Origin of the sequence: Rahnella sp. BCC 1045 (assembly GCF_019049615.1) — a bacterium.
GTDB lineage: Bacteria > Pseudomonadota > Gammaproteobacteria > Enterobacterales > Enterobacteriaceae > Rahnella > Rahnella contaminans.
The window spans coordinates 57,672-115,342 of the sequence record NZ_JAFMOZ010000129.1 but is presented as its reverse complement, the minus strand read 5'-3'; the positions used below and the strand labels follow the sequence as shown (position 1 = coordinate 115,342).

Annotated in this window: 47 protein-coding genes and 1 other RNA gene (2 of these 48 cut by a window edge); 29 read left to right on the top strand and 19 right to left on the bottom strand. The window is 54.0% G+C overall.

Features of this window, described 5'->3' with window-relative positions:
• On the bottom strand, window positions 1–456 hold the 5' portion of the coding sequence (yieE, locus tag J1782_RS14510; RefSeq protein WP_152324304.1) for a DNA-binding transcriptional regulator YeiE. Its footprint begins 414 nt before the window's first position; 456 of the gene's 870 nt are visible here — the first part of the coding sequence; its start codon is at window positions 454–456; its stop codon lies off the left edge, out of view.
• 334 nt (window positions 457–790) lie between these two features.
• On the opposite strand from yieE, the gene J1782_RS14505 reads away from it, so the two are divergent.
• On the top strand, window positions 791–1,828 hold the full coding sequence (locus J1782_RS14505) for a YeiH family protein (protein WP_254303082.1): 1,038 nt from the start codon (window positions 791–793) through the stop codon (window positions 1,826–1,828).
• An 88-nt stretch (window positions 1,829–1,916) separates the two neighbouring features.
• Window positions 1,917–2,774 (top strand): deoxyribonuclease IV, encoded by an 858-nt coding sequence (nfo, locus tag J1782_RS14500; protein ID WP_217153382.1) that lies wholly within the window; start codon window positions 1,917–1,919, stop codon window positions 2,772–2,774.
• Between the two features lie 77 nt (window positions 2,775–2,851).
• Here the strand turns inward: nfo and fruA are convergent, their stop codons facing one another.
• Genes fruA through fruB form a run of 3 tightly spaced genes read right to left on the bottom strand, consistent with a single transcriptional unit; the run spans window position 2,852 to window position 6,627 of the window.
• Window positions 2,852–4,549 carry a PTS fructose transporter subunit IIBC gene (gene fruA, locus J1782_RS14495; RefSeq protein ID WP_152324307.1) on the bottom strand — a complete coding sequence of 566 codons (1,698 nt, stop codon included), beginning with the start codon at window positions 4,547–4,549 and terminating at the stop codon, window positions 2,852–2,854.
• Between the two features lie 15 nt (window positions 4,550–4,564).
• Window positions 4,565–5,500 (bottom strand): 1-phosphofructokinase, encoded by a 936-nt coding sequence (fruK, locus tag J1782_RS14490; RefSeq protein ID WP_056778537.1) that lies wholly within the window; start codon window positions 5,498–5,500, stop codon window positions 4,565–4,567.
• Window positions 5,497–6,627 carry a fused PTS fructose transporter subunit IIA/HPr protein gene (gene fruB, locus J1782_RS14485; RefSeq protein ID WP_152324308.1) on the bottom strand — a complete coding sequence of 377 codons (1,131 nt, stop codon included), beginning with the start codon at window positions 6,625–6,627 and terminating at the stop codon, window positions 5,497–5,499. The genes fruK and fruB overlap by 4 nt, the downstream gene beginning before the upstream one ends.
• Window positions 6,628–7,102: 475 nt before the next feature.
• Between fruB and J1782_RS14480 the strand changes: the two genes are divergently transcribed.
• The gene (locus J1782_RS14480; protein WP_217153381.1) at window positions 7,103–8,317 is read left to right on the top strand and encodes a sugar efflux transporter; all 1,215 of its coding nucleotides are present in this window, start codon (window positions 7,103–7,105) and stop codon (window positions 8,315–8,317) included.
• Here J1782_RS14480 and J1782_RS14475 read toward each other — a convergent pair.
• On the bottom strand, window positions 8,314–8,568 hold the full coding sequence (locus J1782_RS14475) for a YkgJ family cysteine cluster protein (RefSeq protein ID WP_101076044.1): 255 nt from the start codon (window positions 8,566–8,568) through the stop codon (window positions 8,314–8,316). The genes J1782_RS14480 and J1782_RS14475 overlap by 4 nt on opposite strands.
• Window positions 8,569–8,812: 244 nt before the next feature.
• Here J1782_RS14475 and yeiP point away from each other — a divergent pair, with 244 nt between their 5' ends.
• Entirely contained in the window at window positions 8,813–9,385 is a 573-nt protein-coding gene (gene yeiP, locus J1782_RS14470) for an elongation factor P-like protein YeiP (RefSeq protein WP_152324310.1), read from the top strand.
• Between the two features lie 271 nt (window positions 9,386–9,656).
• Window positions 9,657–11,126: a mannitol dehydrogenase family protein gene (locus tag J1782_RS14465; RefSeq protein ID WP_217153380.1), complete on the top strand. Its 1,470-nt coding sequence runs from the start codon at window positions 9,657–9,659 to the stop codon at window positions 11,124–11,126.
• 58 nt (window positions 11,127–11,184) lie between these two features.
• Here J1782_RS14465 and J1782_RS14460 read toward each other — a convergent pair whose 3' ends face one another.
• Together J1782_RS14460 and J1782_RS14455 are read right to left on the bottom strand one after the other, a co-directional pair.
• Window positions 11,185–11,916 (bottom strand): FCD domain-containing protein, encoded by a 732-nt coding sequence (locus J1782_RS14460; protein ID WP_152324312.1) that lies wholly within the window; start codon window positions 11,914–11,916, stop codon window positions 11,185–11,187.
• Window positions 11,917–12,173: 257 nt separating this feature from the next.
• The gene (locus J1782_RS14455; RefSeq protein ID WP_152324313.1) at window positions 12,174–12,482 is read right to left on the bottom strand and encodes a hypothetical protein; all 309 of its coding nucleotides are present in this window, start codon (window positions 12,480–12,482) and stop codon (window positions 12,174–12,176) included.
• A 212-nt stretch (window positions 12,483–12,694) separates the two neighbouring features.
• Between J1782_RS14455 and J1782_RS14450 the strand changes: the two genes are divergently transcribed.
• From J1782_RS14450 to yejF, 8 genes are all read left to right on the top strand, one after another.
• Window positions 12,695–13,678: a GTP-binding protein gene (locus J1782_RS14450; RefSeq protein WP_217153379.1), complete on the top strand. Its 984-nt coding sequence runs from the start codon at window positions 12,695–12,697 to the stop codon at window positions 13,676–13,678.
• A gap of 52 nt (window positions 13,679–13,730) precedes the next feature.
• Window positions 13,731–14,444, top strand: coding sequence for a phosphatase PAP2 family protein (locus J1782_RS14445; RefSeq protein WP_165058219.1), 714 nt, complete (start codon window positions 13,731–13,733; stop codon window positions 14,442–14,444).
• A gap of 428 nt (window positions 14,445–14,872) precedes the next feature.
• Complete coding sequence (gene mepS / locus J1782_RS14440; RefSeq protein WP_152324316.1) at window positions 14,873–15,448, top strand: bifunctional murein DD-endopeptidase/murein LD-carboxypeptidase; 576 nt, start codon at window positions 14,873–14,875, stop codon at window positions 15,446–15,448.
• Between the two features lie 165 nt (window positions 15,449–15,613).
• A complete protein-coding gene (locus J1782_RS14435; RefSeq protein WP_244370486.1) occupies window positions 15,614–17,197 on the top strand; it encodes a cyclic di-GMP phosphodiesterase in 1,584 nt (527 codons plus the stop codon).
• A gap of 200 nt (window positions 17,198–17,397) precedes the next feature.
• Window positions 17,398–19,203: an extracellular solute-binding protein gene (locus J1782_RS14430; protein WP_217153378.1), complete on the top strand. Its 1,806-nt coding sequence runs from the start codon at window positions 17,398–17,400 to the stop codon at window positions 19,201–19,203.
• 10 nt (window positions 19,204–19,213) lie between these two features.
• Window positions 19,214–20,308, top strand: coding sequence for a microcin C ABC transporter permease YejB (yejB, locus tag J1782_RS14425; protein WP_165058222.1), 1,095 nt, complete (start codon window positions 19,214–19,216; stop codon window positions 20,306–20,308).
• Complete coding sequence (locus tag J1782_RS14420) at window positions 20,308–21,357, top strand: ABC transporter permease (RefSeq protein WP_217153377.1); 1,050 nt, start codon at window positions 20,308–20,310, stop codon at window positions 21,355–21,357. The genes yejB and J1782_RS14420 overlap by 1 nt, the downstream gene beginning before the upstream one ends.
• Before the next feature lies 1 nt (window position 21,358).
• A complete protein-coding gene (gene yejF / locus J1782_RS14415) occupies window positions 21,359–22,972 on the top strand; it encodes a microcin C ABC transporter ATP-binding protein YejF (RefSeq protein WP_152324320.1) in 1,614 nt (537 codons plus the stop codon).
• 17 nt (window positions 22,973–22,989) lie between these two features.
• Here yejF and J1782_RS14410 read toward each other — a convergent pair whose 3' ends face one another.
• Window positions 22,990–23,334, bottom strand: a complete 345-nt coding sequence (locus J1782_RS14410) for a YejG family protein (protein ID WP_015689537.1) — start codon at window positions 23,332–23,334, stop codon at window positions 22,990–22,992.
• A gap of 680 nt (window positions 23,335–24,014) precedes the next feature.
• On the opposite strand from J1782_RS14410, the gene J1782_RS14405 reads away from it, so the two are divergent.
• From J1782_RS14405 to J1782_RS14395, 3 genes are read left to right on the top strand one after another with little or no spacing between them, the layout of a single operon-like run.
• Window positions 24,015–24,629 carry a sorbitol dehydrogenase family protein gene (locus J1782_RS14405; protein WP_152324321.1) on the top strand — a complete coding sequence of 205 codons (615 nt, stop codon included), beginning with the start codon at window positions 24,015–24,017 and terminating at the stop codon, window positions 24,627–24,629.
• On the top strand, window positions 24,629–26,284 hold the full coding sequence (locus J1782_RS14400; protein ID WP_152324322.1) for a GMC family oxidoreductase: 1,656 nt from the start codon (window positions 24,629–24,631) through the stop codon (window positions 26,282–26,284). The genes J1782_RS14405 and J1782_RS14400 overlap by 1 nt, the downstream gene beginning before the upstream one ends.
• Window positions 26,281–27,684, top strand: a complete 1,404-nt coding sequence (locus J1782_RS14395; protein ID WP_217153376.1) for a cytochrome c — start codon at window positions 26,281–26,283, stop codon at window positions 27,682–27,684. The genes J1782_RS14400 and J1782_RS14395 overlap by 4 nt, the downstream gene beginning before the upstream one ends.
• A 62-nt stretch (window positions 27,685–27,746) precedes the next feature.
• Here J1782_RS14395 and J1782_RS14390 read toward each other — a convergent pair whose 3' ends face one another.
• The gene (locus tag J1782_RS14390; RefSeq protein WP_152324324.1) at window positions 27,747–28,490 is read right to left on the bottom strand and encodes an SDR family oxidoreductase; all 744 of its coding nucleotides are present in this window, start codon (window positions 28,488–28,490) and stop codon (window positions 27,747–27,749) included.
• A gap of 12 nt (window positions 28,491–28,502) precedes the next feature.
• Window positions 28,503–29,267: a gluconate 5-dehydrogenase gene (gene idnO / locus J1782_RS14385; protein WP_217153375.1), complete on the bottom strand. Its 765-nt coding sequence runs from the start codon at window positions 29,265–29,267 to the stop codon at window positions 28,503–28,505.
• Between the two features lie 206 nt (window positions 29,268–29,473).
• Here idnO and J1782_RS14380 point away from each other — a divergent pair, with 206 nt between their 5' ends.
• A complete protein-coding gene (locus J1782_RS14380; RefSeq protein WP_165058231.1) occupies window positions 29,474–30,457 on the top strand; it encodes a LacI family DNA-binding transcriptional regulator in 984 nt (327 codons plus the stop codon).
• 175 nt (window positions 30,458–30,632) lie between these two features.
• Entirely contained in the window at window positions 30,633–31,988 is a 1,356-nt protein-coding gene (locus J1782_RS14375) for an MFS transporter (protein WP_165058233.1), read from the top strand.
• Window positions 31,989–32,045: 57 nt separating this feature from the next.
• On the opposite strand, the gene J1782_RS14370 is transcribed toward J1782_RS14375, so the two are convergent.
• The gene (locus tag J1782_RS14370; protein WP_217153374.1) at window positions 32,046–32,699 is read right to left on the bottom strand and encodes an L-fuculose-phosphate aldolase; all 654 of its coding nucleotides are present in this window, start codon (window positions 32,697–32,699) and stop codon (window positions 32,046–32,048) included.
• 228 nt (window positions 32,700–32,927) lie between these two features.
• On the opposite strand from J1782_RS14370, the gene fucR reads away from it, so the two are divergent.
• Window positions 32,928–33,659 (top strand): L-fucose operon activator, encoded by a 732-nt coding sequence (fucR, locus tag J1782_RS14365; RefSeq protein ID WP_217153373.1) that lies wholly within the window; start codon window positions 32,928–32,930, stop codon window positions 33,657–33,659.
• Here fucR and J1782_RS14360 read toward each other — a convergent pair.
• Window positions 33,656–34,867: a Bcr/CflA family multidrug efflux MFS transporter gene (locus J1782_RS14360; protein WP_208950915.1), complete on the bottom strand. Its 1,212-nt coding sequence runs from the start codon at window positions 34,865–34,867 to the stop codon at window positions 33,656–33,658. The two genes, fucR and J1782_RS14360, sit on opposite strands and share 4 nt — an antisense overlap.
• Before the next feature lie 28 nt (window positions 34,868–34,895).
• Entirely contained in the window at window positions 34,896–35,603 is a 708-nt protein-coding gene (gene rsuA, locus J1782_RS14355) for a 16S rRNA pseudouridine(516) synthase RsuA (protein ID WP_152324331.1), read from the bottom strand.
• Between the two features lie 374 nt (window positions 35,604–35,977).
• Here rsuA and J1782_RS14350 point away from each other — a divergent pair, with 374 nt between their 5' ends.
• Both J1782_RS14350 and rplY read left to right on the top strand, forming a co-directional pair.
• Window positions 35,978–37,741, top strand: a complete 1,764-nt coding sequence (locus J1782_RS14350) for a DEAD/DEAH box helicase (protein ID WP_217153372.1) — start codon at window positions 35,978–35,980, stop codon at window positions 37,739–37,741.
• A 154-nt stretch (window positions 37,742–37,895) separates the two neighbouring features.
• A complete protein-coding gene (gene rplY, locus J1782_RS14345) occupies window positions 37,896–38,186 on the top strand; it encodes a 50S ribosomal protein L25 (RefSeq protein WP_095922802.1) in 291 nt (96 codons plus the stop codon).
• Between the two features lie 93 nt (window positions 38,187–38,279).
• Here the strand turns inward: rplY and yejK are convergent, their stop codons facing one another.
• Complete coding sequence (gene yejK, locus J1782_RS14340; protein WP_217153371.1) at window positions 38,280–39,281, bottom strand: nucleoid-associated protein YejK; 1,002 nt, start codon at window positions 39,279–39,281, stop codon at window positions 38,280–38,282.
• A gap of 222 nt (window positions 39,282–39,503) precedes the next feature.
• On the opposite strand from yejK, the gene J1782_RS14335 reads away from it, so the two are divergent.
• The 6 genes from J1782_RS14335 (at window position 39,504) to J1782_RS14310 (ending at window position 45,897) form a co-directional block, all read left to right on the top strand.
• Entirely contained in the window at window positions 39,504–39,731 is a 228-nt protein-coding gene (locus J1782_RS14335) for a YejL family protein (protein ID WP_104921319.1), read from the top strand.
• 24 nt (window positions 39,732–39,755) lie between these two features.
• Entirely contained in the window at window positions 39,756–41,537 is a 1,782-nt protein-coding gene (gene yejM / locus J1782_RS14330; protein WP_152324334.1) for an LPS biosynthesis-modulating metalloenzyme YejM, read from the top strand.
• Between the two features lie 192 nt (window positions 41,538–41,729).
• Window positions 41,730–42,695, top strand: coding sequence for a glutathione S-transferase family protein (locus tag J1782_RS14325; RefSeq protein ID WP_217153370.1), 966 nt, complete (start codon window positions 41,730–41,732; stop codon window positions 42,693–42,695).
• Window positions 42,696–42,774: 79 nt separating this feature from the next.
• Window positions 42,775–43,017, top strand: a complete 243-nt coding sequence (locus tag J1782_RS14320) for a DinI family protein (protein ID WP_152324336.1) — start codon at window positions 42,775–42,777, stop codon at window positions 43,015–43,017.
• A 219-nt stretch (window positions 43,018–43,236) separates the two neighbouring features.
• Window positions 43,237–45,009: a penicillin-binding transpeptidase domain-containing protein gene (locus J1782_RS14315; RefSeq protein ID WP_217153369.1), complete on the top strand. Its 1,773-nt coding sequence runs from the start codon at window positions 43,237–43,239 to the stop codon at window positions 45,007–45,009.
• 501 nt (window positions 45,010–45,510) lie between these two features.
• A complete protein-coding gene (locus tag J1782_RS14310) occupies window positions 45,511–45,897 on the top strand; it encodes a helix-turn-helix domain-containing protein (RefSeq protein ID WP_104921314.1) in 387 nt (128 codons plus the stop codon).
• A 126-nt stretch (window positions 45,898–46,023) separates the two neighbouring features.
• Here J1782_RS14310 and ompC read toward each other — a convergent pair whose 3' ends face one another.
• Window positions 46,024–47,151 (bottom strand): porin OmpC, encoded by a 1,128-nt coding sequence (ompC, locus tag J1782_RS14305; protein WP_152324338.1) that lies wholly within the window; start codon window positions 47,149–47,151, stop codon window positions 46,024–46,026.
• Window positions 47,152–47,918: 767 nt separating this feature from the next.
• Between ompC and J1782_RS14300 the strand changes: the two genes are divergently transcribed.
• Window positions 47,919–49,907: a DUF4034 domain-containing protein gene (locus tag J1782_RS14300; RefSeq protein WP_217153368.1), complete on the top strand. Its 1,989-nt coding sequence runs from the start codon at window positions 47,919–47,921 to the stop codon at window positions 49,905–49,907.
• A gap of 111 nt (window positions 49,908–50,018) precedes the next feature.
• A non-coding RNA gene (locus J1782_RS14295) (RtT sRNA) lies at window positions 50,019–50,100 on the top strand.
• 207 nt (window positions 50,101–50,307) lie between these two features.
• Here the strand turns inward: J1782_RS14295 and J1782_RS14290 are convergent.
• The 4 genes from J1782_RS14290 to J1782_RS14275 form a co-directional block, all read right to left on the bottom strand.
• A complete protein-coding gene (locus J1782_RS14290; RefSeq protein WP_152324340.1) occupies window positions 50,308–51,477 on the bottom strand; it encodes an HlyD family efflux transporter periplasmic adaptor subunit in 1,170 nt (389 codons plus the stop codon).
• A gap of 17 nt (window positions 51,478–51,494) precedes the next feature.
• A complete protein-coding gene (locus J1782_RS14285) occupies window positions 51,495–53,672 on the bottom strand; it encodes a type I secretion system permease/ATPase (protein WP_165058257.1) in 2,178 nt (725 codons plus the stop codon).
• A 48-nt stretch (window positions 53,673–53,720) separates the two neighbouring features.
• The gene (locus J1782_RS14280) at window positions 53,721–55,100 is read right to left on the bottom strand and encodes a TolC family outer membrane protein (protein WP_217153367.1); all 1,380 of its coding nucleotides are present in this window, start codon (window positions 55,098–55,100) and stop codon (window positions 53,721–53,723) included.
• A 75-nt stretch (window positions 55,101–55,175) separates the two neighbouring features.
• A protein-coding gene (locus J1782_RS14275) for an Ig-like domain-containing protein (RefSeq protein ID WP_217153366.1) crosses the window boundary here: on the bottom strand, window positions 55,176–57,671 show its end. 11,349 nt of this gene lie beyond the right edge of the window; only the last 2,496 of its 13,845 coding nucleotides appear in the window; the start codon falls outside the window, past its right edge — the gene reads right to left on this strand; its stop codon occupies window positions 55,176–55,178.

Below are 57,671 nucleotides of genomic sequence, written 5' to 3'. Positions count from 1 at the left end.
CTCCGGCAACTGGCACGGCCCTTCGATAAGCCCCAGATCCACCCGAAAATCAGAGACGGCGTTAATCACGTCATTGGTGTTGCCGACGTTAAGTTCCATCGGCGTATGCGGGAAATCCAGCCGGTATTCCGCAATCATCGCCGGCAGCATGTAATTACCGATGGTGCTGCTCGCACCGATGCGCAGCGAACCGTTGTCGTGATTAAACAGGCGCTCGATTTCGCCCGCCTGTTCAAGCAGCGCCAGCGCTTTCGGGTATAACAGACGCCCATGCTCATTGATTACCAGCCGTTTACCGACACGGTCAAATAATTGCACGCCAAGTTGGCCTTCGATATCGGCCAGTGCGGCACTCACCGCGGATTGTGATAATGAAAGCACCACCGAGGCCTGCGTAGTCGACCCGCTTTTCAGCACCTCGGCGAAAACTTCAAGTTGTCGCAATGTTATGTGCATAAATGTCCCGCTATCCTTACAAGCACTCCGGTCCGCTGATTGCTTGTTCAAAAATGTCTGCTCAGAAATCTGTTCAGAAGAAAAACCGCCGCGTACCGCACGCTTTCTCTTTCTTCAGTATAGACCCGTAGATCGGGGCGACCATTTTGCCCCCGGTTTTCAGCGCATTCTATACCAGTTTTTCAGATAGGTTATAAAGTTATAATCAATTTCATTTTTATATAAGCGCGGCGTAGCCTTATCGCATCACTCCTTAGATGAGGAAACGACGATGAATACATTGCCGCTCAATAAACGCGACACACTCAAAAATACCGTTCCGCAACCGCTGCGGATGAGTCGTGTCATTCCCGGCCTGGCGCTGACCGGCGTCATTACTGCTCTGGCTATCTGGCTGAGTGATTTTCCGGCGCTAAGCCAGCTCGGGCTGAGCGCCCTGACGCTGGCGATCGTTATCGGCATGGTTATCGGCAACACGTTTTATCCTGCCGCCCGGCCATGGTGCGAGGAAGGCGTCACGCTGGCAAAGCAGCGCCTGTTGCGGCTCGGCATCATTCTTTACGGCCTGCGCCTGACGTTCGCGCAAATCGCTGACGTCGGCGCAACCGGCATTCTGATTGACGCCATGATGCTGTGTTCCACCTTCGCGCTGGCCTGCTGGCTGGGACAACGCGTGTTTAAATTAGACCGCGACACCTCCATGCTCATCGGCGCAGGCAGCAGCATTTGTGGCGCGGCCGCCGTGATGGCGACAGAGCCGGTGCTCAACGCCAAAGCAGAAAAAGTCACGGTTGCCGTGGCTACGGTCGTTATTTTCGGCACCGCGGCCATCTTCCTGTATCCGTGGTTATGGCAACTTAACGCGCATTATCACTGGGTGAACCTCACGGCTGCACAGTTCGGGATTTATACCGGCTCGACGGTACATGAAGTGGCGCAGGTGGTTGCCGCCGGTCAGGGTGTCAGCCCGGACGCTGAAAACGCGGCGGTGATTGCCAAGATGATCCGCGTCATGATGCTTGCTCCGTTCCTGCTGCTGTTATCCGGCTGGATTGCCCGCGGTAAAGGTGTGAAAGAAGCCGGTGAGAAATCAGGTTTGCGTAACATCACGATCCCGTGGTTCGCGCTGATGTTCATTCTGGTGGCGGCGTTCAACTCGCTGGATATTCTGCCGCACAGCTGGATCCCGCCTCTCATCACGCTCGACACCGTGCTGCTTGCGATGGCGATGGCAGCGCTTGGCCTGACAACACACATCAGCGCGCTGCGTCAGGCGGGGCTGAAACCGATGTTGCTGGCGGCAATATTGTTTGTCTGGCTGATTGCAGGCGGCGCGGGGATCAACGAATTGGTTCAGCATCTTTTTGGCTAATGTTGCGGGTTTTAACACTTCTCTGCTGCGCCTGCCTTGTGCAGGCGCTATCATTCTCCCTTAGATCAAGAATAAATGAGGAGCGGAAATGAAGTTTATAGGAGCACACGTGAGTGCTGCGGGCGGCGTCGATCAGGCCGTGCTGCGGGCACACGAGCTGGAAGCCACGGCTTTTGCGCTTTTCACCAAGAACCAGCGTCAGTGGAAAGCGGCACCGTTGCCGGAAGATGTCATCGAAAAATTCAAAATAGCCTGTGAAAAGTATGGCTATCAGAGCAACCAGATTTTGCCGCATGACAGCTATCTGATTAACCTCGGCCACCCGGTTACCGAAGCGCTGGAAAAATCCCGCGAAGCTTTTCTTGATGAACTGCAACGTTGCGAACAGCTCGGCCTTTCGCTGCTCAATTTCCATCCGGGCAGCCACCTGATGCAAATCGATGAAGACAAATGTCTCGATCGCATTTCTGAATCCCTGAACATCGCGCTGGCACAGACGCAGGGCGTCACCGCCGTCATCGAAAACACCGCCGGTCAGGGCAGCAATCTGGGTTTCCGCTTTGAGCATCTGGCGAAAATTATTGATGGCGTCGAAGACAAAAGCCGCGTCGGCGTCTGCATTGATACCTGCCACGCTTTCGCCGCCGGTTACGATCTGCGAACTGTCGAAGAGTGCGAGAAGACCTTCAAACATTTCGAAGACGTTGTCGGATTTAAGTACCTGCGCGGTATGCATCTCAACGATGCGAAGAGCGAATTCAACAGCCGCGTCGACCGCCACCACAGCCTCGGTCAGGGAAACATTGGCAATACGGTGTTCAGCTGGATGATGCGCGACGCGCGGTTTGACGGTATCCCGATGATCCTCGAGACGGTTGATCCGGAGATCTGGAAAGATGAGATCGCGTGGTTAAAAGGGGAAGCGGCGGCTGAAGTCGCGGCTTAATTTTGCAGATAACCGCTGCAAAAAAAAGCGCGACTCATTTTTAAGTCGCGCTTCTCTCACCTGCTGAACAGCAATTATCAGGCTACTTTAGCGGCCAGCTGCGCATCTGAACGTTTCAGAACCGCATAAGCGCCACCCGCCAGAACGGTACCGGCAATAATCGCCACCAGGTAACCAAGTACCGGTGTGATTGCGCCTGGGATCAGCAGAACAAACAGACCACCGTGCGGTGCCATCAGTTGTGCATGGAATGCCATGGACAACGCACCGGTCAGTGCACCACCGGCGATACAGCACGGCAGAACACGCATCGGGTCACGGGCAGCGAACGGAATCGCACCTTCGGAGATAAAGCACAGGCCCAGAACCAGCGCTGCTTTACCGCCTTCGCGTTCACTTTGTTCGAACTTGTTACGCGCCAGCAAGGTCGCCAGACCCATCGCCAGTGGTGGCACCATACCGGCAGCCATGATGGCGGCCATTGGTGCGTACACGGAAGAACTCAGCAACGCGACGCCGAACGCGTAAGCCGCTTTGTTTACCGGGCCACCCATGTCGGTACACATCATCGCACCGAGGATTGCGCCGAGCAGTACGGCGTTCGCAGTACCCAGAGATTGCAGCCATGCGGTCAGACCTGACATGATTTTTGCCACCGGCGTACCGACAACATAAATCATCACCAGACCCGTAATCAGGCTCGCGACCAGCGGGATGATCAGGATAGGTTTCAGGGCTTCCATACTTTGCGGTAGCTTCAGCTTGCCACTGATAGCTTTCGCCACGTAACCCGCGAGGAAACCGGCAATTATACCGCCAAGGAAACCGGCACCGGTGCTCACGGCTAACATACCGCCGATAAGACCCGGCGTCAGGCCAGGACGGTCAGCGATGGAGAAGGCAATAAAGCCCGCCAGAACCGGAACCATCAACGCGAAGGCTGAAGCGCCCCCGATTTGCATCAGCGCAGCCGCCAGCGTGCCTTTAACTTCAAAGGCTTTAATACCGAAAACGAAGGACAACGCGATACACAAGCCACCCGCCACTACCATCGGCAGCATGTAAGACACGCCGGTCAGCAGGTGACGATATGGCCCAGAACCGCCCGCTTCTTTCTTCTTCGCCGTGGAAGTTGCGCCCTGTGCATTAGGGGCAAACACTTCGGCTTCTACCAGTGCTTTATCCAGCTCCTGTTTGGTCTTTTTCAATGCCAGACCGGTAGAGGTACGGTACATCGGCTTACCGGCGAACTTCGCCAGATCCACTTCGATGTCAGCCGCAACGATGACCAGATCTGCCGCCGCCACTTCTTCAGGCGTGATGGCGTTACCGGCACCGACGGAACCACGGGTTTCCACTTTCACCCACCAGCCGCGTTTTTTCGCTTCGCTTTCAATGGCTTCAGCCGCCATGAAAGTGTGCGCCACGCCGGTCGGGCAGGCGGTGATAGCAACGATACGTTTTGGACCAACTGCACCGGCAGGTGCTGATACGGCTACAGCCGGTGCCACGTAAGGTTTGGCTTCTGTCAGTGCGCGTGCCAGAAATGCCTGAGGATCGCGAACGGCATCCGCCACATCACCGGTATAAATGTTTTTACCTGTCAGCGTCGCATCGTTGGGTACGGTCTCACCGGCCACGATCACAACTTCAGCGTCAGCGGCCTGATCGACCACCTGATGCCCTGCTTTCGCCGCAGCAGCAGCGAGCAAATTTTTCGCCAGATGGCTGCGAGCCTGTCCCAGCGAACTGTCTATCATCAGCAGCGTTTTCATTCTGCCTCCTGCGGATTAAAAGGGTTTCAGATCAACACGGGCCATCATCGCCGCGAGCTGCGGACGATCGGTGACACCGACATTACTCTGGCTGACAGCCAGTGCGGCAACAGCCGTTGCCAGGCGTAGCGTATGTTCGCTGGATTCGCGCATCAGCAAGCCGTAAATCAGGCCACCGACCATGGAATCACCGGCACCGACGGTGCTGACAACTTCACAGGCTGGCGGTTTGGCGATCCACGCGCCGGAGGCGTTAACCCACAATGCGCCTTCAGCACCCAGAGAAATCACCACGTGGGCAATTCCCTGATCACGCAAGGCATGCGCAGCTTCAACCACGTCACTCAGTTCCGGCAATTTACGGCCAGCCCAGATTTCCAGTTCACGACGGTTAGGTTTAACCAGCCACGGTGCAGCTTTCAGACCGGCCACCAGTGCTTCACGGCTGCTGTCGAAAATGATGCAAGGACACTGCGCGCGCAGACGTTTCATCCAGTCAGTGAATGCGTCAGGATCAACGCCCGCTGGCAGGCTGCCGCTCACGGCGACCATGTCGAACTGACCCAGCCAGGACAGGGAATCCGTCACGAAACGTTCCCAGTCAGCAGGCGTCACATTGAAGCCGGAGAAGTTGAAGTCGCTGACTTCACCATCTTTTTCGGTCAGTTTGACGTTAATACGCGTACGGCCATTGACGACCTGGAAACGGTTCGCGATGCCCAGATCGCTGAACAGCAACTGGAAGCCGTCCTGATTTTCTTTGCCCAGGAAGCCGCCAACGGTGACGTCGATGCCGAGATCTTTCAGCACCTTCGCAACGTTGATGCCTTTACCGGCGGCGTGCAGACCGGTGGTTTGCACCAGATTGACTTCACCACGTTCGATTTCAGGCACATAGCCCACTAAATCGTACGCAGGGTTTAAAGTAATTGTGGCGACCCGACGGCTCATGCGCCCTCCCCAAGACCTTCGGCAATCGCTTCGCCGATGGTTTTTAATGCCAGTTCTGCATCTTCACCACTGGCGGTAAAGCGCAGGTGGTGACCTTTTTTCACGCCCAGCGCCACGACTTTCATCAGGCTGCGGCCGTTGGCAGGTTTACCGCTGCCATCAAGATTGGTAACGGTGATTTCACTGCTGAACTGTTTGATCACGTTCACTAATGCCGTGCCCGGACGCGCATGCAGGCCATGTTCGTTACGGATAACGAATTCAGCCGTCAGCACGTTGGCTTGTTCTTCGACTTCGCTGGTCAGCAATGCCAGCACGCCAACGGCATCTGCCGTCAGCAAGCGTTCAGCTTTATTGGCAATCAGCAGGTCGCTCAGGTAATTCAGCACGTCCAGCGGCTGGTCATCTGCGACAGAAATCGTCAGCAGCATAGAAACCTTTTCACCGGCCAGATCAAACGCCTGATGCGCACGGCTGACGGTGGCAGCACTTTTCAGATTGCCTTCCGTGCTGTCGCTCAGCCAGATGCCGTGCCCCAGATTCAGTGGTTTGCGGCTGATAACATCGCTGACGAAAGCGGTATCAACGGCACCCACCTGTTGCAGACGGCCTGCGTTCAGCGCCTGCAATGTGATCAGGCTTTCCGCCGCCACATCAACAGCAATCAGCTGGGTATCAAACAGGAATTCAGCGGCATTTTTCTCGCCCATCAGCAGGCTGCGCAGTTCTTCAGCTGAATCTGTTTTTGCCAGACGCTCAGCCACGCTGTCGTCACTTAAGACATGCGTCAGCTGACGCAGCAAACCGAGGTGTTCATCAGACCGCGCCGCGATGCCGATAACGACATAAGCAGTCTGCCCTTCGCCCCACGCGATGCCCTGCGGGAACTGGAAAACCTGGACGCCGGTATCAAGCACCAGATCACGGGTATCGGTGGTGCCGTGCGGGATAGCAATACCGTTGCCAAGGTATGTAGAAGTTTGCAGCTCACGCGCTAACATGCCGTCTACATAGCCTTCGCTGACGCGGCCAGCCTGAGTCAGTGCTGCTGCGACCTGGCGAATTGCTTCCTGCTTATCGCTGGCAGCCGCACCGAGATGAATATCTTGCTGTGACAGTTGGAACATAATTCTCCTCTCCTGCTGAAATTGAATCGTTTCAGCTTTACTGAGAAAAAAGGAGCGCCATCAAATTTCAGAAGAGAAACTGACAACGCTGAAACGTTTCAAGGAGTCTCAATCCGGCCTGTTTTTAAATCAAGCTTTCCCTGATTTGACGTAACAATTTTTTGATGCCACGCACAGTTTCCTTTTTTGCGACGCCCTGAAGCCTGTGACTTAACGCAAATGCTGAAGTCAGGCTGAAGCGGCCAAAAACAGTTTAGCTGAAGTTAGCTGGCGGGTTTGAGTGGATGACCTCCTCTGACCGGACGGCTGCCGGTTTGGGTTATTTTTAACACAATGTGCGGTTTTATTATTCAGTATGGCAAATACACTCCGGTTTACATTTTTGATGATCAAAACCTGTTTTTGTTTTTTTTAAACTGACGTAACATTCGCGCAAATTTCGTCCTCCTTCTCTTCACTCTGGTTCAGCTATCTAATGCGAATTTCTACAACGTCAGCCCGCCGCTTACCCGACATGACGTCGACTGCTTTTTTGATCATCGCCTTTCTCACAGGTATTGCCGGTGCCCTTCAGACCCCGACGCTCAGCCTGTTTCTGACCTCTCAGGTACACGTCAGCCCGTTTATGGTCGGCATCTTCTTCACCGGCAGCGCCGTGATTGGCATTTTCGTCAGCCAGCTGCTGGCGACCTGGTCGGACAAACGCGGTGACCGCAAAACGCTGATCCTGTATTGCTGCATTCTGGGCGCACTGGCGTGTGTCCTTTTCGCCTTCAACCGTAACTACTTTATTTTGCTGTTAATAGGCGTTTTACTGTCGAGTTTCGGCTCAACCGCCAACCCGCAAATGTTTGCCCTTGCGCGCGAGCATTCCGAGAAAACCGGGCGCGAAGCCGTGATGTTCAGCTCTATTTTGCGCGCACAGGTTTCTCTGGCCTGGGTTGTCGGGCCGCCGCTGGCTTTCGCCCTGTCGATGGGATTCGGATTTACCTTCATGTATTGCGCCGCCACGCTGGCGTTTCTGTTATGTGGCGCAATGGTCTGGATGTTCCTGCCCTCTATGCCTAAAGCGCACATCAAAACGACTGCCACGCTGGAAGCCCCGCGCCGCAACCGCCGCGACACGCTGATGTTGTTTATCGCCTGTTCCCTGATGTGGGCGGCCAACAGTATTTATCTGATCAATATGCCGCTGTATGTGGTGCGCGAACTGGGCTTGCCTGAGAAACTGGCGGGCGTGCTGATGGGCAGCGCCGCCTGTCTCGAAATCCCGACCATGCTGATCGCCGGATATCTGGCAAAACAGTTAGGTAAGCGTTTCCTGATGCGGTTTGCCGTACTGGCGGGGGTGATTTTCTACACCTGTATTTTATTTACGACCGGAGCCGCAGCGATGATTGCTTTACAGCTGCTGAACGCCATTTTCATCGGCATTCTGGCCGGCATCGGCATGCTGTATTTTCAGGATTTAATGCCGGGTCAGGCGGGTGCGGCGACAACGCTGTTCACCAATTCCACCCGTGCAGGCTGGATCCTCGCCGGTTCACTGGCGGGCGTGATTGCGCAGTTCTGGACGTACCACGCAGTGTTTTACGCCGCACTGGTGATGGTGGTGGGCGCGGTTGCGTGCATCTGGAATGTGAAAAACGTCGATAAGCCAGCGGAAGAAACGCCGGAAGCCGCAGCCTAAGGCGCGGTATCGGCTTCGAGTTTGATGAGATATGTCAGCGCCTGGTCGCGGTGTGTGAAACACATTTCGCGGCTGGCCTGCAGGCTGCCACAAACTTTTGGCCGCAGCGGCGAGGTGAAAATCTGGCACAGGAAGTTATCGGCCAGATGAATGCAGCGGGTGTTGGCGGGTTTGCCGTCCGGCATTCCGGGGATCGGGCTGGAAATTGAAGGCGCTATGCAACAGGCTCCGCAATCGGTACGACAGTCCATTAACAGCCTCCTCAGGCCTCATTTTGAGGCGCGACAATAGCAGGCGCGCAACACCGCCACCAGCGAAATATTTACTACTCTTTAACACTGTATATCGAACATTTTTAATGTCGGCCGGCAGACCACAAGAATTGCGTCAGAAAGCGGGTTTTCCCGACTCTTTTTACGCTATCTGCTTGCCTGAAATCGGCGGCGCGGGTAACGTGTCGCAAATTATTATTCTCTCTGCTGACAGGTTATTTATATGGCACGTGCTAACGAAATTAAACGCGGCTTCGTTGTGAACTACGACGGCAAATTGCTGCTGGTAAAAGACATTGATGTGCAGAGCCCAAGTGCCCGTGGTGCCAGCACCTTGTACAAAATGCGTTTCGCCGATGTGCGTACCGGCGGCAAAGTGGAAGAACGCTTCAAAGGTGACGACATTCTCGACACCGTCACCCTGACCCGCCGTAAGGTGAATTTCTCCTACGTTGACGGCGATGAGTACATCTTTATGGATGACGAAGACTTCACGCCTTACACCTTCAATAAAGCGCAGATTGAAGAAGAGCTGCTGTTCATTCCTGAAGAGGGTTTACAGGGTATGCAGGTTCTGACGCTGGACAGCCAGCTGCTGGCGCTGGAAATGCCACAGACAGTGGATCTGGAAATCGTTGAAACCGCGCCAGGTATCAAAGGTGCGTCTGCAAGCTCACGTACCAAACCTGCTGTGATGGCTACCGGCCTGAATATTCAGGTGCCAGAATATCTGAGCTCCGGCGACAAAATCCGCATTCATATTGCTGAACGTCGTTATATGGGCCGCGCAGACTAAGGTCAGTTGCCCCGCTTTTTAAGGGAACGCCACGGCGTTCCTTTTTTTGCCCCGCATTTCTCATCACAAATATCTCAGACACTCGATCTGTATCACAAAACGAGTGGCTGTCTGGACTTACCAATTCCCCTTTCTATCATATGACTTTACACTCTAAAGCCTGATTTCGGCTTAAATCGTCGCTTTATCCAGCATACTTTTCAGTTTACGGGTAAACAGCCCCAATTTGGCCTGACCAATTTCATTATTTCTGACTTGCCTGGAGTATTGCATGAAAACTATTGCCACAGCGTCCCTGCCAGCAGCAGTGTCATTACCTGGTTATGATCGTGACGCATTGAAAAGCCGCATTGTTCATCTCGGATTTGGTGCTTTCCATCGCGCCCATCAGGCATTGCTGACCAACCGGGTGTTAAACCAGCAAGGTGGCGACTGGGGGATCTGTGAAGTCAGCCTGTTTGGCAATGAGTCATTAATCAAAAGCTTACGCGGGCAGGATCATCTTTTTACCGTGCTGGAAAAAGGTGCCGAAGGAAATCAGGCCATTATCGTCGGCTCAGCGCATGAGTCGGTCCACGGCGGGATTGACGGGCTGGATGCCGTGCTGGCGAAACTGACCGAGCCACAAGTAGCAATTGTTTCACTGACCATCACCGAAAAAGGCTATTGCATTGAACCCGGCTCCGGCGAGCTGGATCTGCAAAATCCAAAAATTCAGCAGGATCTGGCCGGTGGTCAGGCGCCCTGCACAGCGCCCGGCGTGTTAGTGGAAGCCCTGCGTCTGCGTCATGAGCGCGGCCTGCGAGGCTTTACCGTACTGTGTTGCGACAATATTCCTGAAAATGGTCTGGTGGTCAAAAACGCCGTTCTGGGTATGGCGAAAGCCCGCTCAGCTGAACTGGCGAAGTGGATCACTGAGAACGTTTCTTTCCCAAGCACCATGGTTGACCGTATCGTTCCGGCGGCCACGGACACCACGCTGGAAGAAATCACCGAAGCGCTGGGCGGCGTGACTGACCCGTGCGGCATTGCCTGCGAACCGTTCATTCAGTGGGTGGTGGAAGATCACTTTGTTGCCGGCCGCCCTGACTGGGAAAAAGCCGGTGCGCAGATGGTTTCCGACGTTCTGCCGTTTGAACAGATGAAACTGCGGATGCTGAACGGCAGCCACTCATTCCTGGCCTATCTCGGTTATCTGGCCGGTTATCAGCACATCAACGATTGCATGGAAGATGCGAATTATAAAGCAGCAGCCCATCGCCTGATGCTGTCAGAACAGGCACCGACGCTGAGCGTAGAAGGTGTCGATCTCACCGCTTATGCCGACAGCCTGATTGCCCGTTACTGCAACACGGCGCTGAAACACCGCACCTGGCAAATCGCCATGGACGGAACAATGAAGCTTCCGCAACGTATGCTCGACTCCATCCGCTGGCATGTGAAAAACGGCGGTTCTTACGAGTTACTGGCGCTCGGCGTTGCGGGCTGGATGCGTTATATCGGCGGAACGGATGATGCGGGTCAGCCTATCGAGATTAAAGATCCAATGGCTGAAACTCTGGCTGAAATCGTGTCGTCTACCGCTGATGGCGAACCGCGTGTGAAAGCGCTGCTTGCGCTGACGGGCGTATTCGGTGAGCAATTGCCGCAGGAAGAAAAAGTGGTGCAGGCCATCCTGAATGCTTACGCCGACCTGCAAAGGGTTGGCGCGAAGAAAACCGTCGCGAAATACATGGGCTGAAAATCCACCGTATAAAAAAACGGCTGCTCCGGCAGCCGTTTCTTATTGTAGAGCAGAATCAGTCATTCAGTTCCGAAGGCACTGACGAAAAAAGGAAGCCGTCAAAAGACGGGTCATCGGCATCCGAGACTTTCAGCAGCATATCTTTTACATTTTCCAGATGCTGCCACATGGCCTGTTTCGCGGCTTTGGCATCACGGCGTAAAACCGCCTGAAGGATCGCCTGATGGTCCAGCAGCCATATCTGGCTGTAGTTTTTATCCCCGACGTGCTGGTGGATCCCTTCCCACATAGAGCTGCGCTGGCGAATCTGCCATAAATCGTCCACCAGTTTTACCAGTACGCTGTTTTGCGATGCCTGCGCCAGCAGTGCGTGGAAACGCTGATCTTCCACATCATCCGAAACACCGCGCGCAATACAACTTCGCTGCGCTTCAATCGCATCACGCATTTGAAGAATGTCGGTTTTGGTGGCCTGCATGGCCGCAAATGCCGCCACTTCACTTTCCAGCAACTGCCGCGCCTGCAACAGTTCAAACGGGCCGTAACCTCTGTCCGCATCTTCCTGCGGCAATACATCGGTCTGGTGCAACACGTAAACGCCGGAACCTTTGCGGACATCAACGACCTTCTCAAGTTCCAGCATAATCAGTGCCTCACGCACCACGCTGCGGCTCACCGAGTAAAACTCAGCAATATCACGTTCCGGTGGAAGGCGGTCGCCAGGGGCGTATTTTCCGGCATGGATATCACGGCGCAGATGGCCGCCAATCTCCTGATAAAGTCGCATAATGTCGCCCCGCTGGTGATGCTATGAAATTGGTCCTACACCTGAAACGGCTTTTTTCAGCGCTCCGGATGCCTGATACAGGAGGGGAAATTATAACATGTGGGCACAAAGGGGAAGAACCAGAGGGGAAAACTGACGACCCGATCAAAATTGGGTCAGCCAGTTTTCAAAGTTGTCGGGCCACTTAACGCTGATACTGTCTGTGCAGAAATGACCGGTGATGAACTAATCAGAAATGCTCATCGTTTTTCACAAATTCAGTTATACGACACCGTCATCAGCGCCAGATGAGGATTGTTGTTCACCTGTTGTGTCGTCACGTGGCCTAAAGACAGTGGCAGGCTGAAAGAAAGTGGATTCGTCGCGCTGATCTGACGCGCCTGCGTGACTTTCGCAGCGCCCCGCTCACAACTGCTGACAAGCTTATTTCCACCGGTTTTGAAGTTACAGCCACTTTCAACAATTGCGCCATAAAAATGGATAGTACCGGTTGATCCCGCGCTGGCGTACTGCATCATCCCTGAGGCCAAAACTCCCAAAAACAGTACCCATTTGATCCTGTTCATGGCAACACCTCATTTGAATTTACATTTTTAAAATTCACGATACATCCATTTAACATTAATAAATCTAAACCAATTAGCATCGGTCCGCTAAAAATAATTGAGTGCCGCGACGTCGAAACTAAGCAATCCATGTTATCCATCGGCACAACGCTGGATTTTCTTAAGTCGTCATTGCACATTGGCGTGTAAATTTATTTAAAGGATGCATGAAAATGACCAAAACCAACCTGATCACCGGCTTTCTGGGCAGCGGCAAAACGACGACGCTGCGCCATCTGCTGGCTCAGAAGCCTGAGGGAGAAAAATGGGCTGTATTGGTAAATGAATTTGGGGAAGTCGGGATTGACGGGGCATTGCTGGCGGACAGCGGCGCAGTGCTCAAAGAAATTCCCGGCGGATGCATGTGTTGCGTGAACGGCCTGCCGATGCAGGTGGGTCTCAATATGTTATTGCAACAGGCAAAACCTGATCGTCTGCTGATTGAACCTACCGGGCTGGGCCATCCGAAGCAGATCCTTTCTTTATTAACGTCTGAGGTTTACAAAAACTGGCTGACGCTCAACGCGACGTTATGCCTGATTGATCCCCGCCAGTTAAGCGATCAGCGCGTCATCGGTAATGAAAACTTCCGCGATCAGCTCGCTTCAGCAGACGTCATTATTGCCAATAAATCCGATGTGGCGCAGGCGCAGGATAATCAGGCGCTGGATGCATGGTTTAGCCTGAACGGCGGCGGACGTCAGCTGGTGACTGCCGTTCAGGGTGAGATTGACCCGGCGCTGCTCGATTTACCGCGTCTGAATCAGGCCGAATTACCCGCGGGTAAACATCATCATGCGCACGCCCCGGTGCGCGGGCTGGCCGCACTGAGCCTGCCGGAAACACAGCGCTGGCGTCGTGCGTTGAACGAAGCCGACGGTTACACCAGCTGCGGGTGGATTTTTGATGCTGAAACCGTCTTTGATACCGCGGGTATTCTCGACTGGGCGCGTCAGGCACCGGTTGACCGTGTGAAAGGCATTCTGCGTATTAAAGAGGGGACGTTGCTGGTAAATCGTCAGGGTAATGACCTGAGAATTGAAACCAAACCAATGGCGCCCTCAGACAGCAGAATTGAGCTGATTACTCGCGATAAAGCACAATGGAACACATTACAATCCACTTTGTTGAAGGTTCGTTTAAGTTCAACCGATTAAGTTAACGCTGACTAAATTAATACTTATCCTGCTAACAATAGGGCTTCCTGCTATGTGGCGCCGAAATATTCCAGCAATCCTGATACTCAACGTATTAGGCGTTGCTCTTTTCTTATCTTTCTATTTACCTGCAAACCATGGTTTCTGGTTCCCGATTGATAAATCGATTTTCTTCTTCTTTAACCGTCACCTGACGACGGACGCCTGGTTCCTGCATCTGGTCGCGGTGACCAATAACCGGGCTTTCGACGTGATTTCCCTGCTGGCAATGGGGGTGCTTTATCTGAGCTACTTCCTGAAACAAGACACCGCCGGCCGCCGCCGTTACGTCATTATTGGTTTTGTGATGCTGCTCACCGCCGTGGTACTCAATCAGCTCGGGCATTTGCTGCCGGTCAGCCATAAGAGCCCGTCGCTGAGTTTTGAGGGCGTTAATCGCGTCAGCCAGCTGACCGGGATCCCGACCAAAGATTCGTCCGCAGACAGCTTCCCGGGCGACCACGGCATGATGCTGATTATTTTCTCCTGCTTCATGTTGCGCTATCTGAGTAAGACGGCATTTGTGATTGCACTGGTGATCACCGCCATCTTCTCGCTGCCGCGCGTGATGATCGGGGCGCACTGGTTTACGGATATCGCGGTAGGTTCACTGTCTGTGGTGCTGGTCGGGGCAAGCTGGTGGCTGATGACGCCCGCCAGTGATTTGCTGATTAACTGGCTGGAGAGAAAACTCCCCGGTAAAAAAAGTCCTAATACGCCAGCCTGATTTTTCCATACATATAATTTAATTATGATCATGCAGAACGTTTTGTTCTGCATGATCTTTTTTCCAGACAATTCCCAGATATACTTTGCTAAATTATGGCTTGAAAACCCGCTTGTGATGCGGATTTAACCCAAATTAGTATAAAAATCACCCATCGTTTTTAACATCTTTACTTACATCAGCTTACATCACAATTTCTTATAAAAAATCCCGTAAAACCTCTCGCAATCCCTTATTCATTACGGTAATCTCCAAAACGCTTGAACAGAAATGTGGCAAAAACACCCGGTTTGAAGGAAAAAACGTGCTCTGACGCACATTTTGCCCGTTAGGTGTTTGTCCCATCTGATCGCGGCAGGTAGTCTCGCTTGGTTTGGTAATTTTAATAACGATTTCATCGTTAAGGACAGCAAGGGATAACAACAATAATGGTCAAGTCTCAACCGTTTCTGAGATATATCACGCGGCTGATTCCCGCGATTGGCGCAGCAATTATTCTTTCTGCGTGTAGTGGTACACATTCTTCGAACACAGAAAACGCACAAACTGATATGCGTGCAGTAAATGACAAAGACGGTCTTCTACTGCAAGCCTCTCAGGATGAATTCGAAGCAATGGTTCGTAACGTCAACGTTAAATCCAAAATTATGGATCAGTACGCTGGCTGGAAAGGCGTTCGTTATCGGTTAGGCGGTGACAGCAAGCGTGGTATCGATTGCTCAGCGTTCGTCCAGGTAACATTCCGCGAACAATTTGGTATGGACCTTCCACGTTCGACGTATGAACAGGAAGAAAAAGGTAAGAAAATCCAGCGTTCTAAACTACGCCCGGGTGATCTGGTATTGTTCGGTGCGGGCTCAACAGGGCGCCACGTCGGAATTTATTTAGGTAATGATCAGTTCGTTCATGCTTCCACCAGCGCAGGTGTGATGATTTCGAATTTGAACGAGACTTACTGGAATAAACGGTACCGCGAAGCAAGAAGAGTTCTGGCTAACGGCTGATTCCGTTACCCCATGATTTAATTCTTGTTGTCCCATACCAAGCGAATAAAAAAACGTCATCTCCGGATGGCGTTTTTTTATGCCTGTAATAAAGTGTATTAAGGGTCTGGTGTTTTTTAACTACGTTATACTTTTATTTCTTTGGCGAGAAAAAGGGCAAAACACATGGGTTTACGAACGGCGCTGACACACACCGTATTGCCCAAGCGCCGTTATTTGATACGAAGCCTCCTTTTTTCAGTGTTGTTCTTTATTCTGTTTATTATCGTCACGCTGACCGTGATCAAAGCCAACAATGCCCGCGAGCAGGGGCAGATTGCCGAAAGAACCTCAGAATTCAGTTCCCGCTATTTTCATCAGCTCACCGACACAATGCGCAGGATTGGTCTGCTGACGTCGGAATCCTGCCCTTCCGTTGCCAGTGAAATTAACCGCGAGGCCGCATTCAGCATTGCTGTCCGCGATTTCCAGCTGGTGCGCAACGGCATGGTTTTCTGTTCTTCTGCTTCCGGTAACCAGAACATTTCGGCCACACATTCACTTCACGATATTGATTTCGATAAAATGATGAGCATCGACCTGCAAATGGGCACCCCGGCAGTGCCCAATCGGCCAGTGATCATTGTCTGGCAGCGTAATCCCGGCATATCGAACGATGGCGTGATTGCCACGCTGGAACTGACTCTCTCGCCTTATATGCTTTTTGCGTTGCCCGGCACAGGTTATCGCGGTTTTGCACTGCTTATCGGCGACAGCGCGCTGATCTCTTCCGAGGAAGGGCTGGTTCCGGTCAGTAAGCTGCCTCAAAGCCATTTCACTGAAGTGAACCCCGGCGATCTCCCGTTCACGCTGCGCCTTTACTCCCCTTCCCTGACCGGCGACAACATTCGTTTCACCCTGCTCGGCGGATTGCTGCTCAGCCTGCTGGTGTGCGCGCTGATCTATTTCAGCCTGCTCAACCGGCACAACGTCGAACGTGAAATTCTCCGCGGCCTTAAAAACAAAGAATTCTTCGTGGAATACCAGCCGGTCATTGAATCCAGAAGTTTGAAAGTTACCGGCCTGGAAGCCCTGTTGCGCTGGCAGCATCCGATTGAAGGGCGCATTCCGCCGGATATCTTTATCGGTTACGCCGAAACGCAGGGTCTGATTGTCGAACTGACCCAGCATATGATGTCGATGGTCGCCGCCGACGCACACCAGCTGCAACACGCTTTACCTGAAAAATCTAAACTCAGCATTAATATTTCCCCGCACCACATGAGCAGGGTCAGCTTCCATGACGACGTGCTGAATTTCATCGAGGCATTACCGGAAAACGCCTTTCAGGTGATTTTTGAAATTACCGAACGGGGAATGATCGATACCGAAGGCGCACTGCGGGAATTCAACTGGCTGCGCCACCACAACATTGAGATTGCCATTGATGATTTCGGCACCGGGCACAGCGCCCTGATTTATCTGGAAAAGTTCACGCTTGATTACCTGAAAATTGATCGCGGATTCGTGATGTCCATTGACCAGAAAACGCTGATTGCGCCAGTGCTGGATACCGTCCTCAAGCTCACCGAAGAGCTGAAACTCAAGACCGTGGCAGAAGGCGTTGAAACCGAGTTGCAGTCGCAATATCTGCGCAATCACGGCGTCACCTATCTTCAGGGATATCTGTACAGCAAACCGCTGGGCGTCGGTGAACTGATGAATTTCATCCGCGATTTCAATGAGAAAGAAGCGACTTACCAGATTTAATCTGTATCAGCACTGTACTTTTTGTTCCATTTTTCTCTTCGCCGTCTGCCCATGAGTGTGATAAAAAGGCCGAAATCAGGGATGAAACCTGAGGCTGGTGTGTTACAAGGTCTTAGCGATCAATTGATTACCACTGAACAATAGCCTGCGGCGATCATGTCCGCGCCATGCTGTCGTCATCACAGGAGTGCAGATCCAGGATGTTTTCTCGCGTGTTTGCCGTTGCGCTGTGCCTGCTGAGTCTCAGCGCACAGGCCGAGGTCATACAAGACAGCTACGCGTTCGCAATTTTAGGCGAACCGAAATATGTCTCAAACTTCACTAGTTTTGACTACGTCAATCCCGCCGCGCCGAAGGGAGGGCAGATCACGCTGGCTGCCATCGGCACTTATGACAATTTCAACCGTTTCGCTTCCCGCGGTAATCCGGCGGTGCGCAGCGGTTCACTGTATGACCCGCTTTTCACGACATCAAGTGATGAAATCGGCAGCTACTATCCGCTGATTGCCGATTCTGCCCGTTACGACAGCCAGTACCGCTGGGTCGAAGTGGATATCAATCCCCGCGCCCGTTTCAATGACAACACGCCGATCACCGCCAGCGACGTCGAATTCACGTTCAAAAAATTCATGACGGAAGGCGTTCCGCAGTTCCGCGTGGTTTACAAGGGTGTGGAAGTCAAAGCCATATCGCGGCTGACGGTACGCATAGTGCTGCCGAAGGCTGACAAAGACATGATGCTGGGGCTGCTCGGCCTGCCGATCCTGCCCAAAGCATTCTGGGAAAAACATAAATTCAATGAGCCGCTGAGCACGCCACCGCTGGGCAGTGGCCCATATCGCATTAGTGATTACAAGCTTGGCCAGTACATCACTTACTCGCGCGTGCCGGATTACTGGGCCGCCAATCTTCCGGTTAACCGGGGTCGTTATAATTTCGATACGATCCGCTACGACTACTATCTTGACGATAACGTCGCCCTTGAAGCTTTCAAATCCGGTGCATTTGATTTCCGTATGGAAACCTCACCAAAGAACTGGTCTACGCAATATCAGGGCGGTAATTTCAGCAAAAACTTTATCGTGAAGGCCGATGAGGAAAATCAGGCGGCGCAGGATACGCGCTGGCTGGCGTTCAACATTCACCGCCCTCAGTTTGCCGACCGCAAGGTGCGCGAAGCCCTGACGCTGGCCTTTGATTTCGACTGGATGAACCGGGCACTTTACTTCGATGCCTATCAGCGCGTTGACAGTTATTTCCAGAATACGGAGTACGCCGCGAAAGATTACCCGAATGTAGCAGAACTTGCGTGGCTCGGGCCGCTCAAGAATCAGATTCCGGCTGAAGTGTTCAGCACGCTATATAAGCCGCCGCGCACTGACGGCACCGGTAATGACCGGGCAAATCTGCTGAAGGCGACGGGGCTGCTGAAAGAAGCCGGCTGGGAAGTCAGAAATCAGGTGCTGGTCAACAGCAAAACCGGCAAGCCGTTTACCTTTGAACTCCTGCTGCCCGGCGGCGGTAACTCGCAGTATGTCCTGCCGTTCCAGCATAATTTGCAGCGTCTGGGCATCAAAATGTCGATTCGTGAAGTCGACAATTCTCAGTTTGTCCGCCGCATGCGCCAGCGCGATTACGACATGATCCCGACGGTTTATCCGGCGATGTCTTACCCGAGCAGCGATTTACAGATTTACTGGAACACCAAATATCTGGATTCCACCTACAACAAACCGGGGGTCAGCGATCCGGCCATCGACAAACTCACCGATGAGATTGCCGCTAACCAGGGTAAACCGGACGCGCTGCTGTCGCTCGGCCATGCTTTGGACCGGGTGCTGACCTGGAATATGTATATGATCCCGATGTGGTATACCCATCACGAACGCTATGCCTATTGGGATAAATTCTCGATGCCTGCGATCGCTCCGGCCAACGGTCTGGAGCTGGATACGTGGTGGTATGACATGAACCGTGCAGCGCGTCTGCCTGCACAACGCCGTTGAGGAGCACAATGTGGCCGCTTATCTCTTAAGACGACTGCTTCTGGTGATCCCAACGCTTTGGGCCATCATTACAATCAACTTTTTTATCGTGCAGATTGCGCCCGGCGGCCCGGTAGATCAGGCCATAGCGGCGATAGAAATGGGACAATCCAGCGGGCTGCCGAATTCTGCCGGTAACAGCGGTAACGGAAAAGCGTCACCCGGCGTGGCCCAGTTTGGCGAAGGCCAGTATCGCGGTGCACGCGGGCTGGACCCTGAAGTTATCGCAGAAATTACCCATCGCTTTGGGTTTGATAAACCACTGCACGTCCGCTATTTCGAAATGCTCTCCAGCTATGTGCGCTTTGATTTTGGCGACAGCCTGTTTCGCGGTTCAACCGTCATGGGGCTGGTGAAAAGCGCGTTGCCGGTGTCTGTCAGTATTGGTTTGTGGAGCACGCTGATTATTTATCTGGTGTCGATCCCGCTTGGGATCCGCAAAGCAGTGCGCAACGGTTCACGGTTTGATACCTGGAGCAGCTCCTTTATTATCATCGGCTACGCCGTGCCTTCGTTTTTGTTTGCCATCCTGCTGATTGTTCTGTTTACCGGCGGCAGTTATCTCGACTGGTTCCCGCTGCGCGGCCTGACGTCGCCTAATTTCGACACGCTGCCGTGGTACGGTAAAATCACCGACTATCTCTGGCATGTCACATTACCGGTGCTGGCGACGGTCATTGGCGGGTTCGCGACGCTGACCATGCTGACCAAGAACTCCTTTATGGATGAAGTGAGCAAACAATACGTCGTGACCGCGCGGGCGAAAGGGCTGAACGAAAAGCAAATCTTGTACCGCCATGTCTTTCGCAACGCCATGCTGCTGGTGATTGCCGGTTTTCCGGCCACATTCATCAGCATGTTTTTCACCGGTTCCCTGCTGATTGAAGTCATGTTTTCCCTGCAAGGCTTAGGATTGCTGGGCTATGACGCCATCGTCCAGCGCGACTTCCCGGTGATTTTTGGCACGCTTTACGTTTTCACGCTGATTGGATTACTGCTTAATATCGTCAGCGACATCACTTACACGCTGGTTGATCCGCGTATCGACTTCGAGGGCCGTCACTGATGACCGTGAGACTCTTCAAACTCAGCACAGTCACTCAGACGCGCTGGGCACGTTTTTGCCAAAACCGGCGAGGATTCTGGTCCCTGTGGATCTTTATGGTTTTGCTGGTTCTGGTGCTGCTGTCCAACGTTCTCGCCAACGACAAGCCGCTGCTGGCGCGTTATCAGGGGCACTGGTATGTGCCTTTTATGGTGAATTACAGTGAAACCACGTTTGGCGGTGAGCTGGAAACGCCGGCGGATTATCAGGATCCGTTTGTGCTCAAACAGCTTGAAGATCACGGCTGGGCCATCTGGGCACCGGTGCGCAGCAGTTATAACTCGATTAATTTCTCGACCACGCAGCCCTTCCCTTCCCCGCCTTCGGCGAAAAACTGGCTGGGCACCGACAGCAACGGGCACGACGTGCTGGCGCAGATCCTGTATGGCTTACGGATTTCGCTGTTCTTCGGCATTTTCCTCACCGTCCTGACCTCGGTGATCGGCATTATTGCCGGTGCCACGCAGGGTTATTACGGCGGACTTATCGACCTGCTCGGGCAGCGTTTTATCGAAGTGTGGTCCAGCATTCCGACGCTGTTCCTGATCATTATTCTGGCCAGCGTGGTGCAGCCCAACTTCTGGTGGCTGTTGCTGATTACCGTGCTTTCGGGCTGGATGACGCTGGTGAGCGTCGTGCGCGCCGAATTCCTGCGCACCCGTAATTTTGATTACATCCGCGCCGCGCAGGCGATGGGCGTCAGCGACCGGGCCATCATGTGGCGTCATATGCTGCCCAATGCAATGGTCGCCACGCTGACATATCTGCCGTTTATTCTTTGCGGTTCCATCACCACGCTGACGTCGCTGGATTTCCTCGGTTTCGGATTACCGCTGGGTTCGCCTTCGCTGGGCACATTACTGATGGAAGGCAAAAATAATTTGCAGGCACCGTGGCTGGGCATCAGCGCATTTGTCGTGCTGGCGTCCCTGTTGTCCTTGCTGATTTTCATCGGTGAAGCGGTCCGTGACGCCTTCAACCCTTCTGCACATCACGGCGAGGCGCTCTGAGATGACGGACTCTTTACTGCAAATCCGCAACCTGAGCGTGGCTTTCCGTCAGGGAAATCAGCAGCGTGAAGTGGTCAGCGATGTTTCCCTGAATATTCATGCGGGCGAAACGCTGGCGCTGGTGGGAGAATCCGGTTCTGGCAAAAGTGTGACCGCGCTGTCCGTGCTGCGCCTGCTGCCTTCTGTCGCCGTCTATCCGCAAGGGGATATTCTCTTTGAAGGCCGGTCGCTGCTCAAAGCCGATGGCTCGACCCTGCGACAGATCCGTGGCAACCAGATTTCGATGATTTTTCAGGAACCGATGGTTTCACTCAATCCGCTGCATACACTTGAAAAGCAACTCACCGAGGTGCTTACGCTGCATCGTGGCCTGCGGGGTGATGCGGCGCGGAGCGAAATCCTAAGCTGCCTTGATCGTGTGGGTATCCGCCAGGCGGCTTCCCGTCTGCGGGATTTCCCGCATCAGCTTTCAGGCGGCGAACGCCAGCGTGTCATGATCGCCATGGCGGTGCTGACAAAGCCAAAACTGCTGATTGCCGATGAACCGACAACGGCGCTGGACGTGTCCGTTCAGGCCCAGATTTTGTCCCTGCTCGACGACCTTAAGCAGGAAATGGGCATGGCGATGCTGTTTATCACCCACAACCTGCGCATCGTGCGGCGTCTGGCGGATAACGTTGCCGTGATGCAACAAGGGCGTCTGGTGGAGCAGCAGCCGCGCGCCACGCTATTCAGCCAGCCTCAGCATCCTTACACGCAACACCTTTTACAGGCCGAACCGCAGGGGCGCCCGCAGCCGCTGAAAGGTGAACCTGCCGTTTTGCTGGACGTGAAAAACCTGGATGTGGGCTTTCCTGTCAGGCGCGGCCTGCTGCGCCGCACCGTCGGCGTTAAACACGCCGTTAATCAGGTGAGCTTTCAGCTTCGTCGCGGCGAAAGTCTGGGCGTAGTGGGTGAATCAGGTTCAGGGAAGAGCACGACCGGGCTGGCGCTTTTACGGCTGATGAAATCTCAGGGCGAAATCTGGTTTGACGGCCAGCCGCTGCACACATTTTCGCGCAAGCAAATGCTGCCCTTCCGCAGCCGGATACAGGTCGTGTTTCAGGACCCTTTCTCAGCGCTGAACCCGCGGTTTACCGTGGAGCAGATTATTGCGGAAGGTTTGCTGGTTCACCGGAAAGTGAGTGCGCAGGAGCGCGAACAGGAAGTGATACGGGCGATGCAGGAAGTCGGACTGGATCCGCAGAGCCGTCACCGTTATCCGACTGAATTCTCCGGCGGTCAGCGCCAGCGTATTGCTATCGCCCGCGCCCTGATTTTACAGCCTGAAATGCTGATTCTGGATGAACCGACATCGTCTCTGGATAAATCGGTACAGGCGCAGATTCTGGCGATCCTGAGCGAACTTCAGCAACGCCACGGCCTGACTTATCTGTTTATCAGCCATGATTTGCATGTCGTCCGGTCTTTATGTCACCAGCTTTTGGTGCTCAGGAACGGGGAAGTGGTCGAACAGGGAGATTGCGAGCAGATTTTTACCGCGCCGCAGCAGGCTTACACCCGTGAATTGCTGAGTGCGTCAGATGCGTTCGATTCGCAGGAGCAAACCGCCTGACGTTGTTATCAGGCGGTTCAGAAGGGATAAAGTGCGGTGACAGATTCCGCGATCGCCGCGCCGATATTTTTCAGGCAGCAAAGGGTCGCGCTTTCATCTTCACGATGGACGAATAAACACGGTTCGCCGTCGATTTCAACAATCGCCGCTTTAACCTGAATATCTTCTAAGGCATCAGTTAACTGATGCATCACCTGCCAGGCGAATTCACCCTCATGGCTGAGCAGTTTCAGGCCGATCAGATTGTTATCTTCATCGTTACCAGGCAGCGGAATCGGTTCAACTTTGATACCGGCAAAACCTGACAACCAGCGATAACTTTGCGGCAAACGATGTACTACCGAAAGTTGAATATTATTCACGTGGTTCCCCAGACAATGATGTTAACCAATCATCTACACGATATTTTTACAAAATAGCTACAACTACACCGATTAAGTTATAGCCGACAGACTTTGCTTTGCCCACCTCTTGCTCAAATAATTAACATTAAATTAACGTCATTCCAGTGCAAGTTCACAGACCCAGCTATTTTTATGTCTGCTCCCCATGAATCTGAGAGGCAGATCTCATTTTGGTTTATTTGTAACCTTTTTAGTCTTGATTCACAACCATTTTAATCAAATGCCGCTACTTATTATTGCATTTTTATTTACATTTAATATACAAATTAATGTTATTAGTCTTCTCATTAACGTCAATAAAAAGCATTAAATCAGCCAGTTAAAATCAATCCTGACTTTTCACACCGCTCTTGATGGTGTTAATTTCATTTTGAAATGAACCAGTTGGTTACAAAATTAACGGCGTCGCATCATACGTTAAAATCTGGATCTAATGTTAATAAATCCGCACAATTTGTTTGCACAATTTCTTCTTCTTTGGCTTATCATCCGCATCGTTATTACTGGTATACCCTATCGCAGAGACCACAGGGCATCATCAACCTGCTGATAAGTCTCGACATTAGCGACATATAATAAGAATCAGATAAGCAAATCCTGAGTTATTTAGCTCACACCCAATCCCAGCGAGAAATGAGATGGAAAACGATCCTTCAATCATGGCAAGCAATAACACCGAAAATGGAACCGGTTTCAGTCGTCGAGAACTGCTGAAAGGGCTGACCTCCGCGATGGTCGCAACAACCCTTCTCGGCTTTCCCTTCCTGAGCCAGGCGGAGAAAGAAACAGCCACGCAGTCGCCGGTCATCTTCGGCCAGTTCTATCTGGTATCACAGGCCATCACCGAGCATAAAAATATCAGTGAAGGAACTTCAGCCCAGATTTTCAATGCCTTCTTCCGCTCTCAGCCTGACTTCCCGGCTCAGGTCAGCAAACTGCATGCACTGGTTAAACCGGGGCAGGCTGCGAAAGATTTGCAGAAAGCCGCGCAGCAGAACGGTCTGGGCGAACTGGTGACGAGCATCGTCACAGCCTGGTATACCGGCACGGTCGGACATGGAACCGATTCCATTTTGATTTCGTATAAAGATGCGCTGATGTATCGCCCGGTGAGCGACGGCCTGATTGTGCCGACCTACTGCGGTAACGGCCCGCTGTACTTCACCGCCGCGCCGCCTGATGCCGCGATGCCTGAGTCCATGAACGCCGATCGTTTTACCCGTATTTCTGAATCTGATGTGAGCAAAGCCTGATGAAAAAACCCGTATTTACCGCAGACGGCGATGCGTCTGCTGATGTGATTGTTGTCGGTTCCGGCGTCGTGGGCGGCATGATTGCCGATCAACTGGTCAGCGAAGGTTATTCCGTTCTGGTGCTGGAAGCCGGTTTACGCATCGAACGTGCGCAGGCCGTCGAAAACTGGCGCAATATGCCTTTTGAAAACCGTGCAGGTTCAGATTTCCAGGGACTGTACCCGCAGTCAGAAAATGCCCCGGCCCCGCTGTATTTCCCGGAAAATAACTACGTTCATCTGACCGGACCCAGTGCGGGCAGCTTTAAACAAGGCTATCTGCGCACCGTAGGCGGCACGACCTGGCACTGGGCGGCGTCCTGCTGGCGTCACGTCCCGAACGATTTCAAAATGAAAACGCTGTACGGCGTGGGCCGCGACTGGCCGATTTCGTATGACGAGCTCGAACCTTATTACTGCCGCGCAGAAGAAGAAATCGGCGTTGCAGGCCCGAACGATCCTGAACTGCAATCCCCTTCTGAACGCAGCAAGCCTTACCCGATGGAACAGGTTCCTTACGGCTATGGCGATACGCGTTTTGCCGAGATTGTGAACCCGCACGGTTACCGCTCGGTGCCAATCCCGCAAGGACGCAGCACCCGTCCGTGGAATGGCCGCCCGACCTGTTGCGGCAATAATAACTGTCAGCCGATCTGCCCGATAGGCGCGATGTACAACGGTATCGCACACGTCGAACGCGCCGAAAACAAAGGCGCCGTGGTGCTGGCCGAGGCCGTGGTTTACAAGATTGATACCGACGAAAACAACAATGTGACGGCGGTTCACTGGCTGGATAATCAGAAAAAATCCCACAAAGCGACCGGCAAAGTGTTCGCGCTGGCTTGTAACGGCATCGAGACTCCGCGCCTGCTGCTGATGGCAGCCAACGACAAAAACCCGAACGGCATCGCCAACTCCTCTGATCACGTGGGCCGTAACATGATGGACCACTCCGGTTTCCACTGTACGTTCATCGCTAAAGAACCGCTGTGGATTGGCCGTGGCCCGGCGCAAAGCAGCTGTCTGGTCGGCCCGCGCGACGGTGATTTCCGCAAAGATTATTCCGCCAACAAAATGATCCTCAACAACATCAGCCGCGTGATCCCGGCAACGTCCAAAGCGTTGCAGATGGGGCTGGTGGGTCAGGAGCTGGACGAAGAAATCCGCCGCCGTTCTATCTTCGGCGTGGACTTGTCCATCAGCCTGGAGCCGTTGCCGGATCCGGATAACCGCCTGACGCTGAGCAAAACCCGTAAAGATCCGCACGGTTTACCCTGCCCGGACATTCATTACGACGTCGGCGATTACGTGCGTAAAGGCGCGGAAGCGGCGCATAAACAACTTGAGCACATCGGCTCGCTGTTTATGGCGGAAGAATTCAACATCACCACCAGCCTGAACGCCAATAACCACATCATGGGTGGCACGATTATGGGCAACGATCCGAAGGATTCCGTGGTGAACGGCGATTGCCGGACTCACGATCATGCCAACCTGTGGTTACCGGGCGGCGGCGCAATCCCGTCGTCCAGCGTGGTGAACAGTACGCTAACCATGGCTGCGCTGGCGCTGAAAGCCGCAGACGACATGTCGAAAAAACTGGCAGGTGCAGCATGAAAAAACTTCTCACCGCCTGCCTGTTAACTGCGTCCCTGAGCGGTTTTGCCGTTGCACAGGACAACGAGGCTGAACTCGTCCGCCAGGGCCAGGAAGTTGCGACGGCCGCAGACTGTCAGGCTTGTCATACGGCACCTGAGGGTGGAAAACCGTTCGCGGGCGGATATGAAATCCATTCGCCGATGGGCACGATTTACACCACCAACATCACGCCGTCGAAGCAGTTTGGTATCGGGAATTACACCGAAGAACAGTTCACCCGCGCTGTGCGCGAAGGTGTGCGTCCGGACGGTGCAAATCTGTATCCGGCCATGCCGTACACCTCTTACAGCCATATGAGTGATTCCGATATGCACGCGCTGTATGTCTATTTCCAGCAAGGTGTGAAACCGGTCGAACAGCCGAATACTGAAACTGCCCTGCCGTTCCCGTTTAACATGCGTATTGCGATGGCGGTCTGGAATCTGATGTATCTCGACAGCACGCCGTTTAAGCCGGATCCGACCAAAAGTGAGCAATGGAACCGGGGTGCGTATCTGGTGAACGGTGCCGGACACTGCGACACGTGCCATACGCCGCGTAATCTGATGATGGGTTCGGTGACGGATAAACCGCTGGCGGGCGGCATGGTCGGACCGTGGTACGCGCCGAACATCAGTTCTGATCCGGTCAGCGGCATTGGCAACTGGTCTCAGGCTCAGCTGGTGGAATACCTGAAAACAGGCCGGACCGCCGGGAAAAATCAGGCCGCGGGCGGTATGGCGGAGGCGGTGCAAAACAGTCTGCAATACATGTCTGACACCGATCTGAACGCAATTGCCTACTACCTGAAAAACAGCACGCCGGTTCGCGATCCGCGCGATACACAGGCGGCAGACACCTTCGGTAAGCCGGTGAATGTGGAAGACGGCCTGCGCGGCGCACATCCGTTTAACGCGAATAAAACCATCGACAACGGCGCGGCATTGTTCAGCGGATATTGCGCCAGCTGCCACCAGCCGGACGGCTCAGGCAGCAAAAATCAGGCGTATCCGTCGCTGTTTAACAACACCGCGACCGGCCTCGGAAATGCGTCTAACCTGATTTCCGCCATTCTTTACGGCGTCGATCGCCAGGTGGGCGACCATCATGTTCTGATGCCAAAATTTGGCGTGGGTTCGTATGTCGGTCAGCTCGACGATCAGCAGATTGCGGATATCTCCAACTATGTGTTGAAAAACTACGGCAACGCAGGCGTTCAGGTCAGCGCGCAGGATGTGGCGGTATTACGCGCAGGCGGCCCGGTGACACTTCTGGCAAAACTGCAACCTTTCATGGCGCCGGCGATGATCATCGGCGTGATCATTCTGCTGGTGCTGATTTTCTGGCTCGGCAGAAAGCGTAAAGTCAGAAAAGCATAATCACGAAAGATGAAATGCAAAACGGCCCGATTCGGGCCGTTTTTTTTTGAATGCGAAAAGCGTTACCCCCGTCCGACCAGCGGCATCGCGCTGGCCATCACCGTCATGGTCAGAACGTTGGTGCCCGGCGGCAATCCGGCCATAAAAGCCACGGCTTCACCGACGCGCTCCACCGCAATGACCGGCTCTTCGGCAATATGCCCGTCGGCCTGCATCCTGCCTGCCAGCGCTTTATTGCCCATATCCGTTGCGGCGTTGCCGACGTCAATCTGTCCGCACGCAATATTGAATGCGCGGCCATCAAGTGCCGTGGATTTGGTCAGGCCGGTAATGGCGTGTTTGCTGGCGGTATAAGGCGCGGAATTCGGACGCGGCGACAGCGCCGAAACAGAGCCGTTATTGATAATGCGGCCACCCTGCGGAGACTGCTGTTTCATCAGTTTGACCGCCGCCTGCGTACACAAAAATGCGCCGGTCAGATTGGTGTTGATCACCGAAAGCCAGTCTTCCACCGCAAGCTCATCAATGGGCACATCTTTCACGTTATTCCCGGCGTTATTAAACAATAAATCCAGCCGCCCGAAGGTTTCCTGAATATCTGCAAACAGCGCGGCGACCGACTGCGGGCTGGTGACATCCAGCTGACGCGCCACCGCTTGTCCCGGTGCAAACTGTGCCACGGCCTGCGCCAGTTTTTCCGTATTGCGCCCCGCCAGAATGACCGTAAACCCAATACCCGCCAGCGATTTCGCGGCGCTCAGCCCGATACCGCTGCCACCGCCGGTGACCAGTGCGATTTTGCTCATAATTTTCCTATACTAAACGGCGGCCAGCATGCCGCCATCGATAAAGAGTAAATGACCATTCACGAAATCTGACGCCCTGGAGGACAGATAAACCGCACCGCCGACCAGCTCTTCCGGGTTGCCCCAGCGCGCGGCTGGCGTGCGTTTGCACAGCCATTCGGAAAACTCTTTGTTATCGACCAGCGGCTGCGTCATGTCGGTTTTGAAATAGCCCGGCGCAATGCCGTTCACCTGAATATTGTAGCGCGCCAGTTCAACGCACATCCCGCGCGTCAGCATTTTCACCGCACCTTTAGAGGCAGCGTACGGCGTGATGGTGTCGCGGCCCAGCTCACTTTGCATCGAACCGATATTGATGATCTTGCCGCGCTCACGCTGGATCATGTAACGCGCAACTGCCTGCGACACCAGGAAAACAGACTTCTGATTCACCGCAATCACGTCGTCCCAGTCTTTTTCCGGGAAATCGGTAAATTTGTGGCGACGCTGGATCCCCGCGTTATTCACCAGCACATCAATCGGGCCAATGGCCTTTTCGATATGGTCTATCGCCTGATTCACTGCCTGGCTGTTCGTGACATCAAATGACACGGCGTGTGCGATAAACCCTTCCGCACGCAGCGCTTCAGCGGCCTTTTGTGTCGATTCCTGCTGCGTGCCGTTGACGATAATTTCCGCCCCGTGCTGCGCCAGCCCTTTCGCCAGCAGGAAACCCAGACCGCGCGTAGAACCGGTGACCAGAATCTTTTTATTATCCAGGGAGAAGAGATTTGTCATGACGTTGGCCTTATTAAAAAGCTGCTTATGAAAAGTTAGCCCCACTACAACGGTTTACCGGCGGCCAAACTGTGATGCAGATCACCTTGGAGGATGTTAAAAAACCCTGTTACTCCCGATGTGATCATCATCATTTTGATAACAATCTCCGGCGCTTTCTGTTTCAATAATCGGGTATATTTTGGGAAATAATCAGGGAAACCCGCATGAGAAACCAGCGCGTGACATTACAGGACATCGCCCAACTGGCGGATGTTACCAAGATGACGGTCAGCCGTTTTCTGCGCACGCCGGAAAAAGTCTCTCCTGAAACCCGCGAACGCATCACCAAAGTCATGGAAGAAGTCGGTTATCCGCTGGAAGAAGCCCGCGGACCGGCCAAAGCGCCGCGCATCGGCATTCTGGTGCCCTCTTTTAACAATCAGATTTTCTCCGATTTGCTGGCCGGTATTGAGTCCGTGACGTCCGCGCAGGGCTACCAGACGCTGGTGGTGAATTATGATTACAGCAAGGACCGCGAAGAAGAGCACATTATCAATCTGCTCGGTTATCAGCTGGCAGGGCTGATCCTCACGGATTCCGTGCATACGCTCAAAGCCGATAAGTATCTGAATGCGGCTGAAATTCCTGTCGCTCAGGTGATGGATCTCGACGATCAGAATGGCCGTATTGCGGTAGGTTTTGATAATCAGCAAGCCGGATATGACATGGCGAATACGCTGCTCGCCAGCGGCAAGGAGCATGCGGTGTATTTCGGTTCGATGTCAGACGCGCGTGACCAGAAACGCTATCAGGGCTACAGCCGGGCAATGACTGAACGCGGGCTGACGCCGGTGCATATCACCCCGAATAAGGTTTCATCGGTGTCTATCGGCGCCGGAATGTTATCCATGGCGCGCCAGCTGTATCCGCACACCAATGCAATTTTGTGTACCAACGACGATATTGCCGTCGGCGTGTTACAGGAATGTCTGAAACTGGGCATCCGCGTCCCGCAGGACATGGCGATTTCAGGTTTTCACGGGCTGGATATCGGGCTGGCGACCACGCCGTTGCTGGCCAGCGTTATTACTCCGCGCTTTGAAATGGGCAAGGTTGTCGCCGAAATATTGCTCAAAAAAATCAAAAAACTGCCGACCATTGAGCGTGTCGATTTGCACTACCGGATTTCCCTCGGCGGCACGATTTAACGTGCCCTTTTCTGCTATTTCCTTCCTGTCATCCTGCATGCCAACTACGGTGCAGGATCACGTTGCAGGTAACACCTTTTCTTAACATAATTCAACGTGACACCTGTCACGAAATACTTTCCTCAAAATGCTTTTATTAGGTCATCGCCGGATACAAGCACACAGAGGAAAGACGATGAATAATAAAATTCCTAAGGCCCGCTGGTTACGTGTAATAGCCCCAATACTTATCGCCTGTATTATTTCCTTCATGGACAGGGTCAATATTAGTTTTGCCATGCCCGGCGGAATGGATGCCGAATTAGGTATCACCGCATCAATGGCCGGTCTGGCTGCCGGTATCTTCTTCATCGGGTATCTGTTTTTACAGGTGCCCGGCGGAAGCCTGGCGGTACACGGCAGCGGCCGTAAATTCATCGCCTGCTCGCTGATTGCATGGGCGGTGATCTCCATTCTGACCGGCTTTATCACTAACCAGTATCAGCTGCTGTTCCTGCGTTTTGCGCTGGGTGTGGCGGAAGGCGGGATGTTGCCGGTGGTGCTGACGATGGTCAGCAACTGGTTCCCGGATAAAGAACGTGGCCGGGCCAATGCGTATGTGCTGATGTTCGCGCCGCTCGGCGGGATGATTACCGCGCCGCTGTCCGGCCTGATCCTGGATACGCTCGACTGGCGCTGGTTGTTCATCATCGAAGGGGCATTATCTTTCGTGGTGATGCTGTTCTGGTGGTTCACCATCAGCGACCGTCCGGAAGAAGCGAAATGGCTGTCTGAGCGCGAACGCGATTATCTGGTCACCGAATTAAACCGTGAACGCGAAGCACTGCGGGCGCTGGCACCGGTCAATAACGCGCCGCTCAAAGAGGTCTTTCGCAATAAATCTATCGTCAAACTGATTGTCATTAACTTCTTCTATCAGACCGGGATTTACGGCTACACGCTGTGGCTGCCGACTATCCTGAAAAACCTCACCGGCGGCGACATGAGTTCAGTCGGCATGCTGGCGATTATCCCTTATGTGGGCACCATGCTGGGGATCCTGGCGATGTCCGTGCTGTCCGATAAAACCGGCAAACGCCGCATGTTTATCGCCCTGCCGTTGTGCGGTTTCGCCGCCTGTCTGGCCGCATCCGTGGCGTTTGGTCACAATATTATGGCGGCCTACGGTTTTCTGGTCGGTGCAGGGTTCTTCCTGCAAGCCGCGACCAGCGCCTTCTGGACCATTCCGGGCAAAGTCACCACGCCGGAAGTGGCAGGCAGCGCACGCGGTGTGATTAACGGTCTGGGGAATCTGGGCGGTTTCTGCGGTCCGTATCTGGTCGGCGTGTTAGTCAGTCTGTACGGTCAGAGCACGGCGATTTATGCACTGGTCGCATCCCTGCTGATTGCCGCGCTGGTGACTACGCTGTTGCCGAAAGAGTGCGATATGGCGCTGATCCCGGGGGCAAAAGCCAAGGCCATGGCGGATGAATATGCCCGCGCCAAAAAAGCCCGCAAACTCCAGCAAATGGAAGCGCAGGGCGTGAACTGATTACTTTTGGATCCCCTGATGCCCGCCATATTCTGACGGGCATTTTTATTTCAGCCTTCAGGCTTCTTCCCGCGTAATAATTCCGTAGTGATGGAATTTATTCAGTACCGCTTCCATCGCTTCATCCGACAGAACCGGTACTTCCGGCGTCACCGGCAGCAGCATCAGATAAAGCCTCGCCAGCACTTCAACTTCCTGCGCCAGCCAGAGCGCTTTCTGCAAATTACTGCCGCAGGCAATCATTCCGTGGTGTTGCAGAAGAATCGCTTTGGATTGTCTGATCGCCGCTTCTGTATGATCAGACAACGCCTGCGACCCGAAAATCGCGTACGGCGCGCACGGGATCACCGTACTGCCTGTCGCCGCAATCATGTAATGAATGGCCGGAATGGGCCGGTTAAGAATGGAAACCGCCGTGCAATGTACCGCGTGGTTGTGAACAACGGCCTGTGCGTCGGGTCGTGCGCGAAAAATGGCCTGATGGAAACGCCATTCGCTGGACGGTGTTTTGGCCGGATCGTGTCTGCCGTCTTCGCTGACCTCGACAATCTGCCGTGGCGTCAGCTCCTCATACGGGATCCCGGTTGGCGTAATCAGCATTCCGTCGCCATAACGCACGCTGACATTGCCGGACGTTCCCTGATTCAGCCCCATGCGCGTCATTTGCAGGCAGGTTTCTATAATTTGTTCAGCCAGCTGTTCTCTTTTCATGTTTGCCCCGTCGGTTTTGGTCTGCGTATTGTTGGTTTCTGTCACTTTATTTTGTAACGCAGGCGGCGCTGACCGGTGACCGGGCGGTAAAAATGTGACTGGCTTCTGATTATCCCGTATTCAGGGAACGATTCGCGCAAACCGCCACGCATTGGCGTGTCCGTTTCAGCGCAAAATGTTAAAAACGGTCAATCGGGATTGCCGTCATTGCCGGGAGAAAAATAAAAAATGAAAGCTGTGCGTCATCAGGCCATCCTGCAACTGATCCGCGAAACGGGCAGCCAGAGCACGGAAAATCTGGCCAGCCATTTACAGGTCAGCAGGGAAACCATCCGCCGCGACTTGCAGGAATTACAAACGCAGGGCCAGCTGATCCGCCGACACGGCTGGGCGAAGATCGTTAAACGGGAAACGCAGGACAGCGGGGATTCTTTCCGCGTCCGGCAAAAAAGCCATCAGAGCCGGAAAGCGGACATTGCCCGGCAGGCGCTGTCGTGGATTGATGAAGGAATGGTGATTGCGCTCGATGCCAGCTCGACCTGCTGGTCGCTGGCGCGGCAGTTGCCGGATATCGGCATCACCGTGTTTACCAACAGCGCCCGCGTGTGCCGGGAACTGTCCAAACGCCAGAATATTCAGCTCATCAGCTCCGGCGGCCGGCTTGTGCGCAAATACGACTGTTACGTAAATCCGGCGCTGTTCTCACAGCTGAAAACGCTGGAAATCGATCTGTTTCTGTTTTCCTGCGAGGCGGTGGACGCCGCTGGCGCTATCTGGGATTCCAACGACAGCAATGCGGAATACAAAATCGCCCTGCTCCGGCGCGCGGCGCAGAGCCTTTTATTACTTGATAAAAGTAAACTGAACCGGACCAGTGAAGTGCAGATTGGGCATCTTGACGATGTCACTCAGGTCATTTCCGACCTGAGTGATGCACAGCAGCAAAACGAAAAACCTTAGTCGGCCAGCGCATGCGCCGTGACTTTCGCCGGACGGCTGGCGTAGAGATACAGCAACGTGGCAGCAATGACGCAAAACGCCATCGAACCGACCATCGGCCAGGCGCTTTTAGCGGTAAACAGCGAAAGCACGGAACCCATTGCCGCACCGGTGCCAAAACGAATCGTTCCGGCCAGAGAGGCCGCGGTGCCCGCCATGTGCGGGAAGTCATCCATGATGACCGCCATCGCGTTGGAGGTCACCATCGCAATCACGCCCACATAGCCCGCCACGCCAATCACCATCGCCCAGAACGGCAGCCCGAACGCGCACACCACCAGCAGCCAGATGCCCATCGTCAGCTGAACAAACAGGCCGAACCGGAACATTTTCACCGCGCCCGCACGGCGCACGTTGCGGCTGTTAATCAGCGTCAGGATCACCAGCGCCACGATGTTCAGCGCAAAGTAGAAACCGAAATGCTGCGGTGAAACGTGATTGAGTTCAATGTAAACAAACGGTCCGGCGCTGAGGAAAGAGAACATTCCGGCGAACGAGAAACCACTCGCCAGCATGTAGCTCAATACGCGCTTGTGGCGGAACAGGGAGACGAAATTGCCAACGGTGGTGCGCAGATGGAATTTTTGCCGCCGCTCTTTGGGCAGCGTTTCCTTGATGTAAACGCCCACCAGCGTGGCGGCGATTAACGCTGCAATCGCCATCGCCCAGAAAATCGCGTGCCAGCTGAAAATCGCCATCAGCAGACCGCCGAGCATCGGTGCGAGCAGCGGCGCAACGGTCATCACCAGCACCACAAAAGACATCATTCGCGAGAATTCATCTTTGGTGAACATGTCGCGCATCAGCGCGTTGATGACCACACTGGCCGCTGCCGCCGCTAAACCGTGCAAGAAACGCATCCACACCAGCTGTTCGACAGACTGCGCAAGCGCACAGGCACCGGCCGCCACAGCAAAGATAAGCACGCCCCAGAAGATAACCGGCTTACGCCCGAGGCTGTCGGCCATCGGTCCGTAAAACAGCTGCCCTATCGCAAAACCCAGCACGTACGCGCTGAGCGTCATTTGCACACTGCCCGCCGGAACACCATATTCCTGCGCAATAACGGGCATGCTTGGCAGATACATATCGATAGCCAAAGGCATCAGCATCGATATCAATCCCAGGATGAAAATCAGTCCGATGTGGGATACCGGTTTTTCTTGCACTTTCAGCTGCTCCAGTTAACAGAAAAAACTATCGCGAAGGAACGCCAACGCTGGCAATTTCCTGCTCAGTTAAAGGCCGGTACTGGCCCGGTTCCAAATCTTCATCCATCACGATTTCGCCGATCCGCTCACGGTGCAGCGCGACCACGCGGTTACCGACTGCCGCAAACATACGTTTCACCTGATGGTAACGGCCTTCGCTGATGGTCAGACGCACAAGATTCTCTTCGATTTGCTCGAGTTTGGCCGGTTTGGTCAGGGAATCTTCATTGTGCAGCTGTACGCCCGCTTCAAACTGCGCGGCGGTGTCGTCAGCCAGCGGATTTTCGAGCGTAACCAGATAGGTTTTCTCGCAATGATGGCGCGGCGAAGTGATGCGGTGCGACCACTGGCCGTCATCGGTCATCAACACCAGACCGGTGGTATCGATATCCAGACGCCCTGCGGCATGAAGCTTGTACGCCACCGGCTCTTCGAGGAAGTACAGAACGGTCGGATGATCCGGATCATCAGTGGAACACACGTAACCCTGCGGCTTGTTAAGCATGAAATAACGCGGGCCGGTGATGAGATCCAGCACATTGCCGTCGAACTCGACGCGCTGTTCAGCGCTGATTTTCATCGAGCCGGTTTTGACGATTTCGCCGTCAACGGTGACACGTTTGTTGCGCAGCTCACGTAAAACGAGCGCACGGCTTACACCTAATTGCTGAGATAGAAACTTGTCCAGACGCATTGGATAGTCTTGCCTTCATGGCGATCTGAGTGATCGCGTTACTGATAAAACACAAGACCCCGCCGCTGCAACAGGGCAACTGACAGGGTTCAGGGTTGTTCGATTCGTAATACTTTCAGTTCGTATAGCTGCAACGAGTGATTATTACTTCGAGGGGGCAGATTCACTGCCGCATTGAGCGCAAGAGTATAGCTGTGCTTGGCGGCGCATCCTAGGAGGAAGAGGAAAAATAAGCAGGCTAAACATTCACGGCAGGTGATTTGATTGCAGATCGCCATGAAGAGGATTTCTTGGCATACTTCACCACTGTAGTTATTAACAGTGATCATTAATAACAAACTTTTTTAATAAGTCAGTCTGAGGTGATTCTCCCCGTGACCGCTTTTACCCTTCGTCCCTATCAGCAGGAAGCCGTTGACGCTACGCTGCGTCATTTCCGCCAGCACGATGAACCGGCGGTGATCGTATTGCCTACCGGTGCCGGAAAAAGCCTGGTGATTGCCGAGCTGGCAAGGGTGGCGCGCGGGCGCGTGCTGGTTCTGGCGCACGTCAAAGAACTGGTCGCGCAGAATCACAGCAAATATCTTTCTTACGGGCTGGAAGCGGATATCTTCGCGGCGGGCCTGAATCTCAAACAAAGCAGCGGTAAAGTGGTGTTCGGCAGCGTGCAGTCCGTTGCGCCCAATCTGGCAGAATTCAGCGGTGAGTTTTCCCTGCTGATTGTCGACGAGTGCCACCGAATTTCCGACGACGATAATAGCCAGTACCAGCAAATTATCGGCCATCTTAAAGCGCAAAACCCGCGTCTGCGGCTGCTCGGGCTGACGGCAACGCCCTATCGTCTGGGCAAAGGCTGGATTTATCAGTATCACCATCAGGGCATTGTGCGCGGCGATTCCAACAGCCTGTTCCGCGATTGTATTTACGAACTGCCACTGCGTTACATGATTAAAAACGGCTTTCTGGTGCCGCCGGAACGGCTCGATATGCCGGTCGTCAGCTACGATTTCAGCCGGTTGCAGGCCAACAGCAACGGGCTGTTCAGCGAGGCGGATCTTAACGATGAGTTGCGTCAGCAAAAACGCATCACACCGCACATCATTAGCCAGATTGTTGAGTTCGCGCGCGACCGCAAAGGTGTGATGATTTTTGCCTCAACGGTGGAACACGCCGGTGAAATTTTCGGTTTGCTGCCCAAAGGCGAAGCGGCGCTGATCAGTGCGCAAACCCACGCCGTCGAACGCGACCGGCTGATCACCGCCTTTAAGCAGCAGGAACTGCGCTACCTGGTGAACGTCTCGGTGCTGACCACCGGCTTTGATGCGCCGCATGTGGATCTGATTGCCATTTTGCGCCCGACCGAATCCGTCAGCCTTTATCAGCAGATTGTCGGGCGCGGGATGCGTCTGTCGCCGGGCAAAACGGATTGCCTGATCCTCGATTACGCCGGAAATCCGCATGACCTGTTTACGCCGGAGGTGGGCAGTCACAAACCGGCGGGCGACAACAAACCGGTGCAGGTTTTCTGCCCGGCCTGCGGTTTCGCCAATATTTTCTGGGGCAAAACCACCGAAGACGGCACGGTTATAGAACATTTTGGCCGCCGCTGTCAGGGCGTGCTGGAAGATGACGACGGCAACCGCGAGCAGTGTGATTTCCGTTTCCGCTTCAAAAGCTGCCCGCACTGCGGCGCGGAAAACGATATTGCGGCGCGGCGCTGTCATCAGTGTCAGGAAATTCTGGTCGACCCGGACGATATGCTGAAAGCCGCGCTGCGCCTGAAAGATGCGCTGGTCTTACGCTGCGGCGGCATGAACCTTGAACACGGGCGCGACGACAAAGGCGAATGGCTGAAAATCACCTATTACGATGAGGATGGCGCGGACGTTTCCGAGCGTTTCCGCCTGCAAACGCCCGCCCAGCGGATGGCTTTTTTGCATAATTTCCTGCGTCCGCATCAGCGCGCACCGGGCGTGCCGCTGGAATGGAATTCCGCCGCCGATATCGTGGCGCAGCAGGTTTTACTGCGTCATCCGGATTTTGTTGTCGCGCGGATGAAAGGCCAGTTCTGGCAGGTGCGCGAGAAAATGTTCGATTATGAAGGGCGTTACCGGCGCGCCAATGAGCTGCGCGGGTGAGTAAATAACCTGAAACCGGCTATTTATATTGCTGCAACTGCCCTGCTCCGGTATCATACCGCCCGCTTTCGCCTTGTGTGGAAGCTTGTAGTACTCAACTCGTCACTCGGTCGCAGGTGGCGGGGCAAACTTTTTTATATATAGAGAAACATACATGTTCACTATCAATGTAGAAGTACGTCCACAGGACGAGCAGGGCAAAGGTGCGAGCCGCCGCCTGCGTACAGAAAACAAATTCCCAGCTATCGTTTACGGTGGCTCAGCTGCTCCGGTTTCTATCAAACTGGACCATGATTCTGTTAAGAACATGGAAGTTAAAGCGGAGTTCTACTCTGAAGCTATTACTCTGGTTATCGACGGTAAAGAAACCAAAGTTAAAGTTCAGGCTGTACAGCGTCACCCGTTCAAGCCAAAACTGGCTCACATCGACTTCGTTCGCGTTTAATCGCTAACTGAGTTGTTGCGCATCGGGACGCCGTGCGAGAACAAATAAAAAACACCGCCCCGGCGGTGTTTTTTATTGGCTGCGATCCAGGTTTTATTTGCCGGCCTTACGCTGCAATTGATCCCGCAGGTTCGGCGGCGTGCCTTTAATAGTCAGCGTATCGGTCGCCGGATCCCAGAAAATACGTTCGCCCATTAACATCGCATCGAAGTTAATACTCAGGCCACCGCCGCTGCCGGCAAATTTGGTCAGCTGGCGAAGCGTGCTGCGATCGGCCGGGAACGTTTCTTCCAGCTGATAACCTTGTTCCTGCGTGAATTCTTTGAATTTCTTGTCATTCCACGGCGGCAGCTCTTCGGATAAATCATCCAGCGCAATTTCTTCGCCGGCCTGCAACTGCTCGTTGCAGTAGGTGTACACCTGCTGACGATAGTTCTGGCGCTCGTTTTTATCGAGCTGCGCTTCAGTACAGAAATCATCTACCGCCTGCAACAAACCGCGGTTTTGCGCTTTGGTATCCAGGCCTTCAGAAGCGCCCAGGAAATCCATGAAGAAGTCAGAAACTTTGCGCCCGACGCGGCCTTTCAGAAACGTCAGGTAGCGGGAAGATTCAGGATTGGTTTCCCATTCGGTCAGATCAATACGCGCCACGATATCGGCGTGATTGATATCCAGATAATGGATGCTGCTGACGTCGAGCTGTTCGTTGACGCGCATGCTGCTGCGGCTGTTAAGCACCGCAACCAGCAAATACTCCACGGCCAGGAAACGGTAATGACAAAACAGCACCACGCCGCCTTCTGCGAACGGGTATTTTGCCAGTTCATCACGAAGACGCCCGGTTGCGGCACGGCTGAATGACAGGAAATCGTCGTCCCCTTTACGGCAACTGCGCAGCGCCACTGACAGTTCGCTGTCTTCGTTGAACAGGCCATAGGCTTTGCTTTTCGCGCTGTAAACACGGTGCAGTTCAGCCATCATTTCATCAACGGCGGCATTCGGGGTCAAAAGCGTATCGCGCAGCACAACATCCAGCGTTTGCTCATCACGTTTATTCAACTGGTGCAGAGCGATCTGCTCAATATCCAGACTCATGGGGACTTTCTCCTGTAAGAATTGCAGCCGTGTAAGAAGGGTCTGCCTGCGGGGCGTATTCAAACACCGAAGCGGCAAAGCCGCAACCTGTTCCAGCCCCTGAAATACTGATTCACAGATACGATCACGACCCCGACACGCCCCCCGTTATAAAAATGCGGAAAGTGGTGGCGTGATCGGCTAAGATATTGGACTTTGTCAGATCAAGAAGCACATTACTCTATGGCACAATCATCCCGTTACAGTGACGAACACGTTGAACAGATCCTTTCCGAGCTGGCAACTGTTCTGGAAAAACACCGCGCCCCGACCGACCTTTCTTTGATGGTCCTGGGCAATATGGTGACAAACCTTATTAACACCAGCGTCGCTCCTGCACAACGCAAAGCATTGTCCCAATCTTTTGCTAAAGCTTTGCAAGCGTCGATAAGAGAAGATAAAGCCCATTAATTCACTCATTGCCCAGACCCTCTCATGGTGACAAATAGTCAGCGCTATCGCGAAAAAGTTTCCCAGATGATCAGCTGGGGCCACTGGTTCGCCCTCTTCAATATCCTGTTGATTCTTGGGCTAGGCAGCCGCTACCTGTTTGTTTCTGACTGGCCTTCCTCTCTGGAAGGGCGTATTTACGCGCTGGTCAGCTGGCTTGGGCATTTCAGCTTTATCGGTTTTGCCGCCTATTTACTGATTATCTTCCCGCTGACGTTCGTGGTGATGTCGCAACGGTTGTTGCGATTCTTATCCGCGATACTGGCAACCGCCGGGCTGACGCTGATTCTGGTCGACACCGAAGTGTTTACCCGCTTCCACCTGCATATTAATCCGGTGGTCTGGGAACTGGTCGTTAACCCGGGCCAGGGCGAAATGGCGCGCGACTGGCAGCTGATGTTTATTGCCGTGCCGGTCATTTTCCTGCTCGAAATGTTATTCGGCACCTGGGCGTGGCAAAAGCTGCGCAGCCTGAACCGCCGTAATTTCGCCAAGCCAATCGTTGTGCTGTTTATCGTGAGCTTCTTTGCGTCGCACCTGATGTACATCTGGGCGGATGCAAATTTCTATCGTCCGATTACCATGCAGCGCGCGAATCTTCCGCTGTCGTATCCGATGACGGCGCGTAAATTCCTCGAAAAACACGGTCTGCTGAATGCCGAGGAATACCAGAAGCGACTGATTGAGCAAGGGAATCCGGAAGCGCTGGCGGTGGAATATCCGCTTAACAGCATCAGTTTCGCCAAAACCGGCTCGAAATATAACCTGCTGATGGTCGTGCTGGACGGCGTGCATGAAGCGACGCTCGATCAGGACATGCCTGCGCTGGCCGATTTCGCCAAACACAATATTCGTTTTGACCAGCATTTCAGCTCCGGCAACCGTAATGACACCGGCCAGTTTGGCCTGTTCTACGGAATTTCGCCGACCTATATGCAGGGCATTCTGGCCGCACGTAAACCTTCTGCACTGGTGACATCGCTGGAGCAACAAGGTTACGAATTTGGTCTGTTTGCTTCGGACGGCTTTGACAGCCCGCTTTACCGTCAGGCTCTGCTGACCGATTTCACCCTGCCTGCGCCTGTAAAACAGTCGGATGCACAAACCGTTTCTCAGTGGCAGCAATGGCTGAATGTGCGCGGCAACGGTCCGTGGTTCTCGTACGTCAACCTGAATGGCATCAGCACCTCATTGCGTCAGGACGGCGACAGCGTACCGGTCGGAAATACGTTTATTCATCGCTATCAGCACGGCGCGCAAAGCGTTGATCAGCAAATTGCGGTCATGCTGCAATCGCTGAAAGATCGCGGCGATCTGGATAAAACCGTGGTGGTGATTACCGCTTCGCACGGTATCGAGTTTAACGAGAACGGCACCTGGGGTTCGGGTAACGCGATGAACCGCCGCCAGTTGCAGGTTCCGCTGATTATCCACTGGCCGGGCACACCGGCTCAGAGTATCAGCAAGCTTACCGATCACGCGGATGTAATGACCACGCTGATGCAGCGTCTGCTTCACGTCACCACGTCACCGGCAGATTATTCGCAGGGCGAAGATTTGTTTGCCGCGAAACGCCGTCACAACTGGGTCACGACCAGCGACGACGGAACGCTGGTGATCACCACGCCAGACCAGACGCTTGAGCTGGAAAGCGACGGGGATTACCGCGCCTTCGATAATAACGGTAAACGGATTAAAGATCAGAAGCCGGAACTTGGCCTGCTGTTACAGGTTCTGACCGACGAAAAACGCTTCCTGGCCAATTAATCGTTTTGCAGGACACCTGAAAAACCAACCTTAACCGGTTGGTTTTTTTATGGAATCATCCCTTCCGCTTCCCGTCAAAATCCCCTTCAGTTTATTTGACCTTCTTTTTGAAAATTATGTCGTTTATGAACTCATACAAAACCGCTACGGTAAGTTCATCAACAATAATAACGTTATCGGAGTACAGCCATCGTGTCGGGACTGGTCAACGGAAAATGGGTAAGCGGCGACGTCGCTAAAGAAGAAATTAAAAACGGCGCCTTTCATCGCGAGGAAACCGCGTTTCGTGAAACACACATCGAGCCGCAGGCAGGCCGTTATCAGCTTTTCGTTTCTTATCTTTGCCCGTGGGCTTCGCGAACCCTGATATTCCGTCATCTGAAAGGGCTGGAAAAGTTTATTTCCGTTTCCATCGCACAACCGGTCATTGGCGAAAATGGCTGGACGTTCGACGAGCCTCAGGATGCCGGAGATAAAATCCCGGCCATCCGCCACGTTCATGAGCTGTATACCGCCAGCGATGCACATTACACCGGCAAAGTTTCTGTACCCGTTTTGTGGGATCGCCAGGCAGGTCGCATCGTGAACAACGAATCAGCCGACATCATCCGCATCCTTAACCACACTTTCGACGCCCTCAACGGCAATCAGGATGATTTCTACCCTACCCCGCTGCGCGAGGAAATCGACCGCTGGAACGAAATTATTTATCACGACGTCAATAACGGCGTGTACAAAACCGGCTTTGCGAAAACGCAGGAAAGCTACGACGTGGCCGTCACCCGGCTTTTCAGCACACTTGATATGCTGGAAGCCCATTTAGACAGCCACCGTTATATCGCCGGGGAGTACCTCACAGAAGCCGACTGGCGTTTGTTCGTTACGCTGGTGCGGTTCGACAGCGCATATCACGGCGCTTTCAAATGCAATATCCGCCGTATTGAAGACTATCCTAATCTTTCAAATTATTTGCGTGAACTCTATCAGTGGCCGGGGATCAGTGACACCGTCAATCTGGCGCACATCAAACAAGGCTATTACGGAATTCTGTGGCTGAATCCGACCGGAATTGTCCCGGCGGGCCCGGAACTGGATTTACGACGCGCCCATAACCGTGAACGGCTGGACAGTCTGGGCATCATCCAGAAACTACGCTAAAAATTGCTTGGACCCGCAAAGATAACACTGTATATTTCAACAGTTATTTTTCTCCCCCAGCCAGAAAACGAGGAAAGCTATGCGGGTCGAACTGATTTTTGACAAACGGAATGTCTCAAGGATCCCAAATGCCAGTGAAAAAATTGAGGCAGAACTGGTTAAGCGGGTACACCGCATGTTCCCTGACGCTGAAGTAAAAGTGAAACCGATGCAGGCCAACGGGCTGAATACGCACGGAGCCAGCAAGCAGGAACGTTCGCAATTAAACCAAATGCTGGAAGAAATGTTTGAAGAAGCCGACGAATGGCTTTCGGTCGAGTAAAAAGGTGCGTCTCGGTTGCACTTGGTTACAAAGAGCAATTGAATTAAACAACCCATAGCTATCGCTTAATATAAGATGTGAACGTTATATAAATTCATTATCTTTCAGAGCGATGAGCCGCCGTTTTATCGGGCACAGTCTGGATTAATTTCATCCGGCTAACTGCCTTCGCGTCATCGCTTTTCGCTTCAAACGCGTCAACGACTTTGCGAAACAGCCATGCCACCGAGCCCAAGAAAATCCAGCGCCCAACCTCATTTTTACACCAAGCGCTTTGCGCTGATCTGTCTCGGCATTGTCTGCTGTCTGGCACTTCTGCTGGGCCGCGTAGGCTATTTACAGCTGCTCAATCAGCCCATGCTGGAAAAAGAAGCGGATTCGCGTTCACTGCGTTCCAGCATTATTCCCGCCGGGCGCGGCACGATTGCCGACCGCAACGGGCACCCTCTTGCGCTCAGTGTGGCGTCAAAAGATATTATTGCTGACCCGTTCCGTATTCTGGAACTACACAGCGACCTCAACAGCCCGAAATGGCAATATCTGGCTTCTGCGCTGAATGTCCCGCTTTCGCAATTACAGCAAACCATCAACAGTGATCCGCAGCGCCGTTTCGTTTATCTCGGTCGAAAAATCGAAGAAGGGATTGCCGGTGATATCGGCCAGTTGCACCTTGGCGGTGTCTCCAGCCAAAACGACGACAGTCGCTATTATCCGATGAGTGAAGCCGCAGCGAACCTGGTCGGCGTGGTCGGTACCGATAACGAAGGCCTTAATGGCATCGAAAAAGGTTTCAATGCCTTGTTGCAGGGCAAACCCGGCATGCGCGAATACCGCCAGGATCGCCACGGCAACGTCATCGGGATTTTGAAAGAAGTCGCACCGCAACAGCCGCCGACCATTAACCTGAGTATCGACAGCTTTATGCAGTACGTGTTGTATTCGCGCCTGCGTGAAGGCGTATTGCTCAACCAGGCAGAATCCGGCGCTGCCGTGCTGGTCGACGTGAGCACCGGTGAAATTTTGGGGATGGCCTCCTTCCCGTCTTACAATCCGAATAACTACGCGGGCGTTCAGCCTAAAGACATGCGTAACGTCGCCATCAGCGACAGTTTTGAACCCGGTTCGACGGTCAAACCGCTGGTGGTCATGGCCGGTCTGGCGCGCCGTATGATTCGCCCGGATTCCGTGCTCGATACCCATCCGTACACCGTTAACGGTCACCTGATTAAAGACGTTGGGCACTGGCCAGCGCTGACCATTACCGGCATCTTGCAAAAATCCAGCGACATCGCGGTATCACACATTGCACTTGCGATGCCTGCCAACGTGCTGGTTCAGCTTTATCAGTCGTTCGGGCTGGGTAAAGCCACTGATTTAGGGATCGGCGGCGAAAGCAGCGGTTACTTCCCGGCGCACCGTGACCGCTGGGCTGACATCGAACGCGCCACGTTCTCCTTCGGCTACGGCCTGCGCGTCACGCCGCTGCAAATCGCCCGTGAATACGCCACCATCGGCGCGGAAGGCATTTACCGTCCGCTGTCGATAACCAAGGTTACGCCTCCGGTACTGGGCACCCGCGTGATGTCCGCCGATGTGGTCAGGACGGTCATTCATATGATGGAAAGTGACGCCCTGCCCGGCGGCTCCGGCCTCAGTGCGGCGGTGCCCGGCTACCGTTTAGCGATTAAAACCGGTACTGCAGAAAAAATGGGTGCCAGCGGCAAATACGATGGCGGTTACATCAACTACACCGCCGGTGTTGCACCGGCCAGTAATCCGCGCGTGGCGCTGGTGGTGATGGTCAACAACCCGCAGGCCGGTAAACACTTCGGTGGCTCGGTAGCGGGCCCGATATTCGGACATATCATGGGCGAAATTCTTAACCACATGAACATTGCGCCGGATGCGCTGGTGCCGGAAACACCGCCAACGACCGTTATCAATGGCGGTCAGAAAACGGATCTGGTGCGTCGACCGGCGAGTGATGGTTAAACGAAGCGTAGAAAAATAGCGAAAAAACGCTGACATGCTGGATCTCACCGAAAGAAGCGGTTAACGTGCGGATGTTTTGTCAGTTGAAGTCCACGCGGAGGAAGAGCAGCGCGCTCTGTCAGAAAAAAATGAAACGGCTTCTTATCGTTTTTATCGTTTTTGTCGCGGTTTGTCTGGGCGTTATTGCCCTCAATATGCAGGGTAGCGGCCCCTGGTAAACAGCGTTCACGAGGGAGAAATCACTGTGCCAACCGGTAAGAACTTCGTCATTTTGATCGTTCTTATTCTCGTCGGGATTGTTGTGGTTGACGATGGCATAGCGCGGTTAATTCACTGGATCCTGCTACGTTAACATGATGGCCCGCCAGACGACGCGCGTCGTTCTGCCCATCGGGCCATTTCTGCAAGTTGTCTGCTCCGCCATCAACTGAGCAACACCTGCCACGCCATCATGGCGAAGTCGTGTATAATAGCGGTATTCAACCTTAATACAGACTGGTTATGGCTCAAGACATTCATATCGCTATCGTCTGCGCACTCAGCAAATGGATTGAAGGCCATCTTGGTCGCGTCATCCATCTTGAAGAACTGGCTGAGTATTCAGGCTATTCGCTTTGGCACATGCAAAAATTATTTAAAGAATCGACAGGCATTTCTCTGGGGAAGTACATCAGGGAACGCCGTCTGGCGAGCGCTGTTTATCAGCTGAGCAGCAGTGAAACCCCGATTTTCGATATCGCGATGGATTTCGGGTTTGGCTCGCAGTCGCATTTTACCTACATGTTCCGTAAGCGTTTTAACATCACGCCTCATGAATTTCGCCAAAACCCGAACATCGAACTCGACGTTTCTCCCCCGCTTCATCTGATCCATCAGAAATCAGCCTGAGAATCGTAGCCTTACAGTGACAAAAAACGCGGCCATCAGAGGCCGCGTTCTTTTACTGCTTTTTTGACTGCTTGTACTCAAGTCTTGCAAAAACAAAGCGCTATTCTGTGTCTGAGAAAGGCACGCTTAGAACTGATACACCAGACCTACCGCGGTAACGTCATCGGTGTTGATACCGGCGTTATCGGTGAAGGTGCTGCTGTCGATCAGGTTGATTTTGTAGTCAACATAGGCCGACATGTTTTTGTTGAAGTAGTAAGTCGCACCCAGGTCGACAAATTTCACCAGATCCTGATCCTGGTAGTTGTTGCCCAGACGGTCGGTGCCTAAATCTTTACCGCGCGTTTGGTTATAGGCGACGAACGGACGCAGGCCGAAATCGAACTGATAGCTTGCGTAAGCTTCGAAGGCCTGTGACTGGTTAGCATAACCATAAGCTTCTGAATCGGTAGAACCGAAACGGGAAGCGTTGTAAGCCTGAGTAAACATCGCTGCAAGGTAAACGTTGTTAGCGTCATATTTCAGACCGCCGGTGTAACCTTCCGCTTTTTTACCGTCGCCCATGATGCCAGGAGCGGTATTTTGCTCATCAGTACGGTCAGAATTGAAGAAGGCACCCGCCACGCTGACGCCCGCGCCAATATCGTAGCTCAGGGACATCCCGTAACCGTCGCCGTTCTGCGTCAGTACATCACGTGTACCAGGCTCGCCGCCACCGCTGTCATTTTTGCCCTGATATTGCAGAGCGAAGTGCAGGCCATCCACCAGCCCGAAGAAGTTGTCATTACGGTAAGTCGCAACGCCGTTGGTACGCTGATAAAGGAACTGGTCAGCACCGTAGGTGGAACCATCGAACTCTGGCTGCATGTCGGTCCAGGCGGCTACGTCATACATGACGCCATTGTTACGACCGTAGTCGAAGGAACCCATATCGCCAAATTTCAGACCGGCAAAACCGTAACGGGTAAAGGCGCGGTCACCGTCATCTGAGCTTTCGGCCTGGTTGGCCTGAACCTGATATTCCCACTGGCCGTAACCGGTCAGCTGGTCGGTAATCTGCGTTTCGCCTTTGAAGCCCAGACGGATGTAGCTCTGATCGCCGTCATTGCCCGCGTTGTTTGAAAAGTAATGCAAACCATCAACTAAACCGTAAAGGTCCAGTTTATTACCATCTTTATTATAAACTTCTGCCGCACTTGCTGAGCCTGCAACCACTAACGCAGGGATCATGAGTGAAAGAACACGGAGTTTCATTTTTCTGTCCTCGATAGGTGTCGGACCGTGCCACTGAATGTAAAGTACACGTTTTTTTACTGCTTTAGATATTGCATAACGCTTGTATGAATTTTGGCCCGACATGGCAAATCCATTCTCTGGATATAATTACTATTAATCCAGAAAGAAAATGATACGAAATTAGTTAAGACATTTCCTATTTATTAGAAGGTGTAACAATTTATTAAAATTGAGCATTTTTAGTGCCACTGATAATTGTTAAAATAAAGCACGCAAAGCTAATTTAATAAGAATTACAATAAAAACAATAGAATACACATGATACTTACCGCACTAAGTGATAAAGCAACTTCCTCCTAATAATATATACTCCCTCTCGCTATCATCATTATTTGTTATTCTATTACCCTCATTCCCCGTCTTGTGGAAACAACAGCCGACCCTTAGTGGTCGGTTTTTTTTGATTTTTATAAGAAATAATAACTTAATGTGATATTCATCACTTAATTATATCGCGCACAACAAGTACTTTTCTCCATAATTACCTCACAGTTTCTCCATTATTCACACCCGATTTTATTAATAGTTGATATCTAATCCTAGGAATTATTAAGGAATTTCCGGATTATTATTAATCGATATTGTGGAGAGGGTTTATTGGTCAGCGACGGTTCAGATCCGTTACTATAGATAAAGTCAGACCAATCCCGCTGATCGCCTCAGGGGAGACAGGTACACTGCCGGTGCCACGCAAGATCTTATTTTTCAACTGTTCAGGGAACCCCATGCCACAACAGGACCAGCCAGATAACATCTCCAAAGCCAGAATGCTTCTGGCAACCCGCCGTTTTCTCAAACTCGACGAGTGGCTGTTGTCACATATGCGTAGCTGGCAGAATCAGGGCGAAAGCCACAGCGATTACGGATTATTAATGCATCCATCCACGCTGTTTGGCGGCACGGAGTTCCAGGCACTGAATCCGCTGGAGATCCTCAGCGACTGGGCGCAGCAATGTCCGCAGAGCTATCACGCGCATGTTTTACTGGGGATGGTCTGGCACGAAAATGCCTGGATGATCCGTCAGGCACCCAATGAAGAAGACATTGAAGATCACCAGTGGCTTGGTGCCCAGCTCTGCTGCGATTACGCCGTGCTGGCTTTCCTGAAAGCCATTGAGCTGCATACCCGCCCGACCCACGCTTTCCGCCATATGATGAATCTCAGCGGCGGCTTCGGTGAACCGTACTGGCTTAAATCTTTATTCGCCGGTGAAATCCCCAAACCGCTGCATGAGAAGTTCTCGATTCAGGGCAGCGAAATCTGGCAGGCGGGTATCGCGCACATCCATGCGCTGGGTTTTGAACCTGCGACACACTGGCCGCAGTCATTGCCTGCCGCCCTGCAACAAACCCGCAAAGCGGACGACGAAGCGCTCAGTTACTGGCTGCGCATGGCGATGTCGGTACGCCACGCGGACGTCGGCACGATGGAATCCTACCTTTTATTCCATTCCGCATTCTGGGGCGGCAGCGATGAGCAGCAGATGCTGATTATCGACGGCCCGCTCTGTGCGGAATTCAGTGACGATGAGCGCAACCAGTTCCGCGCAAATGCGCTGTGCGATGCCTTATCCGGCGAAATCGCGGACCGGGAATCCCCGCGAGCCGCGCAATTACAGCAACAACTGGCTGGTTTACTTGCACAACCACTGGAGCCCGCCACCCGCGTCCGTTTGCTGGATCTGGCCGGGATCTGCATGGCGTACTGGAAGGATGACGATCAGGCGGGGCTGGCGGTTTATCAGGATCTCTTCGCGGTTTCCCCGCAGGCGATGCCCGGTCATTTTGCCGCGCTCTTTATTTCCCGTGCGGTGCTGGCGAATGGCCATCAGGAAGGATTGCCGGTTCTGACGCACTTGCTGACCCGTGCGCTGAGTCAGGCCACCGATCCGGTGCTGGTCAGCTTTGCCGCTGCCGCGTTGCAATATGGTTTGTACGGATTGCCCGCCAGACCAGAGCTGAGCAGCGGATTAATGGAACACGCCTGGTCTATGATGCAGCATTCCGGTGACGAACAGCCGGTGAAAGATCTGGTCACACTGGCGCACGACATGGCGATCAACGACGATCTGGACGCCGCGCATTTCCTGATGACCGAAATGGCTCGTCACGGCAGCGCCATTCACTGCTACGAACTGTACTTTTTCTACCGCAACGGCTGGCATCAGGATGTGCCGGAGCAATATCACAACGACAGCAACGCGATGGATTGCGTGCTCAGCGCCGCACGCTCCGGGCTGGTGCCCGCCATGTTTACCTGTGCCAACGCCCTGCGGGAAGGCCTTGGCGCAGAGCCGGATTACGAGCAGGCCATGCATTGGTATCAGCGCGCCGCCGACGCCGGACATCTTTCCGCCGCCTACTTCCGCGCCAGCTGTGCGCTGGATAACGGCACAGAAGCGGAAAAACGTCTCGCCACCGGCCAGTGGTTACCCGAAATTCTGCATAATCCTGCGCATCCCGATCGTGCCGAAGCCGCCTACACGCTGGGCATGGCGTGGCTGACAGGCACCGGCACAAAGAAAAACCGTTACACCGCCAGCAAGTTTATTGAGTTTGCGCTCGAACTGAATCCCGAATCCGAAGCCACCAGACAGGTGTATCAGGATCTCAACGGCTCACTGCGGGCACGCATGAATTTATGGCAGGATAAACGGAAAGCCGAAGTGGAAGATCCGGTGGCGGAGTTTCGTTTGCAGGAGCCGCTGCAATAGCGGGTGATATTTTGGGCTCGCCGCCCAATCCGGGCTTAAATTCAAAAACGGAATGGATTTATCTTTTAGATAAGTTTATTGGCGTGCTCAAAAATGGCACCGAATGAATGGTTCGAGACCAGAAGCTCGAGCCGAGCGGAGCGAGACAACGTCACGAAGTGACGGCCCGAAGGGCGAGGCCGTAGGCCGAGTAAACCTGAAATTCGGGAATCGCGCAGCGATGACATTTTGCGCCACCCACAATTGCGTCAGAACATGTCCGTCGTGCCCGCAAAGCGCGCAGTGAAAGAGCCCGGGGGGCTTGGGGGGCGGCGGCGATAAGCCGTCCCCCAAGTCGGTGTGGGCCGACGCCCACGACCTTGAAGTTGAAGTTGAAGCCACACAAGCAACGCCCTCCTCCTCACCGCTCCCTCAGAGACTCCTTCACTTTATTCAATGGTTTAATCAGGTAATCCAGAACACTTTTCTGCCCTGTTTTGATATCGACGTTCGCCACCATCCCCGGCACAATCGGGAACTGGCGTCCGGCTTTATTGGTCAGGAACGCCTTATCCGTCCGGACGTAAACACGGTAGTAATACTGGTCGCGCTTCACTTCATCCTGCAAGGTGTCCGGCGATACGCCTTCGACTTTGCCTTCGAGGTCGCCATAAATCGACGAGTCATAGGCCGAGATTTTTACCGTGGCCGGTAATCCTGGCCGGATGTAGGCGATGTCACGCGGGTTGATACGCGTTTCGATCAGCAACTGGTCTTCAATCGGGACAATTTCCATCAGCTTGCCGCCCGGCTGGAGTACGCCACCGACGGTGGAGACCTGAATGTCTTTTACGATGCCGTGAACCGGCGAATACAACTCGGAACGGGTGACCTGATCCTCTTTACCCGCCATGACCTGCAACTCTGCATCCAGATCGGCGTTATTTTTCACCTGCTCTTCGCGCGCACGCACCGCGTACTGGTTGGTCGCATCGTCGATTTTGCCACGCAGTTCGCTGGCCTGACGTTTCAGGCGGATGACTTCCACCTGCCCCGCGGCACCTTTGGCGACCAGCGGCTGGGTCATGTTGATTTCGTCATTCACCAGTTTGAGGGACTGATTCAGGTTGGTCACCGTCTCATCACGGTTCTGTTTACGCGACAAATAAAGCTGACGTTCGCGCGCCACCAGTTCCGGGGATTTCATGGTTTCCGGGCTGAATTTCAGCGGCGCACCGGTCAGTTCCGCGCTCAGACGTTCAGAAGACGCGCGAAGGGTTCTGACGCGTGAGGCCGCTTCGCCGTAGTTTGATTGCGAACGGGTCGGGTCGAGTTGTGCCAGGAGCTGGCCGCGGCTGACGACCGAACCTTCCTGCACCATCAGTTTTAAAATCACGCCGCCGTCCAGAGAATCAATCTGCTGCGCTTTGCTCGACGGTGTCACTTTACCGGTACCTACCGTCACTTCATCCAGCACGGCAAAACGCGCCCAGATGAAAAAGACCAGCAGGCTGCCGAGCGTCACCCAGATAATCCACGACACTTTCCGGCTTTCGGCTTCCAACTCATCATTCAATGTTACGTGTGCCATGCGGGACCCTTAGCAGCTCAGGCTGCGCCCTGTTTGGTTTCAGCCACCACCGCCGCGGCCGGAGCCGGTGTGTTGGTGGCGGCAGTTGCCAGAATTTGATCCCGTGGCCCGTCGGCCACCACCCGTCCGTTATCCATCACCACAATTCTGTCAACCAGTTTGAGCAGCGCCGGACGGTGCGTCACCACAATCAGCGTGCGTCCGACCAGCCAGGCGTGAAGCTGGCGGATCACGTAATCCTCAAGCTGTTCATCCATCGACGCGGTCGGTTCATCGAGCAATACCACCTGCGGATTTCGTAAAATCATGCGGCTGAGCATCACCATCTGGCGTTGGCCGCCGGACAATCCGCGCCCGCCTTCGTTGATGATTTTGTCGAGGCTGGAGGCATCGGCCTGCACCATCGACAACGCGCCGCTGATGCGCAGTGCCTGCAACATTTCCTGATCGGTCGCATGCGGATACCCGAGCATCAGGTTCTGGCGCAAGGTGCCGAAGAACAGCCGCGAATCTTGCGACAGATAACCAATCTGGCGGCGGATATCTGCCGGTTCGACTTTGGTCATATCAACGCCATCAATCAGGATTTTGCCCTGCGACGGGCTGGCCTGGCCGGACAGCAATTTCAGCAACGTCGATTTCCCTGCCCCGACTTTGCCCAGAATCGCCACGCGTTCGCCGGGTTTGATTTCCAGCTGACCAATGCCGAGCACGTTCGGCGAATTCTCTTTGTCGTAGGTGTATTGCAGATTGCGCACGTTGAAATGACCGCTCAGCGTCGGGCAATGCGACAGTTCCGCATCAGCGGGCCGGTCAACCGGTTTTTTCAGCAGCTCATCCAGCCCGCGCATGGCGCTTTTCGCATGCTGCCAGCGGGAGAAGACCATCGTCAGCTGCATTAATGGCGCGATGGTCCGTGAGGAAAGCATGCTGCTGGCGACCAGCGTACCGGTAGTGATATCACCGCTCAGCACCAGATAGACCCCGAACACCAGCATGCCGCCGTAGGTCAGTTGCTGAACCGTCGATGCCCAGCCGGTCAGGCGCGCGCCCCACAAACGTTGCTTCATACCCACGGCGGCGCTGACTTCATGAGTCTGCTCCCACTGACGCTGGAAATACGCTTCCGCCTGCAAGGCTTTGATGTCTTCAATGCCTTCGATGGTTTCCACCAGCACGGCGTTGCGCAGCGCACTTTCACGCATGCCTTCTTTCGCCAGTTTTGCCATCGGCCACTGGATCAGAATGCCGGGGATAACAATCAGTGGGATAGCCAATAGCGGGATGATCACCAGCGGGCCACCGATGAAAAACATGATGCCGAGAAACAGCAGGACAAACGGCATATCGGCGGCGGCGCTGACCGTGGTGGATGTCAGCAGTTCGCGCACCTGATCGATTTCACGCAGCTGGGAAATAAAGGAGCCGGTGGATTTTGGCCGGTCGTCATTTTTGATGCTCATCGCCCGCACGAAAAACAGCGATGAAACCTTGAGGTCAATCTTTTTGCCCATGAGATCCGACACCAGCGTACGCATCAGGCGGATGATGTATTCCATCCCCGCCGCCAGCACCACGCCGAAGAACAGTACCCACAGCGTCGGGAAAGATTGCGCCGGGATCACCCGGTCGTAGACCTGCATGGAGAACAAAATCCCCGCCAGTGCCAGCACGTTACCCAAAACAGAGGCTAGCGATATTTCTGCGATTTTGCGCCCGGAACCGCGGAAGTTTTCCCAGAACCAGTGTTTTTTATGCGGCTGAACAAACTGGTCGATACGCTGATCGCGCCCGCGCGGCGCGACGCCAACCAAAAAGACCGGGCCGGTGCTTTGTTCAAGCAGCGTTACCAGCTCGGCCGAACGCAGTAAATCGCCACCGTCGCTCAGCCAGTAATCAACGTTGCCGTCGTCATGCAGCTGTTCAAGAACCGCAATACCACCCTGCTCCAGCGTAATAACGGCAGGCAAAACTTCCTGCCGCCAGCGTACCTGATTCCAGCTGACCATGCCGATTTGCAATCCCATCAGGCCGCTCAGGCGATCAAGCTGACGGCGTAACGGCTGATGTTCGAACCAGCGCATTTGCTGGCGAAGAAAAAGAGGATCTGCTGGTTTACCGAATGTTTCGGCCACGCGCCCCATGGCGCTTATCCAGACGTCGATCGACAAAGGTGTTGCTGCTTCATTGCTCATTTCAACCTCGTTATCGAATGCTTCTGGCTTCTCCCGGCGGCTCTGTTTTTACAGCGCCGGGAGGGTGTCACCGGATTGTTTCTGGCGGTCAATGCCCAGCATATCGACCAGATTATCGACCGCCGCGGCATAACGCACCGTGGCGTCCCAGCCGTCGTACAGCGCGCCAATACGCATGGTGTCGGCCTGAAAAACGTCCTGCTCCACGCTGAGCAAATCGTTCAGGCTGCGCTTGCTGAGTTTGTATTCATCCTGATACACGCTGCGGGTGTGTGTGGCGCTGGAATACTGTTCCTCGCCTGCCACCTGCCGCTGCTGGCCGCCGATCATGTCGGCATAGGCGGTGGAGGCTTTCTGGTTGATATCCAGCTTGGCTTTTTCCACATCCGCCTGCGCCGCCTGACGCTGACCTTCCGCCGCACGGACTTTGGCGCTGACCGCACCACCCTGATAGACCGGCGCATCCACCGCCAGCTGGAGCTGATCGTCCCAGTACGAACCGCTGCCACCGTTATTGTCATAACGCGTGCGCCCGGCCTGGACTTTCAGTGTCGGCCAGTGCTGCGCTTCGGCCTGATTGACCTGCTCAATCGCCGCCTGCTGCTTGGCCTGCGCCGCGCGCACCAGTGTGCTGTTTTCATAAGGGATTTTGTCGAGAGTGACTTTCTGATTGAGCAGACTTTCAGGCAGATCCGGCAGGTCGCTGGACACCACACCGGTCAGTACGGTCAGTTGCGCCTGTGAGGAACGCGCCTGCGCACGGTATTGTTCGACGGTTGCCCGCATCCCGGCGATGCGGGTTTCCGCCTGCAAGACGTCAGACTGAGAACTCAGCCCGGCGTCGGCGCGCAGTTTAGCGGTATCCCTGACGCGGGTCAGCGATTCGATATTGTCCTGAGACGCCAGAACCAGCGCCTGATAGCGTTTGACCGACAGATAGGCCTGCATGGTGCTGAGCGCCACATCGGTCATCGTGCTGTAAAGTGAAAACCGGTAAGAGTCCGAAAGGTACTCCTGCTCGCTGATACTGCCGTTGGTTTTCCCGAAATCCCACAGCAGCTGGCTGAGCTGAATGCCCGCCGACCCGTTGCTGCTCTGATCTCCCGATGCATACGTCTGACGGGATTTCCCGCCCGCCCCTTGCAATGAAACCTGCGGATACCACGCACTTTTCGCCGCATCCAGATTCCCGCCGCCTACGCGGATTTGCGCCGCCGCCTCCGCGATTTGCGGATTTCGCGCAAACGCCCGCAAGATGGCATCCCGTAATGTCAGACTGGCGCGCATCTCTTCCGTCGGTGCCGCCTGCCAGTTAAATTCCGGCTGTTTAACCGCCGCCACAACCACATTGAAATTCCCTGTTAACCCGGTCAGGCACAACGTGCCCAAGATAACGGCCACTGGCCGTATCACTTTCTTATTTTTCATTACCGACACCACTTAATTACGCCGATTGTTTTGGTGTTGCGCCTCCCCCCGCTAAAAGGGAGGCGCAGGTCTGACTTAGCTTTGCTGGACGTGTAAACCGTGTTGCACCAGTACGTCTCCCAACGTGTTGGATGTATCCAGTGAAGCGTTGTGATAAACGTCGAAGGTCAGGCCATCCACCGTACGTTGCCCGGTTTCAGCCCATGCGCCGTCGGTACCCATTTGCAGGTTCACCAGGCTGCCTTCGCCCCCTTTAATGATCACTTCATCCGTCGGGTTGTCCTTCACGTTCAGCGCCTCGTGCAGATTCAGCGAGATGCTGTTGGTGCCGGAAGTGCCCAAATCGAAGATGTCGATATGTTCAACTTTCAGCCCGAGCAAAGTCAGATCCAGATGCTGATTGGTGCCCGCCAGCAACAAGGTATCGACACCGGTTCCGCCGTCGATTTGCGAGAAATCAAGGGTATGAACCGAGATGGTGTCGTTACCGGCGCCGCCGATCGCCACGCCGTCCGTTGCCGTCAGGTCGATGGTGACACCACCAATCGAGAACGCCGTGTCCGCATGAGATGTGGTTTCCGACGTTGCACTGGTCGAGGTGCTGGTGGTGGACGAACTGGTGTCCGCCGTAACCAGCGGATCGGTCAGCGTACTGGTGGTGTGGGTGGTGGTGTCTGTGGTTGAACTGCTGGTATCGGTGGTGTGAACCGCCGCCAGCGTATGGGTGTCCTCTACCGCCAGAGACTGTACGGCGAGCGTCTGGGTGTCAGCCGGCAACGTTGAACCTACGGTCAGACCGACATGTGCATCAAAACCATTACCTGCCACATCGACGGCTTTAAGTTCAACAACCGCGCCAAGTAATGCCGCCAGCAACCCGGTCAGTCCGTAACTGCTCAGCAATGCGCTGCTGAACTTAACCGTCCATGAACCATCGGCCTGTACGGTGCCCGCCAGCGTATTCCCCAGCAGGGTCACGCTGACCAGACCGCCTTGAGCGATGTTGCGGCTGGTCCCGCTCAGCGTCAGCCCCTGTCCGCCCAGAATACCGCCCACCACGCCAAGGGTCAGGCCGAGCAACGGATTCAGCGCGACCAGTGGCAGTTCATGAGTCAGTACGGTCAGCAGGTTCGAAGACGTTGCAATGTTGCCCACGGAGTCCGTGACCACCACAGAAACCTGTGTCGAACCGTCGGCCAGCCCTTTGAGTTCTGCAGAGGTAAACGGCACGCTCCAGACGCCGTTCGTGATGGTGCCGGTATGCGTCACCGTCCCGACGGTCACGCTCACCGTACCGTTCGTCAGGTTGGACGTCCCGGTAATGTTGGTATTCACCCCCGCTTCCGCCGCATTCAGATAATGGTCGCCACCGAACAGCGTGTTGACCACCAGCGATGGCAGCGTATGAATCCCCACCGTCGCCGTTGCGTTGCCGCTCACCGCATTGCCTGCGGCGTTAGTGACGGATGCAGCCACGTTCAGTGTGCCGTCGAGCAGACTCGAAAGCGTCAGTTGCGGGATCGCGACACTAAAGGTGCCGTCGGCTTTCACCAGCGCGGTCAGGATATTACCGCCGACGTTGATGCTGACCGTCGAACCCTGCGCGTTAGTGGTAGTCCCGCTGATAGTCTGGGTGAGCAGCGCATCGGCGGCGTTGAGCAGGCCATCGCCAAACAGCGGATTGAGGGTAATGGTTGGCAGAGACTGCGCGACTACGCTCAGTACACTGGTCACCGACGCCGGGTTGCCGGTGGCATCCGTTAAACTGGCGACCACGTTTGGCGAGCCATTGAGAATGGTCTTCAGATCCACCACCGGAACGGTGACGCTGAATACGCCGCCGGTACCGGTTGTCGCCACGTAGTTTTTACCGTTGAGGCTAATCTGTACCTGAGTTCCCACCGCCACGTTGCTGGCGACACCGCTGATGGTCTGGCCCGTCAGCAGGTCAACCACGTTAAGCACGCCATCGCCAAAGATCGGATTAAGAACAATCGATGGCAGATTGTGGATACCGACGTTGATGCCGACAGTATTCGATGCGGTGTTGCCCACCGGATCGGTCACCGAGGTGACGATCGTCAGGTTGCCGTCAAGCAATCCGGCCAGTTGCAACGGCGAAAGTGACGCGGAGAATTTGCCGTCACTGCCGACGACCGCGGTCAGATTCAGCAAGCCATCACCAATGTTGATGTTGACCGTTTCACCGACGCGTCCGTTGGTCACCGTCCCGCTGATGGTCTGCGTGAGCAGCGCTTCAGCAGCATTAAGAATTCCGTCACCGCCAAAGATCGGATCCAGCACAATTTTCGGTATCGCGTTGACAATGGACGTCAGCGAACCATTGACCGTGGTGGTGTTGCCACCGCTGTCCGTGACAGAAACGCCGACCACAAAGGTGCCGTCGCCCAGTGCTTTCAGGTCACCCGGTTGCAGGGTGATGCTGAAGGCACCGGTGTTGTCGGTCACGCCGAGGAAGGTTTTCCCGCCAAGCGTCACCTGAACCTGCGTGCCGGTCGCCACACCCCCGATCGTCCCGCCAATCACCTGGGTAGTCAGGGCGTCAGCGGC

Bases quoted from the DNA above. Each gene is read 5' to 3' on its own strand.
- fucR (WP_217153373.1), top strand. From the start codon at position 32,928: ATGAAAGCTGTGCGTCATCAGGCCATCCTGCAACTGATCCGCGAAACG.
- J1782_RS14475 (WP_101076044.1), bottom strand. From the start codon at position 8,568: ATGGACTGTCGTACCGATTGCGGAGCCTGTTGCATAGCGCCTTCAATT.
- J1782_RS14390 (WP_152324324.1), bottom strand. From the start codon at position 28,490: ATGAGCAAAATCGCACTGGTCACCGGCGGTGGCAGCGGTATCGGGCTG.
- J1782_RS14505 (WP_254303082.1), top strand. From the start codon at position 791: ATGAGTCGTGTCATTCCCGGCCTGGCGCTGACCGGCGTCATTACTGCT.
- yeiP (WP_152324310.1), top strand. From the start codon at position 8,813: ATGGCACGTGCTAACGAAATTAAACGCGGCTTCGTTGTGAACTACGAC.
- ompC (WP_152324338.1), bottom strand. From the start codon at position 47,151: ATGAAACTCCGTGTTCTTTCACTCATGATCCCTGCGTTAGTGGTTGCA.
- J1782_RS14430 (WP_217153378.1), top strand. From the start codon at position 17,398: ATGTTTTCTCGCGTGTTTGCCGTTGCGCTGTGCCTGCTGAGTCTCAGC.
- J1782_RS14315 (WP_217153369.1), top strand. From the start codon at position 43,237: ATGCCACCGAGCCCAAGAAAATCCAGCGCCCAACCTCATTTTTACACC.
- J1782_RS14445 (WP_165058219.1), top strand. From the start codon at position 13,731: ATGTGGCGCCGAAATATTCCAGCAATCCTGATACTCAACGTATTAGGC.
- yejF (WP_152324320.1), top strand. From the start codon at position 21,359: ATGACGGACTCTTTACTGCAAATCCGCAACCTGAGCGTGGCTTTCCGT.
- J1782_RS14420 (WP_217153377.1), top strand. From the start codon at position 20,308: ATGACCGTGAGACTCTTCAAACTCAGCACAGTCACTCAGACGCGCTGG.
- J1782_RS14310 (WP_104921314.1), top strand. From the start codon at position 45,511: ATGGCTCAAGACATTCATATCGCTATCGTCTGCGCACTCAGCAAATGG.
- J1782_RS14370 (WP_217153374.1), bottom strand. From the start codon at position 32,699: ATGAAAAGAGAACAGCTGGCTGAACAAATTATAGAAACCTGCCTGCAA.
- fruB (WP_152324308.1), bottom strand. From the start codon at position 6,627: ATGTTCCAACTGTCACAGCAAGATATTCATCTCGGTGCGGCTGCCAGC.
- J1782_RS14435 (WP_244370486.1), top strand. From the start codon at position 15,614: ATGGGTTTACGAACGGCGCTGACACACACCGTATTGCCCAAGCGCCGT.
- fruK (WP_056778537.1), bottom strand. From the start codon at position 5,500: ATGAGCCGTCGGGTCGCCACAATTACTTTAAACCCTGCGTACGATTTA.
- J1782_RS14285 (WP_165058257.1), bottom strand. From the start codon at position 53,672: ATGAGCAATGAAGCAGCAACACCTTTGTCGATCGACGTCTGGATAAGC.
- J1782_RS14335 (WP_104921319.1), top strand. From the start codon at position 39,504: ATGGCACAATCATCCCGTTACAGTGACGAACACGTTGAACAGATCCTT.
- yejK (WP_217153371.1), bottom strand. From the start codon at position 39,281: ATGAGTCTGGATATTGAGCAGATCGCTCTGCACCAGTTGAATAAACGT.
- yejM (WP_152324334.1), top strand. From the start codon at position 39,756: ATGGTGACAAATAGTCAGCGCTATCGCGAAAAAGTTTCCCAGATGATC.
- J1782_RS14405 (WP_152324321.1), top strand. From the start codon at position 24,015: ATGGAAAACGATCCTTCAATCATGGCAAGCAATAACACCGAAAATGGA.
- J1782_RS14460 (WP_152324312.1), bottom strand. From the start codon at position 11,916: ATGCGACTTTATCAGGAGATTGGCGGCCATCTGCGCCGTGATATCCAT.
- J1782_RS14290 (WP_152324340.1), bottom strand. From the start codon at position 51,477: ATGGCACACGTAACATTGAATGATGAGTTGGAAGCCGAAAGCCGGAAA.
- J1782_RS14400 (WP_152324322.1), top strand. From the start codon at position 24,629: ATGAAAAAACCCGTATTTACCGCAGACGGCGATGCGTCTGCTGATGTG.
- idnO (WP_217153375.1), bottom strand. From the start codon at position 29,267: ATGACAAATCTCTTCTCCCTGGATAATAAAAAGATTCTGGTCACCGGT.
- J1782_RS14320 (WP_152324336.1), top strand. From the start codon at position 42,775: ATGCGGGTCGAACTGATTTTTGACAAACGGAATGTCTCAAGGATCCCA.
- fruA (WP_152324307.1), bottom strand. From the start codon at position 4,549: ATGAAAACGCTGCTGATGATAGACAGTTCGCTGGGACAGGCTCGCAGC.
- J1782_RS14375 (WP_165058233.1), top strand. From the start codon at position 30,633: ATGAATAATAAAATTCCTAAGGCCCGCTGGTTACGTGTAATAGCCCCA.
- mepS (WP_152324316.1), top strand. From the start codon at position 14,873: ATGGTCAAGTCTCAACCGTTTCTGAGATATATCACGCGGCTGATTCCC.
- nfo (WP_217153382.1), top strand. From the start codon at position 1,917: ATGAAGTTTATAGGAGCACACGTGAGTGCTGCGGGCGGCGTCGATCAG.
- J1782_RS14280 (WP_217153367.1), bottom strand. From the start codon at position 55,100: ATGAAAAATAAGAAAGTGATACGGCCAGTGGCCGTTATCTTGGGCACG.
- rplY (WP_095922802.1), top strand. From the start codon at position 37,896: ATGTTCACTATCAATGTAGAAGTACGTCCACAGGACGAGCAGGGCAAA.
- J1782_RS14465 (WP_217153380.1), top strand. From the start codon at position 9,657: ATGAAAACTATTGCCACAGCGTCCCTGCCAGCAGCAGTGTCATTACCT.
- J1782_RS14300 (WP_217153368.1), top strand. From the start codon at position 47,919: ATGCCACAACAGGACCAGCCAGATAACATCTCCAAAGCCAGAATGCTT.
- rsuA (WP_152324331.1), bottom strand. From the start codon at position 35,603: ATGCGTCTGGACAAGTTTCTATCTCAGCAATTAGGTGTAAGCCGTGCG.
- J1782_RS14455 (WP_152324313.1), bottom strand. From the start codon at position 12,482: ATGAACAGGATCAAATGGGTACTGTTTTTGGGAGTTTTGGCCTCAGGG.
- J1782_RS14450 (WP_217153379.1), top strand. From the start codon at position 12,695: ATGACCAAAACCAACCTGATCACCGGCTTTCTGGGCAGCGGCAAAACG.
- J1782_RS14395 (WP_217153376.1), top strand. From the start codon at position 26,281: ATGAAAAAACTTCTCACCGCCTGCCTGTTAACTGCGTCCCTGAGCGGT.
- J1782_RS14480 (WP_217153381.1), top strand. From the start codon at position 7,103: ATGCGAATTTCTACAACGTCAGCCCGCCGCTTACCCGACATGACGTCG.
- J1782_RS14380 (WP_165058231.1), top strand. From the start codon at position 29,474: ATGAGAAACCAGCGCGTGACATTACAGGACATCGCCCAACTGGCGGAT.